Origin of the sequence: Sorangium sp. So ce131, assembly GCF_051519095.1 — a bacterium.
Lineage (GTDB): Bacteria > Myxococcota_A > Polyangia > Polyangiales > Polyangiaceae > Sorangium.
In genome coordinates, this window is the sequence record NZ_CP150455.1 from 10,761,515 (window position 1) to 10,819,185 (window position 57,671).

A 57,671-nucleotide genomic window follows, 5' to 3' on the forward strand; every position below is an offset into this window, starting at 1 on the left:
CCCGACGTCGCGTCCGCGCGCGCGCTCGCCGGCGACTGGCCGGAGGGCGCGGAGCGGCTCGCGCAAGCGCTGTGGCCAGGGCCGCTCACCCTGATCGTGGCGCGCCGGCGCGACCGCGTCGCCGACGAGGTGGCGGCCGGCGGGCCGACCGTGGCGATCCGCGTCCCGGTGCACCCGGTCGCGCGCGCCCTGCTCGAGGCGGCCCAGCTGCCCATCGCCGCGCCGAGCGCCAACCGCTCCACCGCGATCTCGCCCACGACGGCCGAGCACGTCGAGAAGAGCCTCGGCGGGCGCATCGACGCGATCGTCGACGGCGGGCCGACCGCGTTCGGGATCGAGTCCACCATCGTCGACGTCACGAGCTCGCCGGCGCGGCTGCTCCGGCCAGGGCACGTGTCGGCCGAGGTGATCGCCGCGCTCGTGCCGCTCCGGACGAGCGCCGGGGTGATCACCGCGCCGGACGAGCGCGCCCCGTCCCCGGGGACCCACGCGCGCCACTACGCGCCGCACGCGCAGGTGGCGCTCGTCCCCGGCGAGGCCGTCCGCGGCGAGGTCGAGCGCGCCGCGCAGGGCGGATCGCGCGCCGGCGCCATCGAGCGCGGCGCCCGCACCGTCGCGGGGCCACACGCCGAGCTCCTCCCCGCGGATCCCGTCGGCTACGCCGCGGCGCTCTACGCCGCGCTGCACCGGCTCGAGGACGCCGGCTGCGACGTGATCGTGATCGCCGCCGTCCCCGAGGATCCGGCCTGGGACGCCGTGCGGGACAGGCTCGCGCGCGCGTCGACGCCGCCCTGAGCGGCTGCGCTGGCCGGATCGCACCGCGCCGCCTGGGGTAGGTTTTCATCCCCCGGGCGGGCGGTTTGTGGCAAACCCTGGTCGCCCGCCCGCTGGGTGAGCTACCTTCCCCCTCGCTCGTTCCGTTCTCCCTCGTCGATCCATGCCGGCAACGTCCCGCGCCGCCGCCCAGAGCCTCGCCGCCGCCTTCGGCCTCGCCGCCGTCCTCGCCGCTGCCCCGCCCGACGCGCGCGCGGGCCTGCTCGACGAGCCCCCGCGGCGCGCGACCTTCAACCTGGACGAGACGGCCGCCCTGGAGCTGCCGCTCCTCCGCGCCTTCCGCAACGCCGCGGTCGAGCGGCCCGGGCCGCTCCGGCTCTACATGAGCAGCGCCTACGGCAAGTGGCAGCACCAGCCGTGGTGGCAGCTCGCCTGGGGCAACACGAGCGCCGACGCCGAGAATGTGCTCGGCGAGCGGGCGCTCGCCGCCGCAGGCCTCGGCACCGCGGCCTCCCCGAGCGCGTACGCGCCCCTGTCCCCCTTCGCTGAGCCCGACACCTTCCACCTCGAGCCGCTCGCCCCGACCTGGTTCAGCCCGCTGGAGCCGGGCTTCGACCCGCCGCTCCTCGAGAGCACCGGGGCGAGCTTCTCGTCGAACGGCTTCGACCTGCTCTGGGGCCCGCCGAAGAAGCCGCCGCCCGACTGGCGCTGCCGGAGGGGCCCGGTCCACTTCGCGCGGTACGGCGGGCAGCACGACGCCTTCGAGCTCGTGCGCTGCGACGGATCCGTTGCGCCCGGCGCGCTCGATCACCTCTCGATCATGGCCCGTCCGCCCGAGGCCCCCGACCCGGGCGCGCTGCTGCCCGACGAGCCCGACGCGGAGACCTGGCGACGGGCGCTCGAGTGGGTGCCCCAGGTCCGCCTCGTCCACCCGCGCCTGCTCTGGCTGCTCCAGCAGATCGCCGACGCCTTCCCGCGCCGCGGGATCCACATCTACAGCGGCTACCGTCCGCGCCCGCCCGCCGACGACCCGGGCGCGCCGGGGAGCCCGACGAGCCCGACGAGCCCGACGAGCCCGACGAAGAAGCGCTCCGGCGGCCACCACAGCCAGCACGCCGAGGGGCGCGCCATGGACATCCAGGTCGCGGGCATCCCGAACGCAGCGCTGTTCCAGTTCTGCCGCACGCTGGACGACGTGGGCTGCGGGTTCTACCCGAACAGCAAGTTCGTCCACGTCGACGTGCGTCGCCCCGGCGCCGGGCGCGTCTTCTGGATCGACATCTCCAGGCCCGGCGAGCCGTCGGAGTACGTCGACGCCTGGCCCGGCGTCGTCGAGCGCGGCGGGCTCTCGCGGGGAGCGCAGGGGGGCACCGGCGGCGCGACCCCGCGCTGACCCCGTGCGGCGTGCCCTCACGCTGACCCCGCGCGGCGCGACCCCGCACCGAACCCGCGCAGCAGGTGCGCGCGACGCCCGCTTTCCGCGCCTGACATCGCCCGCTCGTTCACACCTGCCGCGCCCCTTCGCCTCGGTCGACCGGCCCGCCGCGCGCTGCGCCCGGGCCGCTCTGCAGCCCACGCCCGCGCCCGCGCCCGTTCCGGCTGGAGGATGCCCGGGCGCGCGGCGAGCTTGCCTCGTCGAGATCGGTGATAAACTTGGCTTCCCCCGAGGCGCGCGGCGCAAGACGGGGGCGGAGGTCGGCTCGCCGGGCTCTGCTCCCCACCTCCGGCGGCCAAGGCCGCCCCGCGTTCGCCCTGGAGAAAAAGGTGCGAAATGGGCGAGTTGCGGACAGGCATGGTGGACAAGATCGCGGCGATGCAGGACTTCGCGCTCTACCGCGATCTCGCGTGGGAGGGCTCGTTCGAAGACTACCTACAGGTCGTGCGCCAGAACCCGCAGGTGACGCGCAACGCGTTCCAGCGGGCGTATGACATGATCATCCGCTACGGCATCGAGGAGTACACCGACAACAAGAAGAAGCTCATCCGGTACAACTTCTTCAAGGACGAGATGCACGGCGGCGCCGACGCCGTGTACGGGCTCGACATCCCGCTGATGAGGCTCGTCCACGTCCTCCGCGCCGCCTCCGAGGGGTACGGGCCGGAGAAGCGCGTGATCCTGCTGCACGGCCCGGTCGGCTCGTCGAAGTCGACGATCGCCCGGCTCCTCAAGAAGGGCATCGAGCACTACTCGACCACGCCCGACGGCGCGCTCTACACGTTCGACTGGGTGAACCTCGACGACGTCGGCATGGCCGGGACGGAGAGCGCCCGCTTCAAGTGCCCGATGCACGAGGAGCCGCTGCGCCTCATCCCGCCGTCATGGCGCGACCGCGCCTTCCGCGAGCTCGGCCTGTCGAGCCCGCAGTTCCAGGTCCGCACCGAGGGTGAGCTCGACCCGGCGTGCCGCTTCATCTTCAACCGCCTGATGGACAAGTACGGCGGCGACTGGTCGAAGGTCATGCAGCACGTGCGCGTCCGCCGCCTCGTGCTCAGCGAGAAGGACCGCGTCGGCATCGGCACCTTCCAGCCGAAGGACGAGAAGAACCAGGACTCGACCGAGCTCACCGGCGACATCAACTACCGCAAGATCGCCGAGTACGGCTCGGACTCGGACCCGCGCGCCTTCAACTTCGACGGCGAGTTCAACATCGCGAACCGCGGCATCGTCGAGTTCATCGAGGTGCTGAAGCTCGACGTCGCGTTCCTCTACGACCTGCTCGGCGCGTCGCAGGAGCACAAGATCAAGCCGAAGAAGTTCGCCCAGACGGACGTCGACGAGGTCATCATCGGCCACACCAACGAGGCCGAGTACAAGAAGCTCCTGAACAACGAGTTCATGGAGGCGCTCCGCGACCGCACGATCAAGATCGATATCCCCTACATCACGAAGGTGTCGGAGGAGATCCGGATCTACGAGAAGGACTTCAACAAGGAGAAGATCCGCGGCAAGCACATCGCCCCTCACACGCTCGAGGTCGCCGCGATGTGGGCCGCGCTCACCCGGCTCGAGGACCCGAAGAAGCACAACCTCTCGCTCGTGCAGAAGATGAAGCTCTACGACGGCAAGGTCCTGCCCGGCTACACGCAGGACACCGTGAAGGAGCTCCGCAAGGAGGCGTCGCGCGAGGGCATGGAAGGCATCAGCCCCCGCTATGTTCAGGACAAGATCTCGAACGCGCTCGTGAACGACCTCGGCGAGGGGACGATCAACCCCTTCATGGTCATGAGCGAGCTCGAGAAGGGCCTGCGCCACCACTCGCTCATCACGAGCGACGAGCAGCGGAAGCGCTACGGCGAGTGCATCGGGATGGTGAAGCGCGAGTACGAGGAGATCGTCAAGAACGAGGTGCAGCGGGCGATCAGCGCCGACGAGGACGCGATCCAGAAGCTCGCCGCGAACTACATCGACTCCATCAAGGCCTACACCCTGAAGGAGAAGGTGAAGGACCGCTTCACCCGCGAGGACGTCGAGCCGGACGAGCGGCTCATGCGCTCGATCGAGGAGAAGATCGAGATCCCCGAGAACCGGAAAGACGACTTCCGCCGCGAGATCATGAACTACATCGGCGCGCTCGCGGTCGACGGCAAGAAGTTCGAGTGGCACACGAACGACCGGCTGCGCCGCGCCCTCGAGCTCAAGCTGTTCGAGGACCAGAAGGACGCGATCAAGCTCCAGACCCTGGTGTCGAGCGTCATCGACAAGGAGACGCAGGAGAAGATCGACATCATCAAGACCCGGATGATGAAGTACTTCGGGTACAACGAGGTCTCGGCGCGCGACGTGCTCGACTACGTGGCGAGCATCTACGCGCGCGGCGACACGAAGTAAGCCGGTCGGGCGTCGGCGGCGCCGGCCTCGCCCAGGCCCGGCGCCGCGGCCTCCCCCTCGCTCACCCCTCCCGCCGCAGCCTCGCGACCTCGCGCTCGAGCGAGGCCACCGTCCGCTTGAGATCGCGGATCTCCTCGGCGGTCGCCAGGCCCATCGCCTTGGCGAACGTCTCCTTCTGCTCGGCCGTGAACGATGAGACCCGCCCGGGCACGCTCATCGCCGTCATGAACAGCCGCATGAACCGCTCGTCCTGCATCAGCTTCGCCACGTTCGGGTTCGCGGCGAGCTTCATCCCTTCGGTGACCAGTTTGTCCTTCAACGTCATGCGGGCAGCCTAGCCGAGTTTGGCCCGCGCGCGTCAGCCGACCTCGACCAGCACCGCGGTGATGTTGTCCCGCCCGCCGCGCCGGTTCGCGAGGTCGATGAAGAGGTCGACCGCCGCCTCGCCGCCCTGCGAGGCGATGCTCGCGATCTCCTCCTCGGTCTGCAGGTAACCGTGCAGGCCGTCCGAGCAGAGCAGGTATCGATCGCCCGGCTCCACCGCGACGATCGAGGTGTCGACCTCGACATAGTCCCTGTTGCCGACCGCGCGCGTGATCACGTTGCGGTGCGGCGAGCTCCTGGCCTCGTCCGCAGAGATGAGCCCATTCTTGATCTGCCAGGCGATCAGCGTGTGATCCTCGGTCATCTGGACGGCGGTCCCGTTGCGGACCTGGTAGATGCGGCTGTCGCCCACCTGGCCGGTCACGAGCGCGCCGCCCACCACGAGCGCCGCGCTGATCGTCGTCCCCATGCCGCTCTTGTCGCGGTCGAGCTCGGCGATGGCGAAGACCATGTACGTCGCCGCCTGGATCGCGCCCTCCAGGATGCGGAGCACCGCCCGCGCCTTGGGCTGCGTCAGCGGCTCGTCGCGGTCCCCGATGGCGGGCAGGCCCCGCTTCACCATGCCGTAGATCGTCTCGACCGCCTCGGCGCTCGCGACCTCGCCGGCCGCGTGCCCTCCCATGCCGTCCGCCACGACGTAGAGGCGGAGGTCGTCGTCGCGGAAGAACGCGTCCTCGTTGGCGCGCCGGTGGCGGCCGACGTCGGTGCGGCCAAACGACTGGATCCTCATCGAGCTTGCCCGGTCCTTGATCGCCGCCCCGTGGGGAGAGCCCCGAGGCGTCGGCGCGACGATCGCACGATAAACTTCTTCGGCAGGGCCTGTCGAGTGGGCGGCGGCTCGGTTAGGATGGAATAGCCAGCATGGCACGAAGCTTCTCCGCGACCTGTGGGCCGGATGGCCTCCATCAGCACCTGGCCGACCTGCGCAGCGCCGTGCCGTCGGCGTCGGGCGGTGTCGTCTTCGTCTCGGGGCAGCTCGCCCAGCGCGCGTCGAGCGTGGCCGAGCTCGTCCGCACGACCTGGCGCGGCGTCCCCGCCTGCGTGGTGCCGGCCGCGGGCGTGCTCAGCGAGCGCGGCGAGATCGAGGGGGACACCGCGGCGAGCGGCGTGCTCTGGTCCGGCGGGCGGGTCACGCCGTTCGCGCTCCCGGAGCGCGCCGCCGAGCCGAGCCGCGCGCTGCGCGAGGCGCTCGTCCGCACCATCGGCCACCGCTCCGCGACGGCCATCCTCTTCGCCCGCCCCGGCGCGTTCGCGCCCGAGGCGCTCGAGGCGCTGGCCTCCTGCGCGCCGAACGCCTGCCTGTTCGGCGCGGGGACGGCGTCCGGCTCCGCCGTCGGCGTGACGGCGCAGGGCGAGCTGCTCGAGGGCCCGACGACGGGCCTCGCGATCACCGGGTTCGCCCCGCCGATCGTCGACGCCTCGCCCGCCGCGCGGCTGCTCTCCGGCTTCCACGCGGTGGAGGAGGCGAGCGGCGGCGTCGTGCTGCGCGCCGGCGGGCAGCCCGCGCTCGACCTGCTCTCGGCCGCGACCGCGGCGCTCGGCGAGCAGGCCAGCGCGCAGCCGCGCATGTTCGTCGCGCTCGCCGACCCGCCGGAGGATCCGCGCGGCGCGCGCGGCGTGGACGACGGCGCCGCGCCGCGCGGCGAGGCGGACGACCCGGCGGCGCCGCGCTACGTGCTGCGGCCCATCCGCGGCATCGATCCGTCGCGCCGCGGGATCCTGATCGGCGACGACGCGCGGCCCGGCGCGCGCCTCGCCTTCGCCGTGCGCGACGCCGCCGCCGCGCGCGCGGGGCTCGAGGGGATCGCCCGGCAGATCTCCCGGAGCGCGCTCGGATCGGCCCCCCGCTTCGCCCTCTACCTGAGCTGCGCCGGCCGCGGCCAGGGCCTGTACGGGGCGCCCGACGTCGAGGCCCGCATCCTGCGCCAGCGCTTCGCCGATCTGCCGATCGCGGGCATGCACTCGAGCTTCGAGATCGCCCCCTGGGCGCCGGGCCAGGCCAGGCTCGCCCTCAACACCGGCGTGCTCGCGCTCTTCCGCGCGCCGAGCTGAGCGGGCGCCGCGCGCGTCAGCGCTCGCGGTACACCGCGATCACGGCGGCGGCCCGCCGCGCCACCTCGGCGTGCACGGCGGCGAACCGCGGCGAGCCGCGGAGCGGCGCGAAGACGGGACAGTGATCCATCCAGAACAGGTCGAAGAGGCCGTCGGCCAGCGAGAGCTCGAGCGCGGTGAACGCGAGCTCCGGCTTGCCGACGAACGCCGCCAGCTCCGCCTGGAGCTGCCGCAGGAACGACGTGCGGCGCAGCGTCACGCTCGCGCCCTGCGCCAGCGCGGACACCACGTCCGGGAGCTGGTCGTCGAGGATGCCGGCGAGCAGCCGCGTGAACGGGTCGGGGAGCTCGGGGAAGGCGCTGCTCACGAGCTTCTGCTCGAGCTTCGCGACCACGTCCGGGTCGCGCAGCCAGAGCGCGCGGCGCATGAGGGCGACGGACGAGCGCGAGCCGCTGCTCTCCTGCCCCGTCGAGAACAGCTCGTTGGCCTCCTCCCACCTGCCGAGGAGCGCGTACGTGCGCGCGAGCGCGAACAGCGGGGTCGCCATGTACGGCTCGCGCGCGAGCGCGCTCCGCGCGCGCCGGGTGCCCTCCTCGACCGCCCCGCACTCGAGCAGGATCTGGCTGACCAGGCCCTCCACCTCGGCGTCGCCCGCGCGCGACGCGAGCGCGGCCTTGAGCTCCCGCATCGCCCCGACCACGTCGAGGCGCTGGAACCGCACCGCCGCCATCGCGAGCCGCGCGTCCGGGAGCCCAGGCGCCGCGGCCACGGCGCGCGCCGCCGCCTGCGTGGCCAGGTCGCCGCCCTGCTCCGTGAAGAACCACAAGCGGGCGCGCGCGAGCGCGTACGCCGAGAGGATCATCGGGTCGTCCGGCGCGCGCGCGAGCGCCTGCTCGAAGAGCGCGATCGCGCGCTCCTGGTGCTCCTGCCAGAACTGGCGGTACTCGTGGCGCCCGCGCAGGAACAGGTCGAGGGCGACCGGGTCGCTCGGCGCGGTGCGGCTCGGCGCGGAGCAGTCGGGCGTCAGCGCCTCGACCACGGCCTCGGCCACCTCGTCGTTGATCTGCAGCACCTCGGCCTCGGGGCGGTCGAAGCGCTTCGCCCAGAGCTGGAAGCCGTCGGCGACGCTGACGAGCCGCGCGCTGATGCGGACCCTCCCGTCGCGCCGCCGCACCGAGCCCCCGACGACGACCTGCACCCCGAGCTCGCGCCCGACCTCGCGCGGATCGAGCTCGCCGCCCGCGCGCCCGATCGCCCCGCGCGGCCTCACCCGCAGGCCCTTGGTCATCGAGAGCGTGTCGATGAGGTCGTCGGTGAGCTCCTCGGCCAGGTACACGTCGGACGGGGGGCCCTGGTTCGCGAAGGGGAGGACCGCGACGCTCTTCGAGCACCGATCGAGCGACCCGGAGGTCCCCCCGGGGCTCACCGGCCGCTCGTGCGAGGAGGGCGCGATCGGGGGCGCGATCGAGGCCGGGCGCGTGAGCGAGGCGAGCTCCTGGGCGACGCCCTCGACGGTCGCGTACCGCTCGTCCCGCTCGCGGGCCATGCAGCGGAGCACGACGCGCGCGAGGCCGTCGGGCACGTCGGGCCGCCGGAGGCGCGGGTCGGGGGGGTCGGCGACGAGCCGCGCGGCCGCGACGGCGAGCGGCGCGTCGCCCTGCCACGCGCGCTCGCCCGTGACCATCTCGTAGAGCATCGCGCCGAGCGCGTAGAGGTCGGCGCGCGCGTCGATGTCGTGGACGCCCTGCACCTGCTCGGGCGCCATGTACGCCGGCGTCCCCAGGACCGAGCCCAGGGTGCTGCCCGCCCCGGTGTCCGGCGCGAGCGCGCGCGCGATCCCGAAGTCGGTCAGGACGACGCGCCCGTCGCGCCCGAGCAGCACGTTGTCCGGCTTGAGGTCGCGGTGGATGACGCCGGCGCGGTGCGCCGCCTGGAGCCCCGCGCAGACGCCCTCGGCGATGTCGAGGATGCGGCCGACGGAGAGCCGCTCGCGCGCGAGCAGCGCGGCGAGCGGCTCGCCGTCGATGAACTCCATCGTCAGGAACCGGTCGCCGCCGTGCTCGCCGATGTCGAAGACCCGCGCCACGTTCGGGTGCGTCACCTTGCGCGAGAGCCGCACCTCGCGCTTGAACCGCTCGAGCACCTCGGGCGCGCCGCTGAGGTCGCGGCGCAGCACCTTCACCGCGACGGTCTCGTCGAGCTCCCGGTCGCGCGCGCGGTACACGGTGCCCATGCCGCCGACGCCGACCAGCCCGAGGAGCTCGTAGCGGCCGGCGAGGACCTGCCGCGGGCCGGTCCCGACGCCCTTCGCCGGGTCGGCGCTCTCCTGCGTGCCGCTCGCCGGGTGAAGGTGAACCAGGGTGGCGTCTTCCTTGAGGCTCTGCGGCATAGAGGGATCCCGGCGGCGTCCTCCCCCCGGTCGAGGCTAGCGCAGGTCGGCGGGTCGAGCACCGCCTTCGCAGCAGGTCCCGCCGAGGTGCTAGGCTGCGCCGCCCATGCCAGAGGCGTCGAGCGCCATCGCGGTGGAGTCCCTCTCCAAGACGTACCAGGTCCACGAGCGCGCCGCCGGCTTCGCGGCGACCGTGCGCTCGGTCTTCCGGCGCCGCTACAAGATCGTCCACGCGGTCGAGGATCTCTCGTTCTCGATCGCGCCCGGCGAGCGCGTCGGCTTCCTCGGCCCGAACGGCGCCGGGAAGACGACGACGCTGAAGGTGCTCTCCGGGCTGCTCCACCCGTCCGGCGGCCGGGTCGAGGTCGCGGGCTTCGTCCCGCAGCACCGCGAGCCCGGCTTCCTGAAGCGGATCACCCTCGTGATGGGCCAGAAGCAGCAGCTGCTCTGGGACCTGCCGCCCGCCGAGACGTTCGCCCTGAACCGCGCCATCTACGGGATCAGTGATGCGGACTACCGGCAGACCATGGGGGAGCTCGAGGAGCTGCTCGGGATCGCCGCGATCGCCTCCAAGCCGACGCGGCAGCTCTCGCTCGGCGAGCGCATGAAATGCGAGCTCGCCGCCGCGCTGCTGCACCGGCCGTCGATCCTGTTCCTGGACGAGCCGACGATCGGGCTCGACGTCGCGATGCAGCTCAGCGTCCGCGAGTTCATCCGCCGCTACAACGAGCAGCGGCGGGCCACGATCGTGCTCACGTCCCACTACATGGACGACGTGGCGGCGCTCTGCCCGCGGATCATCGTCATCGACAAGGGGCGGCTGCGCTACGACGGCGACCTGTCGGCGCTCGTCCGCAGCATGCGCCCGCACAAGCGGATCGCGCTGCGTTTCGGGGGCGCGGTCGACCGGGCGCTGCTCGAGCGCGTCGGCGTGGTCCTCTCGCACGAGGCGGGCCGCGCGGTGCTCCAGGTGCCCCAGGAGGAGCTGCGCCCGGCGATGTCGTGGCTGCTCGGCCAGGCCGACATCGCGGACCTCACGGTCGAGGATCCCCCGCTCGAGGAGGTGATGCGCGAGCTCTTCGCCGGGCGCGGGGGAGAGGCCGGGGAGAGGGGCGGGGACAGGGGCGGGGACAGGGGCGGGGAGGACGGCGGGACGGCGCCGCCGGCGGGCGAGCCGGAGCGCCGCGCCGCCGAGGCCGCGCCGTGAGCTCGCTTTCGCGGGCGGCCCGCGCGTTCCCGACGCTGCTCCGCGTGGGCGTCGCCGCGGCCATGGCGTACCGGGCGGAGATGTTGATCTGGATGCTCACGACGACGATGCCGCTCGTGAGCCTGGCGCTCTGGTCGGCGGTGGCCGCGAGCGCGCCGGTCGGCCGCTTCGGCGCGAGCGATTTCACCGAGTACTTCCTGGCCATCCTCATCGTCCGGCAGCTCACGGGGTCGTGGCTCGTCTGGGAGATGAACATGGACATCAAGAGCGGCGCCCTCTCGCAGCGCCTGCTCAAGCCGATCCACCCGCTCATCTCCTACGCCGCCGACAACCTCGCCGCGCTCCCGCTGCGGGCGCTGCTCTGCCTGCCGATCACGGTCGTCGCGCTCGTCGTGACCGCGGGCGCCCGGCAGCCGCCGACGGCGCTCGATCTCGGGCTCTGGGTGCTCGCGCTCGTGGGCGCCTGGCTGCTCAACTTCTTCACGATGGCGCTGATCGGGTCGCTCGCGTTCGTGATCGAGAGCTCGACGGCGGTGTTCGACATCTACCTCGCGGCCTTCATGATCTTCGCCGGCTACCTCGTCCCGCTCGAGCTGTTCCCGCCGTGGCTCGGCGACGTCGCCCGGGTCCTGCCGTTCCGCTACAGCCTCGCGTTCCCGGTCGAGCTCATCACCGGGCTGCTCGAGCCGGGCCGCGCGCTCGTCGAGCTCGGCGTGCAGTGGTCCTTCGCAGCCGGCACCGCCGCGGCGGCGCTCGTCGCCTGGCGCGCGGGGGTCCGGAGATTCGCGGCGTTCGGGGGGTGAGCGGCGTGCGTTACCTCCGGCTCCTGGCCACGCAGCTGCGCGTGTCGCTCGCGCTCGGGATGCAGTACCGCTGGGATTTCGTGCTCGGCGCGGTGATGACCGTGGTCTGGACGCTGGTCGGGCTCGTGCCGCTGCACATCGCGCTCGCCTCGCGGCCGCCCGTGGGCGGCTGGACGTACGAGCGGGCGCTCGTCGTGGTCGGGTGGTTCACGCTGCTCAAGGGCGTGCTCGAGGGGGCGGTGAACCCGTCGCTCATCAGCGTGGTCGACCAGATCCGGAAAGGCACGCTCGACTTCACGCTGCTCAAGCCGGCGGACGCGCAGTTCCTCGTGTCCACCGCGCGCTTCGAGGTCCGCAAGGTCGTGGACGCGGCGGCGGCGGCGGCGATCTTCGCGTACGCCTTCACGAAGATGGGGCGGCCGCCGGCGCCGGGGGACATGGCGCTCTCGGTGGCCCTGCTCGGGACGGCGACGCTGGTGCTCTACTCGATCTGCATCCTGGTCATCTCGGCCGCGTTCTGGGTCGTGCGGCTCGACAACCTCGCTTACCTCTTCAACGCGCTCTTCGATTTTGCGCGCTGGCCGGTCACGTTGTTCAAGGGGTTCTGGCGGATCACCTTCACGGTGGTCATCCCGCTCGCGCTGATGACCACCTATCCGGCGGAGGCGATGCTCGGGACGCTCGAGGGGCGGACGGCGGTGGCGGCGGTGCTGGGGGCGCTGGCGTTCGGGGGGGTGGCGCGGGCGGTGTGGAAAAGGGCGATAGGGAGGTATACGTCGGCGTCTAGCTGACGTGCCGGGGGACGCCGCGGCGCCGGGGCGCCGGGGCGCCGGGGAGCGATCCGAGGGGCACGCGCCGGAGGGGGGCCCTGCGCGGCAGGGCGCGGGCGGGCGCTGGCCAATCGGCAAGACTGGGGCGGAGGAGCTTGCGCAGGGAACACCGCCCGGCATGTCTCACTTCGGGCCACGCCGGCTGGGACGTTATGGTGCGCGCCACACAAGGCGCGCCTGAGGCGTGGAGCCCGCTGGGAGCTTATGGCACCTCGTTCGGTGCTACAGCGCGCCCGCCCGCGCCCTGCCGCGCAGGGCCCCCCTCCGGCGCTCACGCTGCGGCGGAGGGGACGGCTTCGGGGGCTCATGGGGGCTTGGCGGGGGGGGATCGCTGGCGGAGGAGAGGTGATATAGGTGCACGGATGCCGGTCGAGCCGCGCGCGGATCCCCTCGTCGCACAGCTCCGCGGCGCCTACGAGCAAGGGAACCTGATCGCGTTCGTCGGGGCGGAGGTGTCGGCGGCGGCGGGGCTGCCGACGCGGGAGCAGCTCGCCCGGGCGCTGATCGAACGGCTGCGGGGGCGGGCGGACGTCGTCGCGGAGGTCGAGGAGTTCGTGGAGCGGCGCGCGTACCTGAGCGCGCTGTCGGCGGCGGCGGCCGGGCTGGGCAAGGAGGAGTTCGGCAGCGCCGTGGAGGAGGCGCTCCGGGACGACGACGTGGAGCTGCCCGAGGTGGTGGTCGCGCTGGCGGCGCTCAGGCCGAGGCTCCGCGCAGTGTTGACCACGAACCTCGATCATTTGCTGGAGCGGGCGTTCGGGTGGCAGGCCCTGCCGAGCACGCCGGCGGACATCGCGGAGCGGCGGCAGATCATCGTCAAGCTGCACGGGACGCTGCTCGACCAAGGCACGTGGGTGTTCTCGCGCCGGCACGTCGAGCGCGCGGTGCTCGCGTCGCCGGACCTGCAGGACGGGCTCGCGGAGCTCTTCCACGCCTGCCCCGTCCTCTTCGTGGGGTGCAGCTTCGTGGAGGACGACCTCGAGCAGATCTTCCAGCAGATGCGCGCGCTCGCGGGGGAGCAGCCGCCGGCGCGGTACGCGCTCCTGCCGCGGGAGAGCCTGACGCCGTTCCGGACGCGGGTGCTCCAGGAGGCGGGGCTGCTGCTCCTTCCCTACGCGGGGCAAGGCGGGATGCGCGCGGAGGTGCCGGCGATCCTGCGCAGCCTGCTGCCGCCGATCAGCGTGAGCACGTGGCCGCCGCAGCCGACCGCGCGGTACGTGCACCGGCTCCGCGAGGAGCACGAGGCGCTGAGCCGCTTCGAGGAGGGGGCGCCGGTCGTGCTGATGGGGCCGGACCGCTTCGGCAAGACGACGCTGCTGCAGCACTTGGTCGCGCGGATCCGGGCGGGGGAGAAGGGGCCCGCCAGGGTGGTCGAGATCAACCTGGGGCACCTCGGGACCCACGCGCTGGAGACGGTCGACGCGTGGATGACGAGCTTCGCGGCGTGCCTCGTGCACGAGCTCGGCAGCGACATGACGCTCGCGGAGGGCCTGGCGACGAGCCCGGTCCCCTGGCTGGTGAAGCTCACCCGGATGGTCGAGCGCCACCTGTTCCCCGACGCGCCCGAGCACCTCGTGCTCGCGATCGACGACGCGGACGCGGCCTGGGGGCTGCCCATCCAGGACGACGTGTTCCGGCTGCTGCGCGCGTGGTGCGAGCTCGGCGGCCGGAAGGAGCCGTGGAGCCGGTTCCGGCTGCTGCTCTCGCTGTCGTCGTCGCCGGCGCTGCTGAAGGACGGGCCGGCCGAGTCGCCGTGGAACATCGCGCCCAGCATCCACCTCAGCGATCTGCACGGCGAGCAGCTGCGGGAGCTCCTGCGCCTGCACAACGTCGCGTGCACGCGCGACGAGCTGCGGCTCCTGGAGCAGCGGGTGGGCGGGCACCCGGAGCTCGTCCGGCTCGTGGTGAAGCGGTGGCGGACGTCGGGGGAGGACCTCGAGCGGGTGATCGCCGAGGAGGAGGACGGCGGCGGCGCGCTCGCAGAGCACCTCTTCGCGATGGGCGAGCGCCTGCGGCAGGACCCGGCGCTCGTGGAGGGGGTGTGCGCGATCCTCGACGACACGCGGGCGAACGTGGATCCGCGCGTGGCGGATCGGCTGATGCGGGCGGGCGTGGCGGAGCACCACGAGGGGGGATACCGGATCCGCTTTCCGCTGTACGAGCGGTACCTGCGGCGCAGGTGGCGGCCGTGGCTCCAGCAAGGATGACGTGAGCGGGTCTCCCGCAGCGAGGGTGAGGCGCTGCCCTCGCGGGCGCAGGAGCTGGTGGTGCGTGGCGGGCGGCGGTGGAGGACGAAGGCGTCGGGCGCTCAGTCGTAGAAGCCGATGTCGTCGATGCAGAAATCGAAGTCGACCGCCGGGTCGACCAGGAACTGGACCGAGTACATCGCGGTCGTGTCGAGCGTCGGGGTGAGCGGCGCCGCGCCCCACTGGCCCTGCACGAGGTCTTCGAAGGCGATCGCGTGCTGCTCCCACTGATCCGAGAGCGTGAGCGTGTCGGCCCAGTTGTCGTTGCACATCTCCGGCGTGACGCCGTCGGGATCGCAGTACCCGGCTTCCGGCGCCGTGCTCCCGTCCGAGATCATGACCTTCACCCGGTCCTCGGCGCCCGCGGCGATCCTGGCCCAGAACGTGATGCCCCTGTGCGCCGAGCCGTCGTAGGGCATCTTCACGCCGTAGGGGTTGTTCAGGTCGAAGCCGATCGCGGCGCCCCACGCCGTGAAGCCCGATCCCTGCGTGCAGGCGGCGGTCGTGCTCTGAAGGCGCGCCGGATCGAGCGTGGTCATCGCGAAGGGCTCTTCTTCCTCCCCGGCCCCAGGGGGCGGCGTCTGCGTCGCCGTCTCGGTGCCGTCGTTGAAGCTGTACCAGTACCCTTCCCTGCCACCCACGTCATGGATGGCGTTGTCGCCGTCCTCCATGTCATCGATCATGTCGGCGACCGCCGGCATCCCCCCGCCCCCGCCCGACGCCGCGCTCGCGGCCGAGGTCGACGACTGGCTGCCCGTCGAGCCGGGCGCGCCGCCCTCCCCTTCCGGCAGGTGGTAGTCGTGGTCGAGCCCCGCGAGCGTGGTACACCCGCTGGCCGCGACGGCCCACGCCGCCCACAGCCACTCCGCGCGCTTCCGCTTCGCCATGCCTTTTCCTACCGCCGCCGCGCGGACGCTGTCCACCGCCGCACGCCGCCGCGGACCTTGCAGCGAGAGGCGAGAGGCGAGCTGACGACGAGGAACGGGCCCGAGCTGCCCGTCCGTGCCATGGCGCCTCGCTCCGATCCGCCATCTCCCGGACGCGCTTGGCGAGCCGAACGGAATTTTTCGACCCCCCAGCCCCGATCAGAACAGCGCCGCGGGCGCCGCGCCGGCGCTCCTGAACACGACTCCGCGTCACTCGTGCGCGAAGGCCTGCTCGGAGGCCAGCGCGACCCGAGGACCAAAGAAGCGCTCGAGCAGGTGAAGCCCGGGGTCTCTGGGCGGCTCCGACGTCATGAGCGCTCGGGCTCGGCTCCTCCCCGAAGGATCCGGTCCGCGAGGACGAACCCGAACGGGACAACGGACAGAGCAAGCACGCGGAGCACAGCCCGACTGGACAGGGAACGCTCGAGCGCCGCCCGGAAAGCCGCGGAGAGCATCGCCAGGAAGAGCACGCCGTGCACGCTCCCGGCGATGCGCACCGCGACGGGGTAGCCAAGCGCGTATTTCAGGGGCATCGCCACGAGCAGCAGCATCAGGAGAGATACTCCCTCGATGAGGCTCACCAACCGAAGCGTTCGGCGCTCGTTCATCGCAGCACCTGCTGCCAGGCCGGCTTGAGCACCATCAGCATGACGATGCAGACCACGGGCAGCGCGGACCACAGAAACGCAGGGAGATCCCTTCGCTCGCGAGCGACGCAGTAGACGAGCACGGCATTGGCGACGAGCGACAGGAGCAGCGCCCCCACGATCCAGAGCTCGAACAGCGGCCAGCTGTTGAGGACCAGCAGCGCGTATCCGGACAGCCACGTCGCCAGCAGACAGGGCGACGCGACACGGTGCACGGCGCGCTTTCTCGCAGCCGGATCCTGGCACAAGAAAGCGCCGACGGCGCCGCCGGCGTATCCCATGATGCTCAAGAACTTGAGCACGAGAATCCCCTGGTACGCGATCATCGGGACGCCTCCTGAGAGAGGTTCCGCCTCCAGCCTTCAAGCATCGGCAGCCTGCGCGTTGCACCTCGAGCGCCGCTCCACGCTTCGGCGCTCGGGGCATCGAGCGGGAGCCATTCTGCAGGATGGGCGCGCCCTGCGCCAGCGGCAAAAACGACAATGATCGCCAGGATCTGGCCAGCGGGAGGCCCTGCCGGGTGAAACCGCCGCCACGTCGCGGGACAAGCTCCACGATGCGGTCGGGGGCTGTGCCGTGCCCTGGTTCACGTCGCAAAGCTGGCCCCAGCCTCGGGAGGCTGCTGCAAACGCCGGCGGGTGGCCTTGTTGCAGCGACCTGGCGGAGTTCGTTGTCCTCGCGGCCGCTGCGCTTGGCGGGAAGAGCGAAGGGCGCCATGATCGCGCCATGCATCGCGTCGTGATCGTTGCTCTGGACGGGGTGGTCGCGTTCGATCTCTCGACGCCGCTCGAGGTGTTCGATCGAGTTCGTCTCCCGAGCGGGCGCCCTGGGTACCAGGTGCAGGTCTGCGGCGTGAATCGCGACGTCGACGCTGGTCGATTCCGGATGCGGCTTCACCAGGGGCTGTCGGCCCTTCGCAAGGCCGACACGGTGATCCTTCCGGGCGTCGCGGACGTCTCTCGGCAGGTCCCGGAGCCTCTGATCCGCGCCGTCAGGCGAGCCGCCAGGGAGGGAGCGCGCGTCGCCTCGGTCTGCAGCGGCGCGTTCTTGCTCGCCGCGACGGGGCTCCTCGACGGCAAGCGGGCGACCACGCACTGGCTCGCCGCCGAGGAGCTTGCCAGGCGCTTTCCGCGGGTGACCGTGGACCCGAGCGTCCTCTACGTCGACGAGGGGCAAGTGCTGACGTCGGCGGGAGCGGCTGCCGCGCTCGACCTGTGCCTGCACATCGTGCGGCGCGACTATGGGGCAGCCGTCGCCGCCGCGGCGGCGCGCCTCTCCGTCATGCCGCTGGAGCGAGATGGTGGCCAAGCTCAGTTCATCGAGCAAGCGCCCCCTCCGACGGATCATACCTCGTTGAGCCGGGTCCTCGGGTGGTTGGAGGAGAACCTGCACGACGACCTCTCGCTCGACGACATCGCGCGACGAGCAGCGATGAGCGTCCGCTCCCTCAGCCGCCACTTCAAGGAGCAGACCGGCACGACCCCGCTCCAGTGGCTGCTCAAGGCGCGCGTCCGCCGGGCGCAAGCGCTGCTGGAGACGACGCCCATCTCCATGGAGAGGGTCGCGTCCAGCGCCGGGTTCGGCTCGGTTGCAGCGTTGCGGCAGCACTTCCACCGGGTGGCCGGAACCAGCCCGCAAGCCTACCGTCGCGCGTTCCAGAGTCGGCCCCGGCGCGCCGGCTGATCTCAGGAGAACGGCCGCGACGCAGAGAGCAGCGCGCGGCTGTTCGTCGCTCGCGAGCGACGACAAACTTAACCCCAATCAACACAAAGAAGCGAAGACGCCGCGTCCGGGTCTCGGGCGGAGTGCGCCGCGGCGCGACGCGGGCGCGCTCAGTACATCAGGTTGCCCTGGCCGAGCACGAACGTGATGTTCTGACCGAACTGGGACCGGGCGGTCGTCACGCGCGAGATGGCGTTCACGATGCGGTTGCGGCGCCCGCTCGCCGAGGTCGTCGCGAGGCCCTGGGCGATCTCGGCGCGCGCGAGGTCGAGCTGCTGCGCCGCGGTGGGATACAGCGTCATCGGGGCCATCACCTCGATGGCGTCGTCGATCTCGACGCGGGCGAGCTCCATCAGCTTCTGCTGCACGTCGGCGCGCGTGTTCGCGAAGCGGTCGACGAGCACCCGCGCGGCGTTCAGCCGCTGCTTCGCGATGTCGATGTTGAAGGCGGCGTTCAGCGCGCGCAGGAAGCGAGCGATCGCGAGCGAGTCGAGCGGCTGGAGGTTGAGCGGCGTCCCGAAGCGCTGCTCCAGCTCCTGGGCGGCGGGAGAGAAGCCGAAGGGCGTCGAGGCGTAGAACGTGACGGCATCGTTGATGCCCGGATCTGCCCTCTCGTTGATCTGCAGGTTGTTGTGGAAGAAGGGCGGCGTGTCCGCGGCCTCGATGAGGGGCGGCGGGTTGAAGGTGCCGTTGCCGTACGAGTTGGGGAAGCCGATCCCCGTGGCGTCGAAGTTGGGATCCGTCAGGCCTCGCCCGCCGAAGCCGCCGTCCGCGAGGAACTCGTCCCCGAAGGTGCCCCCGTTGACCGGCGACCCCTTGGTGCGGGTGCCGGTGTCGAAGTTGCGGTTGTTGCCGGTGTCCTGGAAGTTCGCGCCGGCGTTGTGGTGGCACACGTTGCAGCGGCCGCGGTTCGGGTCCATGAACGCCTGCCGGCCGTCCTCGGCCTCCGCGTCGAACAGGCGAACGTTCGCCAGATCGAGCTCGTTCAGCCGGCCCAGGCTGAGCTGGAACGCCAGCGCGACGTCCTCTTCCTGCGACGTCGGCAAGCGGAAGTCGACGCCCGGCACGCGATCGAGGCGCTTCGGGAAGTGCTGGGTGACCGCGTCCTTGAGGAAGCCGCGCAGCGTGCCGTCGCTCGATCCGTCCCCGCCCCAGCCCGTCCGCTCCGCGGGCGGATTCGTGGTGCCGTCCCCCGAGTCCGCCCGGATGCTCGTGCTCAGCGAGAGGACGTGGTTCACCCCGCGCGAGACGAACCGGTGCGTCGGATCGCTGAAGTCGTCCACGTTCTCGAGGATGGCCGCGTCGTCCAGCAGATCCGAGGTCTCGAGCTCGGCGAGCTCCGGCACCTGCCTGAAGACGAAGAGCGGGTCATTGGGGTTCGTCTGGTCCAGGTTCCGGATGAACTGGACGTCGAGCGTCGTGTTGTTGGCCACGGGGTGGCAGGTGCCGCAGGTGCGGCCGTTGCCGTCGAACGTCTCGTTGAAGAAGACGCCCGCGCCCGCGCAGACATTCTGCGAGACGAGCCCGGCGACCACGCGCGGATCCTGCGCACACTGGGCGAGCCGATCCGCCAGGGGGAGAGATTGCGCAACGTCATCGAGGCGCTCCGGAGTCTCCTCCTCCGCATCCGCGCACCCCGCGGCGAACAGGGCCATACCGACCCCGCACGCGAACAACAGCCCCATCTTCGAGCTTCCCATTGGTTTTCTCCGTTACGAGCGCAGCGCCCGACAGCGCCCGACAGCAATGAACGGTTACGAGCAGGCGAGCGGCGCGATCAGTCCATTCTTCAGCATGGTCGCGGAGCAGCCCAAGCGGCCCAGCGCCGGAGTTCGGGCCTCGTGATCCGCTCCCCTGCGGAGAGCGCCGCCGGGGACGCCGCCTTCGCCGCCCAGCGCGCGACGCCGCGCCCAGCGGGCGCCCGAGGCGATGCTCGGAGCGATCTCAGGCGGACGATGATGTAGCGGAATAAAGAGCGATGTTCAATGTTCGGAGCTTCGTTTTTTAATATTCTTTACAAAGTCGATAACGGGCGCGCGTTGCCACCCGTTCATCGCAGCAGAGAGGCCCAGGGGTGGTGGTGCGGTGCCGGCGCCAGAAGATCCGCTGGAGCGATCCGGAGCCGAGCGGCCCACATCGTGATCGCGAGCGACTGTTCCTGCCCTCGCCGAGAACACCGATCACGTAGATCGGTCGAGAGATGAACCGCCAAGGACGCCAAGAGCGCCAAGGACGCCAAGAAGAGAACAAGATCCTGGCGCCTTGGCGCCTCGGCAGGTCGAAATCCTGCTGCTCTCAGGCGGGCTCAATCCGTCTATCGCTCCGACGTCGGGTCGGAGACCGGCACCGTCCAGCTGGCTTCGGGGTCATCGATGGCCTCTGCCGTAGAGATGTCGGCGAGCGCCCTGGTCCTTCACGAAATCGTGCGACGTCGGCGAGCTGTCCCGATCCCCGGCGAGAGGCCGCCCCCTGCCCCCTGATGGAGGCCGCCAAGCGGGCTAGCGAGCTGGACAAATCATTTCTGAAGTTTCCAGTAGGTTTGCACGACCCCGCCGGCGCCCGGGAGCGGACAGCAACATCGCCGTCGCGCTCCCGCGCCTCGCCCTCGTCGGAGGCATGTCCGTCGCCGGGTGGGGGAGGCCCCGGTCGTCCTCGATTGCAAAGACGCGGACACCGATGAGGAATACGCGCGCCTGGGTAAGCCCAGCACGCCGATTGCCGTGCTCCAGGTGCTCCCGAGGAATGGACAGCCGGTCGCCGGCTGGCCGGATCGTCACCAGGCCTCGGCCGACGTGGTGAACGGCGTCCGGCCCGCGCTGGCGGCGCACCGAGAGCGCTCCACGACGTGCAAGGAGGTGCCGAAGGAAGACCGGCAGCGCCCTCGGGGAACAGAGCTGACCGTCGAGGTTGCCCCTGATCGTGCGCAGCTGGGAGCTGCCTCGCCGCAGCGAGAGTTCCGCCCCTGAAGGACAATCACCGTCGCTTCGGAATTCCAATCTCACACGATAAAGCCGCCATGACTCCAACCGGAGGGGCGGCGCGTCCAGACTTGCTCCCTGTTCGCGGGCACCTTGTGCGTCCAGGTCGAGTCCCGTCCCGTTGAGATTTTCTTGGCTTTCGGATAGGGTCGCGGCCGGCGCGGCTGGCTTTCAGAGAGCCGGGACAAAGAGGAGCAGGCACGGCGAACGCCGGCCCGAACCGCGCACCCTCGCGTGGGACAAAAGCTTAGAGCGTAGAGAGGATGCGATGAGATCAGTTTTTGCGCTGGCGATGTGCGGCATGCTGGCTGGTTCGTTCGTCACGATGGGTTGCGGCGATGACGGCGGGGGCGGGTCTGGCGGCGAAGGCGGGTCCGGTGGCGGCACCACGACGAGCGGCACGAGCGGCACGTCGACGAGCGGTACCGGCAGCACGAGCGGCACGGGCGGATCGGACGGCGATGGAGGAACGGGCGGCACCGGCGGCACCGGCGGCACGGGTGGCACGGGCGCCGGCAGCACGAGCGGCACGGGCGGCTCCGAAGAGGTGGACATCGGTCCCGGTGAGGACGAGAGCTGCTCGGGTTGCGCCCGGCTGGCCGTGCCGCTCACCGACCCCAGCACGGGGACGCTGTTCCAGTTCGACTGGACGGAGCTGGTCGACCTGACCGGCGCCACCGTCACGTTCCGTGTGAAGGCGTACGCCGGCACCGGCGGCGGCGTGCAGACGTTCGTGCAGAACGGCGATGCGCAGGGCTGGGTGGGCGTCCCCTGGGCGTGGACGAACCTCAGCACCCTGGGCGACTGGACCGAGCTCACCATCGACGTCGACTCCGCCGCCGCGGCGGACCCGGCGTTCAACAAGACCCAGGTGAAGCGCCTCGGCCTGAAGATCGACGCAGGTTCCACGGGGCCCTGGGCCAACCCGACCGTGGTCTACATCGACTCCATCACGGTCACGAGGCCCGCCGGCACGAGCGGTGAGGGCGGCGCTGGCGGCACGGGCGCCGCCGCCGGCACGGGCGGCGGCGAAGGCGGCACGGGCGGCGCCAGCGGCACGGGCGGCGCTGGTGGCACGAGCGGCGGCGAAGGCGGCTCCGCCGGCGCCAGCGGCACGGGCGGCGCTGGTGGCACGAGCGGCGGCGAAGGCGGCTCCGCCGGCGCCAGCGGCACGGGCGGCGCCGGCGGTACGAGCGGCGGCGAAGGCGGCTCCGCCGGCGCCAGCGGCGGCGAGGGCGGCACCGGCGGCACGAGCGGCGAAGGCGGCGCCGGCGGCACGAGCGGCGGCGAGGGCGGCGCCGGCGGCAGCACGGTCGGCGAGGTGGATAACGTGATCGGTCCGTTCGAGTTCACGACCGATCTGCAGGGGTTCACGGTCGGTTCCTACCAGATGGTGCCCGGCTCGAGGCTGGATTACCTCGGCGAGTGAACCAGGCTGCCTGAGGCGCTCGCTCTCGCGCTGCCGCGGAGCGAGCGCCCGGCCCGTTTCATCGATCCTCAAGGGAGCGCGCGTTCCAGTGCGCCCCAGCTCGACCCAGCCCCCGAGCGCGGGAGCGCGCGGGAGCGCCCGGATCGAGGCCAGTGGCGACAGGAACGAGGCCTCAGGGCTCGCGCTGGAGGTAGGGCGCGCACGCCTCGCGCACCTCGTTGTACTCGTCCTGATGCTCGAGCAGGCCGCAGGCCAGCACCAGGAACCCCTCGGCGCTGGCCGGGTAGATGCGCGCCTCGCCGTCCGCGCACGCCGTCACCACGCGGCTGCCGTCGGGGGAGAACGCCGCGGTCCACACCGCGCCGAGGTGGCCGGGGAACGTGGCCAGGAGCTCGCCCGCGGCGTTCCAGAGCCGGGCGGTGCGGTCGCTGCTGGCCGTGACGAGGCGCGCGCCGTCGGGCGAGAACGCGGCCGAGAAGATCGGGTCGGCGTGCGGCAGCACCGCGAGCGACGCGCCGTCGGCGCCCCAGAGCCGGGACGCGTGATCGTAGCCGGACGTGACGACTCGGACGCCGTCCGGCGAGAACGCCGCGGAGAGGACCCAGTTGGAATGCCCCCGAAGCACCCCGAGGGGCCTGCCGTCGCGGCCGTCCCACAGCCGCGCGGTGCGGTCGTCGCTCGCCGTCACCACGCGCTCGCCGTCCGGCGAGAACGCCGCGGCGCGCACCGCGCCCGCGTGGCCACGCAGCGCCGCGAGCAGCTTGCCGGTGCGGCCGTCCCACAGCCGCGCGGTGTGGTCGTCGCTCGCCGTCACCACACGCCCGCCGTCGGGGGAGAACCACGCGGACCGCACCGCGCCCTCGTGCCCGGCGAGCGTGGCCAGGAGCTCGCCGCGCGCGCCCCACAGCCGCGCGGTGCCGTCGTCGCTCGCGGTCACCACGCGCTCGGCGTCGGGCGAGAACGCGGCGGACAGCACCGCGCCCTCGTGATCCGCGAGCCGGGCGAGCGGCTTGCCGTCGCGGGCGTCCCAGACGCGCGCGGTGCGGTCGTCGCTCGCGGTCACCACGCGCGCGCCGTTGGCCGAGAACGCGGCGGCGCGGACCGCGGCGGCGTGCCCCTCGAGCCGGAAGAGCAGCTCGCCCCGGCGGGCGTCCCAGACGCGGGCCGTGTGGTCGTCGCTGGCGGTCAGGACACGCGCGCCGTCGGGCGAGAACGCGGCGGCGCGGACCTCGGCGGCGTGGCCCCGCAGCGCGACGAGCGGCTCGTCGCCCCAGAGGCGGGCCGTGAGATCGGCGCTCGCCGTGACGACGCGGAGCCCGTCGGGCGAGAAGCGCGCGGACAGGACCGCGCCGCCGTGGCCCGCGAGCTCGGCGAGCCGCCTGCCGTCGCGGGCGTCCCAGAGCCGCGCCTTGTTGTCCTCGCCGGCGGTCAGCACGCGCGCGCCGTCGGGCGAGAACGACGCGGACAGCACCGCGCCCACGTGCCCCTCGAGCTCGGCCAGCTGCCTGCCGCCCTGCGCGTCCCAGAGCCGCGCCTTGTTGTCCTCGCCGGCGGTCAGCACACGCGCGCCGTCGGGCGAGAACGACGCGGACAGCACCGCCCCCGCGGGCACGGACAGCGTCGCGAGGAGCTCGCCGCGCTGCGCGTCCCAGAGCTTCGCGGCGCGGTCGGCGCTCGCCGTGACGACGCGGCCGCCGTCGGGCGAGAAGGCCGCGGACACGACCGCGCGGGCGTGCCCGCGCAGCGCCGCGAGGCGCTTGCCGGTGCGCGCGTCCCAGAGCGCCGCGGTGCGGTCGGCGCTCGCCGTGACGATGCGGGCGCCGTCCGGAGAGAACGCGGCGGCGCTCACGCCCTCGGCGTGGCCCCTCAGGGTGGCGAGCAGCCGGCCCTCGCGCGCGCCCCAGAGCCTCGCGGTGCGGTCGGCGCCGGCGGTCACGACGAGCGCGCCGTCCGGGGAGAACGCCGCGGCGGCGACCGGGCCGTCGTGCCGCAGGGTGTGCAGCCGCTTGCCGAGCTGCACGTCCCAGATCCCCGCCGTCGTGTCGTCGCTGGCGGTCGCGACGAGCGCGCCGTCCGGGGAGAACGCCGCGGCCCGGACGGCGCCCGTGTGGCCGCCGAGCACCGCGACGAGCCGGTGGTCCCGGGCGCCCCAGATCCGCGCGGTGCGGTCGTCGCCGGCGGTCGCGACGAGCGCGCCGTCGGGGGAGAACGCCGCGGCCCGGACGGCGCCCGTGTGGCCGCCGAGCACGAAGGAGCGCCTCGCCGCGAAGACCGCGGCCGACAGGCCCTGCACGGCGGCCGCGGGGGAGCGGCCGAGGTCGCCGTGGTAGGGCGCGGCCACGGCCGCGACGCCGAGGCGCAGCGCGTGGACCGCGGATTTTTCGGCCATCTCCTCGGCCGTCTCGCCGAGGAACGTGCGCTGCTTGCTGTCGGCGGCGCGGAGCTCGCGCTCGGCGTTCGTGGCCCGCTCCTCCTCGACCTTCGTCTGGCGGTAGAACAGGAGCGTCGCGAGCAGCGCCGACGCGAGCGCGGCGACGAGCGCCACCAGGTTGCGCGCCTCGCGCCGGGCGGTGCGCGTCCGCTCCTCGGCGCGCTCCCGCTGCTCGCGCTCGAGCTGCGCGGCCGCGGCCTGCGCCTCCCGCTCCCACTCGGCCTCGGCCCGCGCGACCTCCTGGCTCGCCGCGAGGAACTCCCGCTCCTGCGCCGAGAGCTCCGCGCGCAGCCGGGCCCACGCGAGCGCCTCGTCGAGCGCCTTGCCGCGCAGCACGAACTCGTGCCGATCCGAGGGGGGCGCCGCGAGCCAGCGGAGCAGCGGCGTGCCGAGGTGGAGCTCGGCCTCCTTCTCTTTCACCCAGTCGATCCCGAGGACCTCGGCGAAGATGCGGTTGCGGACGCGCAGCCACCGCCCCTCGCCGTCGGCGCGCACGGCCGCCGCCCCCGACAGGCGCAGGTGCAGCTCCACCGGGCCGCCCCGGTCCGCGGGGACGCGCTCGCCCTCGAGCAGCCGGCGGTAGAGCGCGATCATGCGATCGACCGGCGCCCTCCGGTTGCGCTTCGCGAGGTAGGTGTCGGCCGAGTGGAGGTTGGCCTCGTAGACGCGCCCGTTCGCGAGGAAGACGCGGGCGACGATCTCGTGGACGGCGGCCGCGACCGCCTCGTCGGAGGCCGCGAAGGCCGCGCCCGGGGCGGCCCTCGCGCGCTCGAGCAGCTCGGCGCAGAGGCGCTGGGTCATGTACGGGTGCCCGTCGGTCCACCGGAGGATCGCCTCGAGCGCCGCGCCCGCGCGGGCGCCGAGCGCGGACAGGCCGGGGAGGATCGCCGCCGCCTCGTCCCGCGTGAAGTCGTCGAGCGCGATGGCGGCGCCGATGTTGAAGGGCGTGCGCGCCTCGTCCTGGAGCAGATCGCTCGGCGCGGCGACGCCGATGAGGCAGAACGCGAGCCGCTCGTAGGCCGGGTCTCCGGCGCGGGCGTTGTAGGCGCCGCGGATCGACGCGAAGAAGTCGTCGGCCGGGAACGGCAGCGTGAGCACGGCGTCGATCTCGTCGAGCAGCACGACGATGCGCCCCTCGGTCTCGCCGAGCACGACGTCGCGCAGGAACCGCCACCACCGCCCGAGCGTCGGCAGCGGCGCGCAGCGCTCCCAGAAGGCGGCCACGTCGGTCTCGAGCTCGAGCTCCGCCGCGAGCAGGACGGCGAGCCCGAGGTACCACCGGTCCTGGTTGTTCTCCGTCCCGAGGAGCGACAGGTCGAGCTCGACCGCGGTCGCCCCCGCGGCGCGCAGCTTGCGGGCGGCGCGCAGCCGCAGGCTGGATTTGCCGATCTGCCGCGGCGCGAGCACGAAGCAGTACTCGCCGCGCTCGAGCTGGGCGAAGAGCTCGCGGTCCGCGCCGCGCTCGATGTAGACCGAGCCGTCGCGGACCGTGCCGCCCGCCTGGAAGCGGGGCGGGCTCGCCGCCCTCGGGGGCTCGCCCCCCGAGGGCGCGGCAGCTGGCGAACCGGGGGTGGTCATCGGTGGCCTCCGGGATCCTATACGCTCCCGGCGCCTGCGGCGCGGCTCCCGGCGCCTGCGGCGCGCGGCCGCGCCTCGTGGCCTCCGCGGTGCCATGATAGGGCATGTCGCCCGCTGGCGGCCTCGCCGCCGCGGGCGCCGCGAGAGAAGCAGCACGTGCGCGACCTCGACCCTTACCGCGACAGCCGGCCTGGCCTCGTCGCCGAGAACGAGCGGCTTCGCCGGGAGCTCGCCGGGCGGCGGCGTCGCCGCGCCTGGCCGGCGGTGGCGGCGATCGCGGCGTACGTCGCGCTCGTCACCGAGCTCGGGGGCTGGCTGAACGGCACGGACCCCGTCCGTTACTGGGCCGCGCTGCTCTCGCTCCTGCTCGCGCTCGGCGTCAGCGTCGCGACCGCGCTCCACCTCATCGTGGGGCGCGGCGGCTGAGACGGAGAGAGACCCTATCCATGGCGAAGATCCCTTCCATCAAGTTCGGTTCCTCGGGCGGCGGCGGCGGCGGCGGGGCGGGCGCGGTGCGCCGCGTCGCGCTCGGCCTCGCGCTGCTCGTCGCGACGCTGTTCGTGGCGTGCACCACGGTGACGCGGATCGACGCCGCGCACGTGGGCATCCGGGTCAAGCTGGCCGGCTCGAGCCGCGGCGTCGACGACATCCCGGTCGTGACCGGCTGGGTGTTCTACAACCCGCTGACCGAGCAGATCGTGCAGTTCCCGACGAGCGTGCAGAACGTGGTCTGGACGTCGTCGACGAGCGAGGGCCGGTCGGTCGACGAGTCGATCACCTTCTCGTCGTCCGAGGGCGTCAACGTGGGCGCGGACATCGGCATGTCGTTCCACATCGAGCCGAAGATGGCGCCGCACCTCTACCTGCGCTTCCGCGAGAACGACCTCCTGCGCCTCGCCGATCGTTACGTGCGCAACGCGGTGCGCGAGGCGTTCAACTCGGTCGCGTCGAAGATGCCGGTGCAGGAGATCTACGGGGCGGGCAAGACGAAGCTCGTCCACGACGTGACGAGGGAGCTCGGGCTGGTCATCGAGAAGGACGGCTTCGTCATCGATCAGCTGACCATCAACGGCGCGCTCAAGCTGCCCGAGAACGTGGCCGCGGCGATCAACCAGGCGATGGAGGCGACGCAGAAGTCGATCCAGGCCGAGAACCGGGTGCGCCAAGTCAGGGCCGAGGCGGAGCAGGCGATCGCGACGGCGCGGGGCGCGGCCGAGTCGGCGCGCGAGCGCGCGCGCGGCGAGGCGGACGCGCTGCTCATCCGCGCGCGCGCCGAGGCCAAGGCAAACACGATCATCCGCCTGTCGACGACGCCGGCGGTGCTCCAGTACCGCGCGCTCGAGCGGTGGAACGGGCGCCTGCCGACGATGAACCAGGGACCTCTGCCGATGCTGACCTTCGACATGAAGAGCGCGCTCGACAAGGACGCCGAGCAGAAGCTGGCCGAGCTGCTCGAGGAGACCGAGCCCGCGGGCGAGGCGGGCGGGGCGGCGCCGGGCGGGGCGGCGGCGCCGGGCGGGGCGGCGGCGCCGGCCGCGGGGGGAGATCAGGACGGGAAGCCCGGGGCCACGCAGAAGGCGCCGGCCAAAGCGCCGTGACACCTACCCAGGCTCGTCAGAATACCGATCTCGTCCGCTCAACCGAGGAATGAGCCGCCAGCGCGCCAAGGACTCCAAGGGTCGCCGCTCTCTCCTCGGCGCCTCGAGGCGCTGCTCTTTCAGGCGGCGCCCGACGGCCTGTCGATGAGCGGCGGGCGAGCCCCGTCCGCTTCATCGCCGCGTTGGGCCGTATCCCCGAACGGTCAGGAGAGCACTTCAGCGGCGGTCTTCGCCCCAAGGACGTTATCGACCCAGCGGTCGAGGGTCGCGACGTCCGTGCATGCCTGGATGCGCGCGCTCTCGTTGTCGGTGAGCGCGATCCCTGCACGAGCGAGCAGCCGCAGCAGCGTGTCCCTCTTGCCCTCGAGCTTGCCCTCGCGGATCCCCTCGAGTTTGCCCTCGCGGATCCCCTCGAGTTTGCCCTCGCGGATCCCCTCGAGCTTGCCGCGCTCGATGAGCTTTTGCACAAACGAGGGGAGAGTCGCCTCGCCTTCGATCTGCCGTTCCATGACCAACGCCTCCAGAGCCCGCCGCATGGGCTCGCGCAACCCGTTCCAGATGATCTGAAAGTAGACCGCTGCGTGCTCCTGGTCGAGCCGGCCGAGGCCGACGAGCGCTGCCTGGACCACGGCGAGGCCGTTCGGCCCGTTGCCGTGCGCCACCGCCGAGAGCACGGCGAGTTCCGTCTCCTGCACCGCCTCGGCCGCGTCGGTGATCTCGGGCAGGACGGCCGGACCGAGCACCAGCGGCTTGATGTGGCCGAAGCCGAGGCCGACGTCGATGTTCTGCGCCGCCCAGGCGGCCACGTCGGCGCCCGGGGCGACCACGAGGACGACCGCGCCGCAGCGCTTCCTCGCGCGCACGACCGTGACGTACACCGGCCAGGAGAACTTCTTGTCCGGGTCCTCCTCGCGCTGGACCTCGACGATGATCGCGAGCACGAGCGTGCCGTTCGCGTCGCGGAGCTCGAGCACCAGGTCGGCGCGGAACTCCACCGGGATGAGCTGGTCGAGCGAGGACTCGACCACCGCGACCGAGGCATGTAGCGGCACATCGACGTGGAAGAGGGTCACGAGGAAGTGGGGCGCGAGCTCCGGGGTCTGGCGGAACATCTCGACGAACGCGTTGTGCTCGAGCGTCGGCATGACGCTGGGCCCCTGGCACACCCCATACCGGCGCGAAACGACGGGAGAACGCGAGGAGAGATCCCCTGTCAGGGGTGGCGGCGCCATGGCGGAAGAGACGTGCTTGGGGGTGAAGTGCAAGGTCCAGCGCGGGTGCTCCTCGAAACACTCCACCACCTCGATTGACCAGCGGGTCACCTCGAAACCAGCTTCGCGGGGGTCGCGGCACGCGTAGGCCTCCCCCCTCACACAACCGCTCTCCGAGCAGAGAGCGAGCGCGGGCGCCCGGCTCGGCGCCGTCCGCGCCGGACCGCCGCGGCGTCCCGACCCTCACGGGCCATCGTGTCGATGCCGCACGCGTGGTCCCGACCGGTCGAGGCGGCTCGTCACAAGCGGACGAGGTGGTCGCGCCCCTCAGGCGCCATCGTGTCGATACCGCGCGGGTGGTCCCGACCGGTCGAGGCGGCTCGTCACAAGCGGACGAGGCGGTCGCGACCGCTCCGTTTGTATGAAAGAATTCAAATTTTTTGATCGGGACCTCGTGCGCGGGCTGAAAGAATGCTCCGCGATCGGTCGCGACGTCTCCTCGGCTCCGCGGCGAGCGCCGGCGCTGGTCGCGACCTGCCTGGCACCTCCCGTTCAGCCGGCCGGGTTGGTCGTGTGCCGTCACAAACCGGCGGGCGGGTTGACGGGCTCGGCGGCTTCGTCGTCTCCTGGCCGGACACGCTTTACCCCGGACAAGGGAGTCTACGGGGAGGCAAGGGGCCTTGTCGCTGGGGCGGCGGTGGAGCCTGTCGATCCGCAGGGAAGAGAGAATTTAACGCAAAGGCGCAAAGGCGCAAAAAGGCAAGGGAGAGGGAGCAGGTCATTCCTGCAATCGGTGGACCTCGACAACGAGCTTGGCATCTCATTCTCATCCATTCTCTCTCCGTCGTTTTGCGCCTTTGCGCCTTTGCGCCTTTGCGTTGAATTCTGGCTGCCTCGCAGCTCGGGACTGCGTTCGCGGAGCGTGTCGAACGGCTCGTCGAGGAAGAGCTCCAGACGCTCGTGGACGAGGAGAAGGCACGCGGGGGAGAGGCAGTCGAGGGCGGCGCCGATCAGCCGAGCCACGGCTCGGACCGGAGCCGCTCGACCAGGAAATCGACGAACGCCCTGACCCGCGCGGCCGCGCGCCGGCCCTCCGGGTGCACGACGTGGATCGGCACCGGCGGGGGCTCGAACTCGGACAGCACGATCTCGAGCCGCCCGTCGCTCAGCTCCGGGCCGATCTGATAGGACAGCACCCGCACGAGGCCTCGCCCGGCCAGCGCCGCCGCAATCCCGACGTCGACGGTGTTGACGACGAGCTGCGACGGCGGGTCGATCCGCTCCACCTTCGCTCCCGACCCGAACACCCACTCCACGGGCGAACCCGCCAGCGAGAACGAGATCGTGTCGAACCGCGCGAGGTCGGCCGGGGTCCTCGGCGCGCCGCGCGCGGCCAGGTAGCCAGGCGACGCGCAGACCACCCGCCGCACCGCGCCGACCCGGATCGCGCTCAGCGACGAGTCCGGCAGGTGCGCTATCCGGACCGCCACGTCGAGCCCCTCCTCGAGCAGGTCGACCACACGGTCGACGAGCAGCGTCCGCGCCGACACGCCCGGGTGGCGCGAGAGGAAGTCGAAGAGGACCGGCGCGACGAACATGCGCCCGAACATCACGGGCGCCGTCACCGCGAGCTGCCCCCGCAGCTCGGCGTGGGAGCCGGCCGCCGACGCCTCGGCCTCCTCGATCTCGCCGAGGATCCGCTTGCAGTCCGCGAGGAACCGGGCGCCCGCCTCGGTCAGGCGGACGATGCGCGTCGTGCGGTGCAGCAGCCGCGTGCCGATCCGCTCCTCGAGCGCGGAGACCGCCCGCGTCACCGCCGGCGGCGACATGCGGAGCCGCCGCGCCGCGGGCGCGAAGCCCTCTTCCTCGGCGACGGCCACGAACACGCGCATGGTCTCCAGGCGATCCACCTGATTATTCCAGTTCCTGGAATGGTCCCTTGTCAAGGACGGGCATTACCCTCGGCACAGGGAATGGGCACCCTTGGTCGGGGAGCGAGGAGAGGCCCCGCGCGATCCGCGCCCCCTCCTCCGGCCATCCCGTCGAAAGGACCACCTCGATGACCAGCCCTGCCAGCCCGATCCGCCTTTATCGCCACCCGCTCTCGGGACACGCCCACCGCGTGGAGCTGTTCCTGTCGCTGCTGCAGCTCCCGTACGAGCTCATCGACGTCGACCTCCTCAAGGGCGCGCACAAGACGCCCGAGTTCCTGCGCAAGAACCCGTTCGGCCAGGTGCCCGTGATCGAGGACGGCGACGTCACGCTGGCCGACAGCAACGCGATCCTCGTCTACCTGGCCGCACGGTACGAAACGCGCGAGACGGCGGAGCGCTGGCTCCCGCGGGATCCCGTGGCGGCCGCGGAGGTGCAGCGGTGGCTCTCCGTCGCGGCCGGGCAGCTCGTGTCGGGGCCCGGGATCGCGCGCCTCACGAAGGTGATCGGGCTCGAGGCGGATTACGAGCGGGCCGTGTCGACCGCCGCGCAGCTCTTCGCGGTGCTCGACCAGCACCTGGCCGCGCGGCGTTTCCTGGTCGGCGACGGGCCGACCATCGCGGATGTCGCGATGTACACCTATACCGCGCACGCGCCGGAGGGCGGCGTGCCGCTCGACCCGTACGGCCACGTGCGCGCCTGGCTCGCGCGCGTGGAAGACCTGCCCGGCTTCGTGCCGATGAAACGGACGCCGCCTCCCGCGGCGGCCTGACGCCCGCGGGAGCCCGCCGGGTCAACACGATCCGGCCCGGCGAGCTCCCGCGATCGATGGAACGCCGCTCCGGATCGCCATGCCGCGAGGGAACACCCCATGTCACACGAGCTCAGTCCGAGATCTCCCGCAGCTCCCCTGCCCGGCTGGCCCGGCGAGCGGTCGCCGTACCACCCGGGGGAGATGGCCGTTCAGGAGCGGGCCGGCGTGCGCGAGCGGGCCGAGAGGGCCGGGCGCCGGGTCATCCGGGACTTCATGCCCGATCAGCACCGCGAGCTGTTCGCGAAGCTGCCCTTCTTGCTCGCCGGCAGCCTCGACGCGCAGCGCCGCCCCTGGGCCTCTCTCCTGGTCGGGCGGCCGGGGTTCATCTCGTCTCCCGATCCGCGGACGCTCCGGGTCGATGCCCTGCCCGGCGCCGGCGATCCCGCCGGAGCGGGCCTCGCGGCGGGCGCGCCCGTCGGGCTGCTCGGCATCCAGCTCGAGACCCGCCGCCGCAACCGGATGAACGGCACGATCGTCGAGGCCGGCGAGGGCGGCTTCGTGGTCCGGGTCGGGCAGAGCTTCGGCAACTGCGCGCAGTACATCCAGGCGCGAGAGCCCGTGTTCGTGAGGGACCCGGCCGCCGCCGCGCCGCGCCCGGCGCTCGCGGAGGGGCCGGTCCTGTCGGCCGCCGCGGCGGCGCTGGTCGGGCGCGCGGACACGTTCTTCATCGCGACCGCCGCGCCGGCCGCGCGCGGCGGCGAGGCGGTCGAGGGCGCCGACGTCTCGCACCGGGGCGGCAAGCCGGGCTTCGTGCACGCCGCCGAGGAGGGCGGGCACACCGTCCTGACGGCGCCGGATTTCCCGGGCAACTCCGCGTTCAACACGTTCGGCAACCTGGCGCTCGACCGGCGCGCCGGCGTGCTCTTCATCGACTTCGCCTCCGGCGATCTCCTGTCGCTGACCGGCGAGGCGGAGGTGGTCTGGGACGGGCCCGAGCTCGCCGCGTTCGCCGGCGCGGCGCGGCTCCTCAGATTTCACGTCGCCGAGGGCGTCCGGCTCGAGGACGCCCTGCCGCTGCGCTGGTCGGCGCCGGAGGCCGCGCGCGAGCTCGCGAAGACCGGCTCGTGGGAGGACGTCGCGCGCGAGGTGTCGAGGTGAGGCCACCGCCGCTCGTGTTGCCGGGGAGCCGGAGCCGTCGGTTCAGGAGGTGGTCGAGGCGAGGAGGAACTCCCAGTCGCCTCCGAGCCCTTATCCCTGCTTGTATCCACGTGATACATTTATCGAGGAGGAGCTGAATGACGCGGGCGAACTAGTGGTCTATGGCGGCGTGCCCCTGAAGATTCGGGACGGGAAACCATCAAGGAGCAGAGGTGGTGTGTCGTCCAGCGCCTGCGCCGCCCCGACCCGCCCCGCAGCGGCGCCGCTGCGGCGCTCAGGGGCGCCTCGATGTGGCTTCGCTCTTCGCTCGCCTCACGGCGCGCCCGCTCCGGCGCGCTTGCGTTCTCGCGGGGGTGCTCCTCAAATGCATCCATGACGAGCGAGGGGGCGCGGGGGAGCAGCCTGTCCTGCCCGGCGGAGGCCGAGGTGCTGCCATGCGCCCCGGCTCAGGCGCGTGACCCTGTCCTCGATGATCTCGAGCGCGCTTACCTCGGCGGCAACCTCGTGGTCTTCGCCGGCGCCGGCGTCTCGACTGCGGCAGGGCTCCCCTCGCGCGAGCGCCTCCTCGGGCTGATCGTGGAGCGTGCGCGGGCTCGCGGCGCAGAGGGCGAGCTCTGCCGTGAAATCCAGGTCCTCGCGGAACAGCGGCGCGTCATCGACGGCCTCACGGCGGCGAAGGACGCCGTGAGCGCGAATGAGTTCTGCGCCGCGATCGAACGGCACCTCGACGACCAAGGCTTCGAGGTCCCCGAGCTCGCCTGGGCGATCGCGGCGCTCTCTCCGCGCGCCGTGCTCACGACAGGCCTCGACCTCATCCTCGAGCGCGCCTTCCTCGGCCGCTGGCCCGCGCTCGCCCGCGCGACGGGCAACATCGCCCAGCGCCACCGCTTCATCTTGAAGCTCTTCGGCACGCTCCTGGATCGTTCGACCTGGGTGATGACGCGCGACGAGCACGACCGCGTGACGCATCACGACCCGCACCTCGTCCGCGCCTTCTCTGCGCTCTTCGCCGCCTGCCCGCTGCTGTTCGTCGGTTGCGACCCCGCCGCCGATGACTTCCAGGCAATCCTCAGGTGGGTCCGGTGCCTGGCCAGCGAACAACCCCCGAGCCACTTCGCGCTCGTCCACACCGGCGCTCTCACGCGCTACGTCCGCAATGAGCTTGATCGGCTGGGCGTGCGGCCGATCCCGTACGAGGATCGCGACGGCACGCACGTCGAGGCCGCGCAAATCCTCCGTAACCTGCGGGCAACGGGCGCGGGCGAAAGGCCCCTGGATCGCCGCGCGGGGCCGCGGAGGGGGATCGAGCGCACGCTGAGCGCCGCGCGTTCGGCTTCCGGCGGAACGGCGGATCACCACCGAAACAGCAGCCCGCTCGACGCGATGGATGCGGCCGTGTACGTCGACGACGCCTCGCACGTCCAGGATCCCAACCCGGTCTCGGCACCCATCTGCCCGTTCCCCGGTCTGGAGTTCTTCGACGAGGATCGCGCCAACCTCTTCTTCGGCCGCGACGCCGAGATCAACGAGGCACTTCAGCGCCTCGGCGATACCGGGGATACACACCGCCGATGGCTCCAGATCGACGGCCCGAGCGGCGCCGGAAAATCCTCGCTCGCGCGCGCGGGGCTCGTCCCCCGGGTCCAGCAGGGCGGCTGGATCGCTGGGACTCTCCAGCGCTTCCGCACCGCCGTCTTCCGCCCGGGACCGCAGCCGGTGCGAGCCCTCGCCACCGCCCTCCGCTGCGCGCTCAAGGATCGTCTTCCGCCAGGCTCGTGCTCGGCAGACGCGCTCGCGCTGGAGCTCGGCACATCGAGATCGGCGCTCGCCCGCCTTCTCCGTGAGCACGCCGGCGAGGAGGGCTTCCTGCTCGTCGTCGACCAGCTCGAGGAGGCCCTTACGCTCTCCGCACCCGAGGCGCGGGTGCACCTCGATCGCCTCCTCGCGCAGGCGCTCCTCGATCCGGGGGGACCGCTCTACCTCGTCACCACGATCCGGAGCGACTTCGAGGCGGGTTTGCGCGTCCTGCCCGAGCTGTCGGCGCTGCTGAACGCCCACGCGTCCCGCTACCACCTCCGCCCGATCAGCGCGCCAGGGCTGCGCGCGGCGATCGCTGGCCCTGCGCAGCACGTCGGCCTCCGATGGGAGCGAGGCCTCCCCGAGCGGCTGCTCGACGACGCCGCGGCGACCGACGCAAGCCTGCCGCTCGTCGCTCACGTGCTCCAGGCGCTCTGGACGAAGCGCGAAGGCGACCTCTTGACGCACGCCGCCTACGACGCGCTGGGCGGCCTCGGCGGCGCCCTGACGCGGAGCGTGGACCCGGTCATCGATCGCCTGGGCGCCGAGGGCCGCGAGCGGGCGCGACGGCTGCTGCTCCGCCTCGTGAAGATCGGTCGTGGCGCCGAGGACACACGCCAGACCGCAAGCCGGGCCGAGGTGCTGGAGGCGGCCGGCGGCGACGAGGACGCGGAGCGCTTGCTGCTGCGGCTCTCCGGCGGGCGCGAGCCGGGCGCGGCGGACGGCGCCGAGGCGTCGGTGCGCCTCGTCGTGGTGAGCCGGCGCGAGGGCGAAGATAGGGTCGACCTGGTGCACGAGGCGCTCCTGAAGCGCTGGGCGACGCTGCGAGACTGGATCGAGGCGAGCCGCAAGGCGCTCGAGCGGCGCGACGATCTCGAGGCGGCCGCAAAGGTGTGGGAGGCGGCGGGAGGGCATGAGGACGGTCTGCCGGGAGGCGCGCAGCTCGCGTACCTGCGCGAGGCCGAGGCGCCAGGCCCGCGGGCGCGGCGGTTTCTCGAGATGGCGACCGCGCTCGAGGCGCGGCGCGTCGCGGAGCGCGAGGCCGCGCGGCTCCGCCTCGAACAGGAGCGCAACGAGGCGGAGCGGCAGCGGGAGAGGGCAGAACGCCGACTGGCGGACGCCATCGAGCTGGCAGACGAAGTGCATCTGGCGATCGAGCGCGATCTGAAGCCCATCGCCGGAACGGCGGCGATACGCAGGAAGCTGCTCGCCCGAACCGCAGCGCTGCTGGACCGCGCCGGCGAGAGCCCGGAGGCGCTGCACAGCCGCATGGTCAACCATCGCGAGCGAGGCGAGCTCGCGCTCACGCACGACGGTGATCTCACCCTCGCCAGGAGAGAGTTCGAGGCAGCCCTCAGCATCATGTCGCGGCTCGTGGAGCTCGACGCGCACAACGCCCAATACAAGCGCGAGTTACCGGCGGCTTATGGCAAGCTCGGCGAGGTGGCGCACATAGGAGGGGATCTTCGACGTGCCCGCGGCTACTACGAGAAGTCTCTCGCGCTCCTGAAGGCGCTGTCCAGAGCCGAGCCGGCGACTGCGAGGCCGCAGTGGGATGACCTGGCGACGGTCCATGCGAAGCTCGGCGTGCTGGAGCAGGAGGCAGGGCATCTCCAGGCAGCTCGAGGCTACTTCGACGACGCGCTACGGCAGCTTGAGGCGTTGACGGAGGCGGAGCCGCAAAACGTCGGTGCCTGGCGGGACCTGTCCCGGGTCTTCCACATGCTCGGGGATGTGGCGCACTCAGAAGGTGATCTCGCATCGGCGCGGGGTCATCATGAGAAAGCATTGGGCCTCGCTGAGGCGCTCTCCAAGAGAGATCCGCAGAACGCGAACCTGCGGCGAGATCTGTCGGTGAGCTGCAACAAAGCCGGCGACATGGCGCTGGCGCGAGGCGATCTCACCCTGGCTCGAGACCACTATCAGAGATCATTCGAGATCATAAGGTCGCTGCTAGAGGCATACCCGCATAGCCTCGAGTGGCAATTCGACCTGGTGCACGTTCACATCCGGCTGGCCAGCTGGGCATCGCAAAGCAACGAAGCCACGGCCTTTCGTCACCACCGGGACGCCGGCACCTCGGTCCTCAATCGCCTGGAGCGGTCGGCTCCCGTCCAGGGGATCGCCGCGTTCTACGAGCTGCGCACCGCCCTCGATCTACTGAGGATCTGACTGGCTGCTCCGCCGTCCCGACCGGCAATCACAGGCTCCGGGCGGCATCCGACCGCGCCCGCACGTCACGCATCGCGACGACGTGCTCGAATCACGAGCCCGAGCTCCAGCTCGCCAGTGGGAAGAGGCTCGTCGCGTACCCAGCGACTCGCCCTCTCCCGCTCATCGCAGCCTCACGCCTGCGTCAGCGGCAACCTCCGCCCCGCCTCCGCCCGCTGCTCCCTGAGCCGCGCCCGCCGCATCTTGTGCCACGCGAGGATCCCCGCGTCGGCGCGCACGCAACGGCCCCCGCCCAGGTCGGGGTCGCGCGGCTCGGTGGACTCGAGCATCCGCTGGTCGCCCGGCTGGATCAGCCGGAACTCCAGCCAGAGCCCGAGCCAGGCGAGCGCACGGCCGATCACCGGAACCGGCATGTAGTACCGCCCCACGATCAACGTCCGCCCCGCGTCGATCGGCGCGCACCCCGCCAGGCCCAGCGTGGTGCCCCCGAACGACAAGCGGATCACGCCGGGGAAGCGCACCTCCATCACAAACTTCCACCCCTGGCGCCCATCCCACGGCCTCCCGTCGTCACGGCGGAGCACCCCTTCGGCGTGGAGGACGTCGCCTTCCACGCGGACGTCGTACGGGTCGAGCAGCGCCCCGACGCCGAAGGCCCAGGGGCGGTGCGCGAACGGCAGGTGGTGGAGGTCGAGCATGCCCTCCATCGCGCGCGCGAACGGCACGTTCCACTCCATGCACGCGGTGTGGGCGTGGCGCTCGTCGGGCGGCAGGCTGTCGAACCACGGCAGGGGCGGCAGCTCGGCCGCCCCGTCGCCCCGCCGGTCGGCCGCCCCGTCGCCCGGGCGGTCGCCCCACCAGAGCCACACGAGGCCGCGGTGCTCGCGCACCTCGAAGCGCGTGAGCGCGAGCGCCGCGCCCGCGCCGCCCGCGACCGCCGCGCGGCCCTCGCAGGGCATCGCGACGCAGCGGCCGTCCGCGGAGAACCGGAAGCCGTGGTACGGGCACTCGATCGACCCGTCCACCACGCGCCCGAGGCCGAGGTCCGCGCCGCGGTGCGGGCAGCGCGCCCGCGCCGCGACGAGGGCGCCGCGCCCGTCGCGGAAGAGCACGATGCGCGTCCCGAAGCGCTCGATCGTGACCGGCCGCTTGCCCACCGAGCGGGCGTTCGCGATGATGTACCAGGCGTCCTCGACGAACGCGCCGCGCCCTTCCTCGATGCCTTGTTGTCCCATGATGCTCCTCCGCTCGCCGGAAACCTTGGGGCTTGCTCGTCGGGAACGCCGTGACCGCGCGCGCCACAACGGCTGACCCGAGGCGCCACGCGGCGGCAGCCCCGGCGGCCGCGCCGAGCCTCTGGGCGCGCATCGCCGCGCAGCTCGCGGGCTACGCCGAGCAGCGCGGGGCCGATCGGGGCGCGCTGCTCGAGGCCGCGGGGCTCGCGCCCGCGGCGCTCGCCGACCCCGACGCGCGCGTGCCGCTCGAGGCCTTCTACGCGCTCGTCGAGGCGGCGGTCGCGACGCTCGGCGACCCGCACCTCGGCCTCGGCTTCGCGGGGCGCTTCCAGCCGGAGCACCTCGACGCGCTCGGCTTCCTGGCGATGAGCAGCCCCACCCTCGGCGAGGCGCTCCGAAGGATGCTCCGCTACCAGCAGCTCTGGAACGAGGGCGAGCGCTACACGCTGGAGATCCGCGGGGATCGAGCGCACCTCGGGTTCGCGCCGTTCGGGCCCGACCGGCCCGCCCACGGCCAGATGGCCGAGATGTTCGCGCTCGACGTGCTCGTGAACGCCGGGCAGATGATCGGCGCGCCGATCGAGGCGATCGCGGCGCGCTTCCGCCACACGCCGGCGGGAGATCCGGCCGAGAAGGAGCGGCGGATCGGCTCGCGGCTCGAGTTCGGCGCGCCGGCGACGGAGCTGGTCGTGCCGGCGGAGGTGCTTGAGCGGCCGCTGCCGCACGCGAACGAGGCGCTCGCCGCCTTCCTGGAGCGCCAGGTGGGCGCGCTGGCGGCGAGGCTACCGGGCGCAGCGCCGCCAGCGTCGCCCCCGGGCGCGGCGCCGTCCTCGACGCTCCCGGGCGCGGCGCCGCCCGCGGCGGCGCTCGCGGCGCGCGTGCGGGCGCTGCTCGGCGAGCGGCTGCGCGAGGGCGCCGACCTGCCGGCGCTCGCGGCGCGCCTCAGGATGAGCCCGCGCACGCTCCAGCGCCGGCTCCGGGACGAGCGGACGTCGCTGAACGCCCTGCTCGACGAGGTCCGGCGCGCCCGCGCGGCGGCGCTGCTGGAGGCCGACATGGCGATCGCGGAGGTGGCGTACCTGCTCGGCTACTCCGAGCCGAGCGCGTTCCACCGGGCGTTCCGGCGCTGGACCGGCGCGACGCCGGAGGGGTTCCGGGCGCGGGCCGCCGAGGGTCGACGTCCCGGGTCCGGGCAGCCGTGAAATCCTGCTCCGCAGCGGCGTCCGTCGGCCGCTCGATGAGAAGATGGGCTCCACGAGCGGCGCAGCGGAGGGTTCCTTGCGCCCCATGCACGGAGACCCATGCTGACTACCTTCCTTGTTCGACGCGCGTTGTCCTCGCGGACACGCTCGGTCCCGCGGTGGACGCGGGCTGACCTGACCGAACGCCCGCGGGGCGCCGCGGCGCAGGAAGCCGCGAGACGCTGCGCCGCGCGCGCGCTGCTCCTCCTCGGTCTGCTCCTCGTTCCGCGCTCGGCCGGCGCGACCGAGGTCTCGGACGAGCTCCAGCTCGGGCAGCCGACACCTGTCGCCGCGCCGGGCGTCCAGACCGCGCCGGCGGCGGCGTGCGGCGCGGGCGGGTGCCTCGCGCTCTGGGACGAGACGAACGCCTTTCCCGGGAACGTGCTCGGGCGCCGCATGCTCGACGGTGCGCTGATCGATCCGTGGCCGATCGAGGTGACGCCGCGGTCCGGGCCCCAGACCAGACCCGCCGTCGCGGCCGGCGGCCCCGGGTACCTCGCCATCTGGATCGTCGACGCCGAGGCCGGCCGCAGGCGCGTGATGGCCTCGCGGATCGACCACGACGGCGCCGCGCTCGACGCGGAGCCCATCCTCGTCGCCGAGGAATACCGGCTCGAGAGCGCCGCCGTGGCCTCCGACGGCGCCACGTTCCTCGTCGTGTGGAGCACGCCGAACGACCTGTGGGCCCGGCGCGTCGGCGGAGACGGCGCGCTCCTCGACGAGGCCCCGATCGACGTCGCGGAGACCACGTCCGGCGGGGGACCGCCGGCCGTCGCGTACGACGGGACCCACTACCTCGTCGCCTGGAGCAGCCGCCCCGGAGCGGAAAACGCCCACGTGCACGGCGCGCGCGTGACGCCGGCTGGCGTGGCCCTCGATACCGAGAGCTTCGCCATCTCCCCCTCCTCCTCGTCCATCTCTACCGCGCCTCGCGACCGCCCGACGGTCGCGTGCCGTCCCGGCGAGTGCCTCGTCGCGTGGCTCGATTCCGGTGAAGGCACCTCGGGCGTGGTCGCGGCGCGCGTGACGTCGGAAGGTACGGTGCTCGACGCCGCGGGGATTTCCCTCGTGCCGGGCAAGAACTGGCGTGGGCCGCTCGCGATCGCGGCGGACAGCGCCGGCTACCTCGCGGTCGTGGGGTACTCGCACCACAGCGACACCGGGGTGGGGGAGCACCGGGTGTCGGCGAAGTACGTGGACGGCGATACCGGGCTGACCGACGACGCGCTGACGCTCCTGTCGACGACCCCGGAGCCCGACGCGGAGGTCGCGGCGGCCTTCGACGGCGCGGCCTACCTCGTCGCGTGGGCCGACGCGCAGAGCGCCGCCTTGCAGAGGAACCCGGACATCCATGCTGCGCGCCTGTCGCCCGGGGGCGCGCGCCTCGAAGGCAACGTCCTGCTCTCGGCGAAGCCGAACGACCAGCGCAACGTCGCCGTGGCCTCCTTCGACGACGGCTTCCTCGCGGCGTGGATCGAGGAGCGCACCGACGGAGAGCGGGGAACGGAGCTCCGCGCTGCCTGGACCGACCCCGACGGCGCACTCCTCGGCGCGCCCTCGACGCTCGCGACCGCGTGGTACGCCCCGGCGGTCGCGTTCGACGGCGCGCAGCACGCCTTCGTGTACGTGTCGGAGGACGGGACCCTCGAAGGGGGGCTCCTCGACCCCGGGGGGCAGGCCCGCGCGCTCGACTTCTCCGCGTGGACCGAGACGACGCTGGAATATCCGCGCCTCGCCTTCGACGGCAACGAGCTCGTGGTGGCGAGCCGCTTCCGCTGGCCCTCCGACGCCGGAGGCGTGCAGTTCGGGCGGATACGCGCCGACGGCACGGTGACCGGACCGGTCGTGCTCGACGTGGAGCAGGAGCCCTCTGCTCCGGACATCGCCTGCGACAGCGGGATCTGTTTGATCGCCTGGACGGCGTCCAACAGCGGGGAGCTCGAGGCGCGCCTCGTGACGGGGCAAACGGCCGGCCGGCTGCCTGCGTTGTCCTCCTTCAACGCCGGGCGGAACACGCGGCCGCGCGTCGCGCAGGGCGGCGGCCGGTTCCTGGTCGTGTGGGGCGGACCACACGCGGACTCGGCAGTCCACGCCGCGCTCGTCGCGCCGGACGGGGAGCTCCTCGCGCAGGCCGATATCCCGACGATCGACCGCAATGCGGTGGTGCACGAGCCGGCGGTCGCGTTCGACGGGGAGCGGTTCGTCGTGGCCTGGGTCGAGCAGCGGTACCGGGAGGGGCTGTACCTGGAAGCGTGCGACGTCTTCGCCGCGCGGCTATCGATGACCGGCGAGGTCTCGGCGCCGTTCGCGGTGACCGACACGCCGTCGGTGGTGGAGGAGCAGCTGCAGGTCGCCTCGAACGGGGCCGGGAAGACGCTCGTGGCGCATGAAGTTTACGATATGCTCCGGGGAGACGTGAGAGGCCGTCGCGTGGCGGCGCACGTCCTCAGCGACATGGTGGCGCCCGACGGCGGCGGGGGCGGCGCGGGCGGCGGAGGCGGCGCGGGCGGCGATGGCCCGGGCGGTGGTGGAGGCGGAGGCGGCGGCGGGAACACCGCTGCTGACGACGAGGGGTGCGGGTGCCGGGTGGCGGGCGGAGCGGCGGGAGACAGCCCTGCAGCCGCGATCGCGGGGCTCGTGCTCTGCCTGGGGGCGGCCGCCGCGCGGACGCGGTCGCGCCGTGCGGCGCGCTGCCACGAGGGCTCCCGCGGGGCCGCCGGCCGGGTTACCGTGCGGTAGAGAGGGGTCGGGATCACGATGGGGACGCCGGGGGCAAAGCGGGGGGATCGGATCGTGGCGATCGACACGCACGTGGTGCTGGTGCCCTCCCCCGCTGGGCCGGTCCCCACGCCCACGCCGATGCCCTTCCTGGGGGAGCTCTCGCGCGAGCTCTGCGTTGCCGTGTTCATCGACAACCAGGCCGCGGCGACGGAGGGGAGCAAGGCCGTGAACAGCCCGGCGCACGTGCCGGCGGGCGGAACGTTCCAGAGGCCGCCGTCGAACGAGGCGTCGGTGCACAAGGGGAGCGCGCGGGTCTTCTTCGACGGAAGACCCGCCGCTCGAAGCGGCGACCCTGCGGTAACCTGCAACGACCCCGAGGACGCTCCGAAGGGCACGGTCGTGGCGGTGGGCACCGTGTTCGTCGGGGGCTGATCGCGCTCAGCGAGCGATGCGGCCGGCGGACAGGAGCCGGGCATGATGAGCGCGGTAGGCCTCGTGCCATTGCGCCCACAGGGGAGGATCCTCGGCGAAGCGCTGCGTCCAGTGCGCGTCGAGGCGCTCCTTGTCCGCGGCGCTGAGGCGATAGCGGCGGAGGATCTCCTCGGTGCTCCCGGGATCGAGGACGAGCTCCAGGGTGAGCGCGGCGTGCTGCTCGAGCGGGAGCAAGAGCGGAGGTGACGGCGGGCCGGGAGCGGGCGTCGCCGGACGAGCCGCACCGGCGGCGGTTCCGCCGGAGGGCTCCCTGGCGAAGGGGAGCGCCGCGCCGCGCGGGATGTCGAGGCGCAGCGAGGTGCCGGTGAGGGCCTCGGGCGCGCGGTGGACGACCGGCCTGGCGGCGCGCGGCGGCGAGGGCAGTGCAGGCGGCGGCGGCAGCACGGGCGGCGGCGGCGGCAGTGCGGACGACGGCGGCGGCAGCACGGGCGACGGCGACGGCAGCACGGGCGACGGCGACGGCAGCACGGGCGACGGCGGCGGCAGCACGGGCGACGGCGGCAACCACGGCAATGGCGGCGATGCCGCGGGGCGGCCCGAATCCGCGGCCGCGAAGGGGAGCGCCGGGCCGCTCGCGACGTCCGCCAGCGGCGCCGTTCCGGTGAGCGCCGGGGGGGCCTGGACGACCGGAGGGCGCGCGAGCGCCGCGCCGGGCGGCGCGCTCGCCTCGGGGAAAGGGAGCGCCGGGCCGCGTGGAACGTCGGAGAGGGGCGCGGTCCCGGTAAGCGCCGGCGGCGCCGGGACGACGGGTGGGCGCTGGGTCGCCTCGCCGGGCGGCGCGCTCGCCTCGGGGAAAGGGAGCGCGGGGCCGCGCGCGGCCTCGGACAAGGGCGCCGTTCCGGTGAGGGCCCCGGGGGCGCGATGGACCACGGGTCCCGACGCGCGCGGCGCGGGCAGCGCCAGCGGCGAGGGGCGATCCGGATCCGCGGGCGCGAAGGGAAGCGCCGGGCCGCGTGGGATGTCCAGGGACTGCGCCGTGCCGGGAGGGAGCGGCGCCGGGTGAGCCGAAGGGAGCGGCGCCGGAGGAGCTGCGGCGGTCCCCTGAGGCGCGGGCACCTCCTCCGGCGGCGCCTCCCGGGAGCTCGGGCGATAGGCCGAGGGAAGGACCAGCGGGGCCTCCCGCGCAGCGTCGGCCGAGGCGGTCTCCGCACGCGCCGCGGCTGCCGCCGAGGGGGTGAGGACGCCAGGCTCGATCCGGAGCACCGGCAGCTCGGCGCCCGCCTCTCTCGCGAGCTCCGCGGCCCGCTCCTGGAGCTCCGGCGAGCCGGCCAGGCGGCGCGTCCAGAGGCGCGACAGGCGGGAGACATCGTTCACGCCGAGGCCGACGCCGCTGAGGAGCTCGAAGGGCGACGGGTGGCTCGAGTAGGCCTTGAGGAAGACCGTCCACGCGGCGAGGTCGCTCTCGAGCGGGGTAATCCGCCGGGCGAGGCGGTCCTCGGCCTCGGCGAGGCGGCTCCGGTACGACGGGAAGAGGCCCTGCCCCTCCTTCAGGGACTCCTCGACGAGGCGGGCCTTCCATGCGGCTTCGGCGCGGGGCCAGGCCGCCGGTGCGACGCCCTCCACGGCGAGGACGGCGGGGAGCTCGAAGCCGTCGGCCAGGGCCGCGGTGACCGCCGCGAACTGCGTGAGGGAGATGCCGTGGAGAACGGGGTCGAGTTGCGCGGACGGCCGAGCACCCGGGGAGGAGGCGTTCACGGAGGCGATTCTAGCGATGCGGCGCGGCGCGATGGGGCGAACAGGCCGTGGCGTCGCCGGCGCGCCCTCCTTCCTGCGGCGGTTCCGGAGCACGCTCCGCACCGGCGGCATCGCCCTCCGGTCCCCGGGCGTCGTCGAGGTAGAATCCGGGGCTCTCCCGCATGCCGGCGGCGATGAACGCCGCGCGGCGCTTCTTGCACTGCGGGCATCGCCCGCAATGACGCTCGTAGCCCAGCATGCAGCTGTACGTGTGCCCGAAGTCGACGCCGAGGCGGACGCCCTCGGCGAGCACCGCGCTCTTGTCGAGCCCGATGAGCGGCGTGTCGATGGTGACGGCGCCGAGCGTGGACGCGAGGCGGCGAAACGCCTCGAGGAACCCGAGCGACGCGCTGGCGTACCCGTCGACGTCGTCCCGGATGACGGCGATCGCAATCGAAGTCGCCTCGATCTGGGCCGCGTACGAGGTCGCGAGGCTGAGGACGATCAGGTTCCGATGCGGCAGCGGGATATGCAGCTTGGCCTGCTGCTCCGCCCGGAACGCCGCGCCGACGCCCCCCATGTCGAAGCGCCGGAGCGAGAGCCCGAGCGCCGCGCACTGCCGCTCGGCCGCCTCATGCTCCCGGTGCGCGGCGCGCTGGCCGTAATCCACGAACACCGGGACGACACGCGCCCGGGTGTGCATGACGTGGAGCAACGTCGTGCTGTCGGCGCCGCCGGTCATGAGGACGATCGTGGGGGCTCGCATGGTCCATGAGGATCGGCGATCCGGCGCGTGCGCGCCAGGGTTTTCGAAGGACACCGGTGGCCCGGCGGCGGGGAGCTCGACGCCCTTGCGACGCGAACCGGACGAGGGCGATGCCGTCGAGCATGGGGCCGAGTTGCGCGGACGGTGGAGCTCCCGGGGCGGAGGCGTTCGCCGTGGCCGAGAATACATGGGCCCGCTGTTACCTCGGCTGAAGCGCGCCCTCACGGCGATGTTCCTCCAGCAACGCGTTGAGGATGGCCTGGAGCTGTCGCACGGAGCGAGCACATCGGCCGCCAGGGGCCTCGAAGAGAGAAAACCTATAGAGTTCAACCGCGTAAGGACGCCGGAAGGACAAGACGACACATCCGAGCAACGCTCCACCGGCTCAATAAAACCGGGCGCCGGGACTGCCTCAAAACATCTCGAATCGACGCAGCAATCCACCCATTTCCAGCATGTCACCTCATAAGATCCCGCCCTAATCGCGCTCAAAAATTCTCACACCCCAACATTCCATGGTAGCATTCAACCATGCTCACAGTCGCCTGCGTCAAATGTTCCCGCGCCGTGTCCGTGAAAGAGCTGGACGAGGACTCCGGCTTCGCTGTGTGCCGGAGGTGCGGCGCCATGTTCGAGATCCCGAGCGCCGACCTCGACGAGGCTCGGGAAGACCTCCCTGGGCTCGAGTCGTACGGTCGCATATCCATGCCGCCGTCGTACCACGTCAGTTCTACCAGTCTCGAGCCCACAGTTTATCGAGAGAGCCACAGGCGCAATTTCGAAATGATCTGGCCGCTGGAGGACATCGGGGCACACCGCTCAATGAACATTTTCCTATCGACGCTCATGTGGCTCGGGACCTACGTGATGACCACGATCCCCAAGAAGGAAGAGCTGGGCATTCGCATCACATTCTTCTCAATGCTGGCAATTCCCGCGCTAATCACAACATACCTACTACTAATCTCATTCATCAACCGCACTCACCTGAGCATCACGAACGGTGTACTCCGCGTTCGTCATGCGCCACTTCCATGGGCCGGCAACATCACCTTGCCGGTCGACGATATTCAGCAGCTCTACTGTTCACGAACGAAGCTGGGTCGCCAGCGCACCTTCTACGAGCTCGTGGCCCGGTTGAAATCGGGCAACACATGTCCAGTGGTGTCCCGACTGGAGCACCCTGCAACCGCGATGTTCCTCCAGCAGCGCGTCCAAGAAGCCTTGGGCTTGGGATGAAACACGAATAGCCGCGCACAACGCATCGCGGCATTGGATCTAGTTAGAGGACGCACTCGAATTCGAATGAGGGGAGGAATCCGAGCATCTCGCGTGCGCTTCTAGCCGACAGCGGGAGCGCGCCTTCCACAGCGACGGATTCGATGATAAAGTCGAGCATGCTCACGATCGTCTGCGTCAACTGCCGCCGCGCCTCGTCTGCGAAGGAGCTGGACGAGGAGTCTGGGTTCGCCGTGTGCCGGCGATGCGGAGCCGTATTCGAGGTGCCGACCGCCCATCTACGCGAGGCCCGCGACGATCTTCCCGGATTGCGAGCGCGCGGTCGCATCTCCGCGCCGCCGTCGTACTCTGTGAGCCTCACCAAGGCAACTCCTAAGGATTACCGGGAGCATGTGAAGCGCGAACTCACGATGAGCTGGCCTGCCGATGACATCAGGCTCAGCCGTGGCCTGCTCTTATTCTTGGCCACCGCATCCTGGTCAGCCGTCGGGATTGGCCTATTTGCATTCTTCAATCCCAGCGGCCACAACGAAACGTTCATCCTCATCGGCACGTTCTTTCTAGCAGTCTTGGCGATTGCCTTCAGCTATCTCCTGTTCCTTGCATTCCTGTGTCGCGCTCACCTCACCATCAAAGACGACACTCTATTTCTTCATCACACGCCGCCGCTCCCGTGGTCCCGAGACGTCAGTCTCCGGGTCGACGAAATTGACCAGATATTCTGCTCACGATGGAAATCGAGCCGCCATGGGGAGACTAGTTACTTCACGCTCAACGCTCGCCTGCGCTCCGGCGAGGTACGCCCACTGTTACCTCGACTGAAGCGCGCCGTCACGGCGATGTTCCTCCAGCAACGCGTTGAGGATGGCCTGGAGCTCTCACCCGATGCGAGCGCGTCCACCGCGAGGTTTCTCGATGAGGTTGAACGTGTGGAGTCCGATCGAAGACGCCAGAGGGTCAGGCCAAGAGGTCCGAGTGAATAGTTTAACCAGACATTTCACCACACCCTACGTTTGCTCACTCACGACTATGATCTCCATCCATCCCTGGCACCGGAACCCACGCTAGAAGGCAGCGACAGCGGGTCCCGGCCCCAAGGGCGTACTCGCGAGCGCTGTGGAGTTCACGACTTCCTGGATGAGCCCTCGCGATAGCCCCGCCTTCGCTAAATTGCTGACGATCCAGTAGTCGTTCTTCGCATTCGGCAGCAATCCATCTTTTGCGAGCCTCTCGAGATCCTCCATTCCAAAGAGGATGATGCCGTCACTTTGCTCCATGAACTTCCCGAGGGCGCTGGCGCGTATCGCTCGAATCAGACTCAAGCAAGCCCTGTTGGTCTTGGTAGCCTTGTTATCCAATGACTCGATCACCTGCGCCACGCTAACAGCCCCTGACGCGAGTAGGCATGCCAGCGAGATCGCCGCGAGCGCTGGCATCGCGGTGCCCGCCAACGCATACGCGGCGACGATGGCCATGCCCGTAGAGCCCAGAACGCCGAGCATCGCGCTGACGGCACCGAGTCCGTCCGCCTTGTCACATGCATCGAGGTAGCCAGCGGCGCCCGAGAGCACCCCCGTAATAGAGGTCACCAAGCCTATAGCGTTGCCGAATTTCAGGAGCGCATCGGCGGCTGGCTCAAGCCGCCCCAGTGCCGTCATGAGCGTCTCGTATGTACCCAAGGAGACGGACAGGACTCCGCTAGCTTGAGATGTGAAGTCGATCGCCATGAGAGCGAAATGCTTATCTTGCGCGTTGTGAGCATCTCGAATTGAGAGCACGACGCTGAGCAGGCCGAGGAGCACCATGGCGCCCTTCCAAGCCACGGTGTTCTGCGCCGAACCCGCCATTGCCTCGCCATACGCATCCTTGATCTCCGCGAGCGCTTTCTGGTCCTGTGCGATAATTGCGCACCTCAGATCATCTTTCAGATCCCCGTCAGGGAGGTGGCTCAACACGTGCCCGGTGAGCTCGTCAAGCTTGCGGTTTAGCACTTGTACCCCGTACTCGAGATCGAGAAGCTCGGGATGGGGCCCGCGCCACGAGCTCAACTGCGTGAAGTCTACCTGGATCTTGCTCAACGCCCCGTGTGCGTCCTTCACGAGCCTGGGGAACTTCAGTAGCGAGGAGACCTGGAGCATCGCGATTGACAGGCTCGGCGGTCCAGCGAGGTTACCGACCACTGTCGTCGCGATGCTAGTTCCCTTGCCCACCAAGCTGAGCACAACCTCGGTCGGAGAATCACCCCCGATGTTGTCCGGTGTCTGCGCGTGGCCGTCCTGCACCCTGCTGAGCAGCGCCTGGATGGAGTCGTCGTGTCCATGCGTCCCGCACTCGCCAAGCGCGTAGTGGGCGTCCGCGAGCACCGCCGTCAGCCTGTCCAACAGCTGTACGATCGCGGGCTGTCCCTGGAGTAAGCGGGGATGGCAGGTCACTGCCCAATTCTTGAGCGTATTCGCATGCGCACTCGAGCCCAGCAGGAGGTTGCGGAGCCTCCGCTCCTCCGCGCGGAGCTCCGCCACGGCGTCCATCGTGAACTCACGGCGCGAGTTAAACAGCTCCATCAGCCGCTGTTCCGTGCTGCCCGAGCGGATGGGTTGCGTGACGAGCAGCTTATTAGCTTTGGGCAGAATGGCGTCAACAAGCCTCACGACTTCGGCGCCTTGCGACGGCGCCCCACCTTGCGGTGTCGTGAACGACGCCTGCGCGATCGCGCGCAGCGCCTGGAGCTGGTAGATGATCTGGTACCGCTCCCTCATGACGGTCTCGGACGTCTTCAGGAGCATACGGATGTTGGCGGCCGAGTCGGCGACCTCGGTGATGTAATGCTCCACCAGCAAGGACGGCTCATCGATCAGCCTCTTCTGCGCCCCCGGCGCCGCGGCCGCCCTCGGCAGCGGCACGATCTTGCGCAGCACGTACTCGATCGCGCCCCCGTCTCTCCGGACCTTGATGCTCCCCGGATCCCTGGCGTACGTCCCCCAGTCGAACCCTTCCTTGACGGTGCCGTACCGGTACCTGGAGTTCTGCCAGTAATCGAAGAGCATCTTCGCGGGATTGTCAGGTCCGGTCAGGTCGGCGAGCTTCTTGTCCCCGTAGATCGCGTCCGGGTACGCGATCGGATCCCGCTCGCGCAGGTACTTGCACAGCTCGGCGAGCGTGGTGACGGCGCCGGGGATCTCGCCCGGCTTGTGCCACTCGTAGAGAGGCTTCCCGTGGCAGAACCGCGTCGCGCGCCAGGGCTCGCCCCAGCCGCTGCGCCCGAGGTCCACCTCCACCTCCGCTCCCGGCGTGAAACGCGCGCACTTCGGGATCCCGGCCGCGGGGATGCCGTAGGGCGTCACGTAGGCGCCCTGCACGCTCCCCGCCGTATCCCCGCCCGCGATGCGCTGGTCCTCGGCTGTCCAGATGTATCGAACCGTCGGTAGCTTGGCCATGGATCAGGTCCCCTGTGCCGGGGTCAAAGCAGGTGCCGCGCCTCCAGCGCGCGGCGGGTCTCGTCGTCCAGGGCGCCGGTCGCGGGCAGCCCCTCGTCCCGCTGGAATGCCATGAGCGCCAGCGTGATGTCCTCCGCGCTCGCGTCCCCGGCCGGCGGCAGCAGGCCGAGGTTGCGGAGCCGCTGCGTCACCCCGCTCGGCTCGTCGATGGGATCGAGATCGCCCACGAGCACCGGGATGACGAGCCCTGCGTCCGGCAGCCGCAGCTCGACCTCGCGCACGAGCACGGGCACGTCGAACGCGGCCTCCCCCTCCGCCGTCGTCGTGCCGAGAGCAGGCTCGCCCCCCTCGTTCACCCCGTGCACCTCGAAGCGCTGCCCGCCGAGCGACCGCATCGCGGACTCTAGGTGCAGCTTCACATGCACCGTCGGCACCTTGGCCTTGTATCGGTTCATCGTCCCAGCGGCGATGTCCAGCGCCGGCGCGGGCTCCGCCGGCACGTGGAGCACGTCGCCCGGCAACAGCAGGTCCATGTTCTTCCTGCGCCCGGAGATCTCCTGGTTCCTCTCGTGCTTCCAGAGCGTCTCGGCGTCGATCCCGTACCGGAAGGCGAGCTTCCGGATATGGTCTCCCTGCTGGATCACGTGGGGTACCCACGGCTTCGCCACGTCAAAGCCTCCTTGTCCCGGTCCTGTTCATGATGGCTCCGCGCGCGCCCCTGCCGCTCGCGCTACCCCTGCGCCACATCGGTCAGCTCCGGGAACCGGATCTTCGCCTGCACGCCTTCCGGCAGCTCGATCCTGGCCTTGCCGTCCCTGTCCGTGACGCCCGTCCGCTGCGACCCGTCCTCGAGCAGCACGACGAACCGCTGGTGTCCGAGCGGACGCCCCCTGTCGTCGACCAGCGCGATCTCCGTCGGCGGCGCTTGCTCGGGCGGCGGCTCCTCCGTCGCCTCGTCCGGCGAGTTGAGCAGGATCTTCTCGCCGTCGACCTTCACCTCCGTCCCCATGGCGAGGCTCGCCTTCTCGGTCTTCAGGAGGAGCTTTCCGCCGAGGTGCGCATAGGCCCCGTCGGACGTGAGCTTGATGCCGTCCTTGCCCGCCTCCAGGGCCGCCTGCTCGCCGGTCACGCGCACCACCGGTCCGTGCAGCTCGATGCCGTCCGCGCCCACGCGGATCGACGTGGCCCCGCACCGGAGCGTGATGCCGGCGCTCGCGACCAGCTCGATCGCGTCGTCGGCCGAGATGGTCGCCACCCCCTCGACCCGCAGCGTCATCGCGCGCTTCGCGTCGTGCTTTCCCACGATGATCGTGTGGTGGCCCGCCACGCGCGTCGTGAGATCCCCGAGATACCGCTGCTCCGCCGCGCCGCGCACCTCGAGGTCGTCGCGTCCCTCGACCCGCGCCGACCGCGCGCCGCCGACCCGCTGCTCCAGGCCCTTCTCGACGACGTCGAGCCGCGCGCCGTGCCGGAGCGAGGCGCTGCCCAGGACGAGCTCCTCCCGGTCGCCGCGCACCTCGCTCGCGGCGTCCTTGTCCACGGTGTCCCGCCGGCTCCCCATGACGCGCAGGGCCTCGTCCGCGTGCACGATCCTCCTGTGATCGCGGCGGACGACCTCGTCGAGATCCGCCTGCGCGTGGACATGGATCCGCTCCCTGCCCGCGGCGTCCTCGAACGATATCTCGTTGTGCCCGCGCCCGCCCGGGATCGACTGCGTGCGGATCCCGCTCTGCGTCTTGTTCGCGGGGAGCAGGAAGGGCGGCAGCCGCGTCGCGTTGTAGAGCGAGCCGATCACGACGGGTTTGTCCGGATCGCCGCCCTCGAACGCCACGGCCACCTCCATGCCCACCCGCGGAAAGAACTGGTGGCCGAACCCCGCGCCCGCCCAGGGCTGCACCGCGCGGATCCAGCACGACGCGGTGTCGTCCTTGGTCCGGCGCCGATCCCAGTGGAACAGCACCTTGATGCGGCCGAGGGCGTCGACGTGCACGTCCTCCCCGGGAGGCCCCACCACCGTCGCGGTGATCAGCGCCTGCACGGTGCGCCGCCTCGGCCGGGTCGGGACGTAGGTGACCCGGGCCGGCACGCAGGTGAACGTGTTCGAGTACGTCTCCTCCCCCTGGGCGACCGAGCCCCGGTGCTCGACCGACGTGACGACGTGCTCCCGGTTGAGGCTGCCGATCGGGTGGTCTTCGAGCTGGAAGCGGTGCCCCGGGGACAGCGCCTCGCAGAGGCTCCGCCCCTCGGCGCCGACGCGCTTGCGCGATGTCTGGCGGCGGATCCGGCGGGCCACCTCGTCCACGTCCTTCCAGTCCGGAAACAGGAAGTGCCCGTCGTGCTCGTACGTCTCGAGGGCGCGCCGGGAGACGAGCCCCCGGAGCGCCGCGGCGGCCTGGTCGACGGCGCCCGAGGCGGGCTCCTCGTCCTCGTCGCGGCTGACCAGCGTCGCGTTGGGGCGGTCCGGATCATACTCGCGGTACTCGGCGACATCCGAGCGGACCCGCCGGACCGCCGCGAACTCGGTCACCTTGTCGGCGCGCTCCACCGCGAAGCCCAGCGCCGAGAGGTAATAAAGCGACGGGGCGCCGAGGCCGACCGCGACCGGGCCGATCGAGACCTCCGTCGGCACGTCGAGCGCCGCCGCCGCCGCGCGCGCGACCGCCCCCAGGCCGCCCGACGCGATGGGCGGGTACGTCGACGCGTCGTCGCCGAAGACGACCGTCTCCTCGGGGTAGGCGAAGCCGGCGGCCGCCTGCACGAACGCCGCGACGTCGGCCACCGGCGCCGGCGCCACGAGCCCCGCGGCGCGGAGGATCTCCTCGACCGCCCCCGCGGCGGAAGCGAACCGATAGAAGATGCCCGCCTCGGCCAGCAGGCGGCTCACGAAGGCGAGATCGCTCTCCTCGTACTGCGTGATGTAGGGCCGGACGGGGTACTCGCGGGTGAGCTCCCAGCGCGTGGCCATTCCGGCGCCGCGCAGGACGTGGTCGACCACCTGATCGACCCGCTGGTCCTGGAAGATGCGCGAGCCGCGCTGGTGGCGCAGCAGCGCGAGCGCCGGCACGAGGCAGAACGTGTACTGCGCCGCGTCGTGGTGCGGGCGCACGCCCTGAGAGCGCACGGCGGCCACGACCCCGGGGATCACACGCGCAGCGCCGCCGGCGCGGAGCACGAGCGCGGCGCGCTGGCCGAGCGCGATGCGCTCGAGATCCTCGCCGACGAACGACCGCGAGGTGACCGTGACCTCGAACCTGTACGGCTTGCTGAGCGCCTCCCGCCCGCGGATCGCGTGGACCCGGAAGTGGCCGGGCGGAAAGGGAAACGCGGAGAAGAGATAGGGGGCGTCGCTCGGATCGGCGCTCCCGGGGAGCCGGACGTCAGCCGAGATGGAGGCCTGGAAGGTCATCGGGTTCCTTGCGGTGATCGACGCAGCGCGGAAGGGGCTCGGCCCCTCCGGCGCCGGTCTCGTGGGGACGGCCGGCGACGGGAGGGTACGCCGGTCCGCGTCCGCCCGACCAGCCGGCAGCAGGAGCGCGCCCTGCGCGCCGATCCGCGGCTCCTCGGATCCGCCGGATACCCGCCGGATCCAGGCGTCGGGGCGCCGAATCTCGCCGCGCTCCCTGGTGCGACGCGAGACCACATTTCACCGGCTCATGTCCCGCGGCGACGACATTGCTTCGCCATGAATAATCTTTTCCAGGCCACCCCCGGTTGACGCGCAGCTCCGTAGGCTATGCTTTCTGGTGCACCATGGAGCTTCAGGAGCGAGATCGGCGACCGTGTCCGCCTCCGGGGGCTCCACGCAGTCATGGTGGCTCGGCCACCGGCGACACGGCGCCGGTCCACGCTTACGGAGGATTGACGTCATGAAATTAAATACAATGGCTATCGCTCTGCTGACGGTAGGCGCAATCGGAACCGCGTGTGGGAGCAGCGGCACCAGCGACGTCGGCGGAAGCGCGCAGAACTCAGGAGGCAGCGGCAGCGGCACCGGATCCGGCGCCGGGGACACGTTCGGCGGCGATGTCGGCCCGGGCGGAAGCGGCGGCAGCGGCGCCGGCTCGGGCGACGGCGGCTCGTGCGCCACCCAGTCGGCCGAGGCCGATCTCGAGCCCGTGTACCTGGCATTCGCGTTCGACGTGTCGGGCAGCATGGGCATGGGCGACCTGCCCTGGTACGACAAGACGCTCAAGTGGGATCCCGTGGTGGCCGCGACCAAGCAGTTCTTCGCGGATCCGGAGTCTCAAGGGATCAGGGCGTCGCTCACGTTCTTCCCGAGCGATGACGAGGACAACGACATCAAGTGCTCGGTCGCTCCCTACGCGACGCCGGCCGTCCCGATGACGCTGCTGCCGTCGCCGGCCTTCGCCGCGGCGATAGACGAGATCACGCCGCAAACGATGGAGGAGTGGCGCGGCGGCACGCCCACGCTGTTCGTGATGCAAGGCACGATCGGGTTCGTCGAGCAGCAACGGCAGGCTGTTCCCGGGAAGTATGCGATCGTGCTGGTCACGGATGGCGAGCCGGCGGGCTGCGGCCCGGAGAACAACGCCATCCAGCGCGTGGTGGACGAGGCCGCAGGTGCGCTCACGAACCTCATTCCGACGTACGTCATTGGCGTCGCCAATCCTCCGCACCCGGACGCTCCGACGGAGACCATCGGGAACATGAGCCGGGTCGCCGAGGCGGGCGGCACGGAGCGCGCGTTCCTCATCGACACCGGTGATCCCGAGGCGACCACCGCCGCGTTCAAGGCGGCTGTCGACGCGATCCGCGGCGGGACGGTCAGCTGCACCGTCGCGATCCCGCCTGCGCCCGACGGGCGGACCTTCGACGAGCAGCGGGTCCGCGTGACGTACAGGAGCGGCAACGACGCCCCGACAGCGCTCACGTACGACCAGGAATGCGAGGCCGATAACGCCTGGCGCTACGACAACCCCCAGAGCCCGGCGCAGATCGTACTTTGCGAGAGCGCCTGCGCTGCGATCCAGGCCGACCCGCAGGCGGCCCTGGGCGTCGACTTCACCTGCGAGGACGTGATCGTCATCCCGCGCTGAATCCCGCGCTGACGGAGGCCGCCGCCCTCGGGGGCGGCGGACCGCGTCAGGGCGCCTGGGCTCGTTCCGGCCACCGGACGGGCACCGGCACCGAGGAGCTCTCCTCCGTGCCATTTCCCAGCTGGCCGCTGCCCCCGTAGCCCCAGCATTGCAGGACGCCGGTCTCCGTCAGCCCGCAAGAGAAATCTTCTCCCAGCGCCAGCTTCCGCATGCCGGTCATGCCGGTGTCTGTCGGGACGGGCTCGCTGATGGCGAGTCCGTTGCCGTACTCTCCCGAGGTGTTCTGTCCCCACATGAAGACGCTGCCGGCGACAAGAGCGCCAGAATGCCAGTACCCCGTGTAGACGGATTCGACGTTCCTCAGCGCCAGAGGTGCAGGCTCACTCTGGTTTTCTGTGCTGTTCACCCCGAGCTGCCCGGAGCCGTTGCCACCCCAGCAGTAGGTGCTGATGGCGGTCACCGCGCATGTGTGCCCCCGCCCGCAGCTCACCCCTCTCACGTTGAACAACGAGGGCACGGCGGAGGGGGAGTAACTGAAGCCGCTCGCGGGCCTGCCAAGCTGTGCAGAACCGTTGTCTCCCCAGCAATACAGGCCGCCGTCCGCTGTCGTAGCACAGACGTGCTCGAAGCCTACCGACACCTGAGCGACGGGCTCATCTCGAACCGATATTTCAACCGGCACGCTCGATTCGGGCACCTCTTCGACTGCGAGCTCGCCTTCGAATCCTCTGCCCCAGCAGAAGAGCCGGTCGCTTTTGTCGATCGCGCATGTCGTACCTCCGCCCGCCGCGATCCGGCCGACGTCTCTGATGCTGATTTGAACTGGCTCTTTTCTTGCGAAGGTGCCGACTCCGAGGCCGAGCTGTCCGCTCCCGTTGACCCCCCAGCAGTGCACGGTGCCGTCGGAGAGCAGCGCGCAGGTATGCCACTGGATGTCTTCGTCCGAATAGTCACCGGCCGCAACCCCGACCGCCGGCGCCGGGAGGGGCACCGGGGCCGGCTCCAGCCTCGCTTTCCAGCTGCCAGGACGGGCCTCATCATCGACCTCCTGTCCCCAGCACCACACCGACCCGTCTTTCAGGATGGCGCAGGCGTGGACGCGCCCCACGGCCACGTCGACCGGGTCGTTGCAGCTTCCCTGCTCGCAGTAGGCCGAGCACGTCACGCCGCAGCCGCCGCAGTTCTGCTTGTCCGCGCGGGTCGCCGTCTCGCAGCCGACCTCGTCGTCGCAGTCGTCGTACCCGTCCTCGCACTGGAACCCGCACGCGCCCCGCTCGCATGTCGCCGCGCCGTGATCCCCGTCCGGGCAGTCTGCGGGCGACGCGCATTCCGCGTCCTCTCCGCCCCCCGTGCCCTGCTGCGCCGGTTGATCCGTGAACCCGTCAAGGCCGAGGAGCTTGCCGCACCCCGCCGCGCCCGCCAGCGCGCCCAGGGCGGTCACGCTCGCGAGTCCTCGCATGAGCCTCTTCATGGCTGGACGCTAACACGACGCCGGCACCGGCGCGGGCGCCCGGGGGGTGCTTGCTGGGTCGCCGACGGCCGCCGGAACTTCAGGCGGCGCTCCAGCGCCGCCTGTGCCCTCGGCGCCGCGCCCGGGTCGACCGGGGGCGGCTCGCGCACACGACGAGGAAGGCCCCGGGCGGGGCCTTCCTCCGAGAGGGGCCTTCTATCTGCGCAGCCGCGGGGCTCTACCGCGCGGCCGGCCAGGCGCCCGACCTCCACGTCGTGGAGTTGCCTCTTGCGTCCGTCGCCTTGAAGGTCACCAGCGTGCCCGCGGGGACGAAGTTGGGATGGTTCGGGCCGTACGTCCATTCGCCCCACGAATTCCAGCCGAGGCGGACCTCGGGCAGGCTATTCCATTGCGCGGTGACGGAGGTGACGTCGCCGACACGCCCCGACGGCGGAGTGACCTTCACCTGGATCCAGTACGGGTGAGAGTTCGGCGACACGACGAACTGGAAGGGGGCGGTCGTGGACCCGCCGCCGCTGCCGCCCGCGCCACCGCTGCCGCCCGCGCCACCGCTGCCGCCCGCTCCGCCCGCGCCGCCGCCACCGCTGCTGCTGGAGCTGCTGCTGGAGCTGCTGCTGCTGCTGCTGCTGCTGCTGCTGCTGGAGCTGGAGCTGCTGCCGCCCTCCAGCATCTTCGCCTTCACCCACCTGCCCGAGTCGGTGAGCTGCGAGTCCGGCCAGCCGCCGGTGGTGCTCGCGCCGGGGCGGAGCGCGGAGGCCGTCTCGTCCTTGTCGAACAGCGACCAGTTGGCCCAGCTGATCTTGTTCGCGTTCAGGAAGTCGATCCAGACCTGCGACTCGGAGAGGTTGAGCCCGGTGTTGCCAGAGGCGTCGCAGGTGCCGAACTCGGTCACGAACAGGGCCAGGCCCCTCGACAGCGCCGTCCTCGCCTTCGAACGGATGTTGTCCCTGTGCGTGTTCGCATAGAAGTGCAGGGTGTACGCGATGTTGGAGAACCCGGTGATCGGGCTGCTCGAGGCGACGTCCACGTCCTGCGACCAGGTCGGCGTGCCGACCACGATGAGGTTGTTCGAGCCCGCGTCGCGGATCGTCCTGATCACCTCGGTGGCGTACGACTTGATTTCGCTCCAGGACTCGCCGTCCGGCTCGTTGAAGATCTCGAAGATCACGTTGGGCCGGCTCCCGTAGGTCCTCGCCATCTCGCCGAAGAACTCCTTCGCCTGGGCGGTGTGCGCGGTGGCGTTGTGATCATGCCAGTCGATGATCACGTAGATGCCCTTCGCGATCGCCGCGTCGACGACCGTCTTCACCCTGTTCTTCTCGGCCGTGGGGTTCGTGAGGTACCCGCCCGACTCGATGCCCATCGCGGCGCGCACGACGCTCGCGTTCCAGGTGTCCGCGAGCGAGTTGACGACGGACGCGTTGTAGAAGTTTCCGCCCCACTGGCTCCAGAACAGGCTCATGCCCTTGAGCTGGACCGGCTCCCCGCGCTCGTTCT

Annotated in this window: 39 protein-coding genes and 1 pseudogene (2 of these 40 running past the window's edge); 22 read left to right on the top strand and 18 right to left on the bottom strand. The window is 71.6% G+C overall.

Translation table 11 applies throughout. From position 1 onward, the window contains the following. The 3 genes from WMF43_RS39140 to WMF43_RS39150 form a co-directional block, all read left to right on the top strand. Positions 1-795, top strand: the 3' portion of a protein-coding gene (locus WMF43_RS39140; protein WP_437672827.1) for an L-threonylcarbamoyladenylate synthase. Its footprint begins 195 nt before the window's first position; only the last 795 of its 990 coding nucleotides appear in the window; the start codon falls outside the window, past its left edge; the stop codon is at positions 793-795. 142 nt (positions 796-937) lie between these two features. Then, complete coding sequence (locus WMF43_RS39145) at positions 938-2,167, top strand: YcbK family protein (protein WP_437672829.1); 1,230 nt, start codon at positions 938-940, stop codon at positions 2,165-2,167. A 378-nt stretch (positions 2,168-2,545) separates the two neighbouring features. Continuing rightward, positions 2,546-4,603, top strand: a complete 2,058-nt coding sequence (locus WMF43_RS39150; RefSeq protein WP_437672831.1) for a PrkA family serine protein kinase — start codon at positions 2,546-2,548, stop codon at positions 4,601-4,603. Positions 4,604-4,664: 61 nt separating this feature from the next. Here the strand turns inward: WMF43_RS39150 and WMF43_RS39155 are convergent, their stop codons facing one another. Next, positions 4,665-4,928, bottom strand: a complete 264-nt coding sequence (locus WMF43_RS39155; RefSeq protein ID WP_437672833.1) for a hypothetical protein — start codon at positions 4,926-4,928, stop codon at positions 4,665-4,667. Positions 4,929-4,961: 33 nt separating this feature from the next. Further along, entirely contained in the window at positions 4,962-5,717 is a 756-nt protein-coding gene (locus tag WMF43_RS39160) for a PP2C family protein-serine/threonine phosphatase (RefSeq protein WP_437672834.1), read from the bottom strand. A 131-nt stretch (positions 5,718-5,848) separates the two neighbouring features. On the opposite strand from WMF43_RS39160, the gene WMF43_RS39165 reads away from it, so the two are divergent. Further along, positions 5,849-7,039 carry an FIST C-terminal domain-containing protein gene (locus WMF43_RS39165; RefSeq protein WP_437672836.1) on the top strand — a complete coding sequence of 397 codons (1,191 nt, stop codon included), beginning with the start codon at positions 5,849-5,851 and terminating at the stop codon, positions 7,037-7,039. A gap of 16 nt (positions 7,040-7,055) precedes the next feature. On the opposite strand, the gene WMF43_RS39170 is transcribed toward WMF43_RS39165, so the two are convergent. Beyond that, positions 7,056-9,428: a protein kinase domain-containing protein gene (locus tag WMF43_RS39170; protein ID WP_437672838.1), complete on the bottom strand. Its 2,373-nt coding sequence runs from the start codon at positions 9,426-9,428 to the stop codon at positions 7,056-7,058. A 247-nt stretch (positions 9,429-9,675) separates the two neighbouring features. Here WMF43_RS39170 and WMF43_RS39175 point away from each other — a divergent pair. The 5 genes and pseudogenes from WMF43_RS39175 to WMF43_RS39195 form a co-directional block, all read left to right on the top strand. Next, positions 9,676-10,038, top strand: a pseudogene (locus tag WMF43_RS39175) (ATP-binding cassette domain-containing protein); the annotation flags it as partial. Beyond that, complete coding sequence (locus WMF43_RS39180) at positions 10,033-10,635, top strand: AAA family ATPase (protein ID WP_437684183.1); 603 nt, start codon at positions 10,033-10,035, stop codon at positions 10,633-10,635. The pseudogene WMF43_RS39175 and the gene WMF43_RS39180, both read left to right, overlap by 6 nt. Then, on the top strand, positions 10,632-11,438 hold the full coding sequence (locus WMF43_RS39185) for an ABC transporter permease (RefSeq protein WP_437672840.1): 807 nt from the start codon (positions 10,632-10,634) through the stop codon (positions 11,436-11,438). The genes WMF43_RS39180 and WMF43_RS39185 overlap by 4 nt, the downstream gene beginning before the upstream one ends. 5 nt (positions 11,439-11,443) lie before the next feature. After that, positions 11,444-12,229, top strand: a complete 786-nt coding sequence (locus WMF43_RS39190; protein ID WP_437684185.1) for an ABC transporter permease — start codon at positions 11,444-11,446, stop codon at positions 12,227-12,229. A 401-nt stretch (positions 12,230-12,630) separates the two neighbouring features. Beyond that, positions 12,631-14,472 carry an AAA-like domain-containing protein gene (locus WMF43_RS39195; protein WP_437672842.1) on the top strand — a complete coding sequence of 614 codons (1,842 nt, stop codon included), beginning with the start codon at positions 12,631-12,633 and terminating at the stop codon, positions 14,470-14,472. Positions 14,473-14,573: 101 nt separating this feature from the next. On the opposite strand, the gene WMF43_RS39200 is transcribed toward WMF43_RS39195, so the two are convergent. The 3 genes from WMF43_RS39200 to WMF43_RS39210 all read right to left on the bottom strand — a co-directional run bounded on the left by WMF43_RS39200 (position 14,574) and on the right by WMF43_RS39210 (position 16,410). After that, positions 14,574-15,398 carry a hypothetical protein gene (locus WMF43_RS39200; protein ID WP_437672844.1) on the bottom strand — a complete coding sequence of 275 codons (825 nt, stop codon included), beginning with the start codon at positions 15,396-15,398 and terminating at the stop codon, positions 14,574-14,576. A 347-nt stretch (positions 15,399-15,745) separates the two neighbouring features. Beyond that, positions 15,746-16,045, bottom strand: coding sequence for a DUF3817 domain-containing protein (locus WMF43_RS39205; RefSeq protein WP_437672846.1), 300 nt, complete (start codon positions 16,043-16,045; stop codon positions 15,746-15,748). After that, positions 16,042-16,410, bottom strand: a complete 369-nt coding sequence (locus tag WMF43_RS39210) for a hypothetical protein (protein WP_437672848.1) — start codon at positions 16,408-16,410, stop codon at positions 16,042-16,044. The genes WMF43_RS39205 and WMF43_RS39210 overlap by 4 nt, the downstream gene beginning before the upstream one ends. Before the next feature lie 400 nt (positions 16,411-16,810). Between WMF43_RS39210 and WMF43_RS39215 the strand changes: the two genes are divergently transcribed. Further along, positions 16,811-17,767 carry a GlxA family transcriptional regulator gene (locus WMF43_RS39215; protein WP_437672850.1) on the top strand — a complete coding sequence of 319 codons (957 nt, stop codon included), beginning with the start codon at positions 16,811-16,813 and terminating at the stop codon, positions 17,765-17,767. Between the two features lie 149 nt (positions 17,768-17,916). Here WMF43_RS39215 and WMF43_RS39220 read toward each other — a convergent pair whose 3' ends face one another. Further along, positions 17,917-19,506, bottom strand: coding sequence for a hypothetical protein (locus WMF43_RS39220; protein ID WP_437672852.1), 1,590 nt, complete (start codon positions 19,504-19,506; stop codon positions 17,917-17,919). A 1,546-nt stretch (positions 19,507-21,052) separates the two neighbouring features. On the opposite strand from WMF43_RS39220, the gene WMF43_RS39225 reads away from it, so the two are divergent. Continuing rightward, complete coding sequence (locus WMF43_RS39225; protein ID WP_437672854.1) at positions 21,053-22,213, top strand: hypothetical protein; 1,161 nt, start codon at positions 21,053-21,055, stop codon at positions 22,211-22,213. 172 nt (positions 22,214-22,385) lie between these two features. Here WMF43_RS39225 and WMF43_RS39230 read toward each other — a convergent pair whose 3' ends face one another. Further along, the gene (locus WMF43_RS39230; protein WP_437672856.1) at positions 22,386-26,222 is read right to left on the bottom strand and encodes an AAA-like domain-containing protein; all 3,837 of its coding nucleotides are present in this window, start codon (positions 26,220-26,222) and stop codon (positions 22,386-22,388) included. A gap of 156 nt (positions 26,223-26,378) precedes the next feature. Here WMF43_RS39230 and WMF43_RS39235 point away from each other — a divergent pair, with 156 nt between their 5' ends. Together WMF43_RS39235 and WMF43_RS39240 are read left to right on the top strand one after the other, a co-directional pair. Further along, complete coding sequence (locus WMF43_RS39235; protein WP_437672858.1) at positions 26,379-26,648, top strand: hypothetical protein; 270 nt, start codon at positions 26,379-26,381, stop codon at positions 26,646-26,648. A 20-nt stretch (positions 26,649-26,668) separates the two neighbouring features. Continuing rightward, on the top strand, positions 26,669-27,820 hold the full coding sequence (locus WMF43_RS39240) for a prohibitin family protein (RefSeq protein ID WP_437672860.1): 1,152 nt from the start codon (positions 26,669-26,671) through the stop codon (positions 27,818-27,820). 203 nt (positions 27,821-28,023) lie between these two features. Here WMF43_RS39240 and WMF43_RS39245 read toward each other — a convergent pair whose 3' ends face one another. Then, on the bottom strand, positions 28,024-29,142 hold the full coding sequence (locus tag WMF43_RS39245) for a hypothetical protein (RefSeq protein ID WP_437672862.1): 1,119 nt from the start codon (positions 29,140-29,142) through the stop codon (positions 28,024-28,026). 899 nt (positions 29,143-30,041) lie between these two features. Beyond that, the gene (locus tag WMF43_RS39250) at positions 30,042-30,941 is read right to left on the bottom strand and encodes a LysR family transcriptional regulator (RefSeq protein WP_437672864.1); all 900 of its coding nucleotides are present in this window, start codon (positions 30,939-30,941) and stop codon (positions 30,042-30,044) included. Positions 30,942-31,090: 149 nt separating this feature from the next. Here WMF43_RS39250 and WMF43_RS39255 point away from each other — a divergent pair, with 149 nt between their 5' ends. The 3 genes from WMF43_RS39255 to WMF43_RS39265 all read left to right on the top strand — a co-directional run bounded on the left by WMF43_RS39255 (position 31,091) and on the right by WMF43_RS39265 (position 36,844). Further along, positions 31,091-31,735 (top strand): glutathione S-transferase family protein, encoded by a 645-nt coding sequence (locus WMF43_RS39255; RefSeq protein ID WP_437672866.1) that lies wholly within the window; start codon positions 31,091-31,093, stop codon positions 31,733-31,735. 99 nt (positions 31,736-31,834) lie between these two features. Then, positions 31,835-32,875 carry a flavin-nucleotide-binding protein gene (locus tag WMF43_RS39260; RefSeq protein ID WP_437672868.1) on the top strand — a complete coding sequence of 347 codons (1,041 nt, stop codon included), beginning with the start codon at positions 31,835-31,837 and terminating at the stop codon, positions 32,873-32,875. 372 nt (positions 32,876-33,247) lie between these two features. Beyond that, complete coding sequence (locus WMF43_RS39265) at positions 33,248-36,844, top strand: nSTAND1 domain-containing NTPase (protein ID WP_437672870.1); 3,597 nt, start codon at positions 33,248-33,250, stop codon at positions 36,842-36,844. Between the two features lie 173 nt (positions 36,845-37,017). Here WMF43_RS39265 and WMF43_RS39270 read toward each other — a convergent pair whose 3' ends face one another. Continuing rightward, positions 37,018-38,079, bottom strand: a complete 1,062-nt coding sequence (locus WMF43_RS39270; RefSeq protein ID WP_437672872.1) for a Rieske 2Fe-2S domain-containing protein — start codon at positions 38,077-38,079, stop codon at positions 37,018-37,020. Positions 38,080-38,111: 32 nt separating this feature from the next. Here WMF43_RS39270 and WMF43_RS39275 point away from each other — a divergent pair, with 32 nt between their 5' ends. The 3 genes from WMF43_RS39275 (at position 38,112) to WMF43_RS39285 (ending at position 42,473) form a co-directional block, all read left to right on the top strand. After that, positions 38,112-39,281, top strand: a complete 1,170-nt coding sequence (locus tag WMF43_RS39275; protein ID WP_437672874.1) for an AraC family transcriptional regulator — start codon at positions 38,112-38,114, stop codon at positions 39,279-39,281. A gap of 99 nt (positions 39,282-39,380) precedes the next feature. After that, positions 39,381-42,059 (top strand): hypothetical protein, encoded by a 2,679-nt coding sequence (locus tag WMF43_RS39280; protein ID WP_437672876.1) that lies wholly within the window; start codon positions 39,381-39,383, stop codon positions 42,057-42,059. Positions 42,060-42,113: 54 nt separating this feature from the next. Beyond that, positions 42,114-42,473, top strand: a complete 360-nt coding sequence (locus tag WMF43_RS39285; RefSeq protein ID WP_437672878.1) for a PAAR domain-containing protein — start codon at positions 42,114-42,116, stop codon at positions 42,471-42,473. A 6-nt stretch (positions 42,474-42,479) separates the two neighbouring features. Here WMF43_RS39285 and WMF43_RS39290 read toward each other — a convergent pair whose 3' ends face one another. Together WMF43_RS39290 and WMF43_RS39295 are read right to left on the bottom strand one after the other, a co-directional pair. After that, positions 42,480-44,228, bottom strand: coding sequence for a hypothetical protein (locus WMF43_RS39290; RefSeq protein ID WP_437672880.1), 1,749 nt, complete (start codon positions 44,226-44,228; stop codon positions 42,480-42,482). 10 nt (positions 44,229-44,238) lie between these two features. Then, entirely contained in the window at positions 44,239-44,973 is a 735-nt protein-coding gene (locus WMF43_RS39295) for a 7-cyano-7-deazaguanine synthase (protein ID WP_437672881.1), read from the bottom strand. Positions 44,974-45,504: 531 nt separating this feature from the next. On the opposite strand from WMF43_RS39295, the gene WMF43_RS39300 reads away from it, so the two are divergent. Together WMF43_RS39300 and WMF43_RS39305 are read left to right on the top strand one after the other, a co-directional pair. Continuing rightward, positions 45,505-46,212, top strand: a complete 708-nt coding sequence (locus WMF43_RS39300; RefSeq protein ID WP_437672883.1) for a hypothetical protein — start codon at positions 45,505-45,507, stop codon at positions 46,210-46,212. A 158-nt stretch (positions 46,213-46,370) separates the two neighbouring features. Continuing rightward, positions 46,371-47,195, top strand: coding sequence for a hypothetical protein (locus WMF43_RS39305; RefSeq protein ID WP_437672885.1), 825 nt, complete (start codon positions 46,371-46,373; stop codon positions 47,193-47,195). 81 nt (positions 47,196-47,276) lie between these two features. Here the strand turns inward: WMF43_RS39305 and WMF43_RS39310 are convergent, their stop codons facing one another. The 3 genes from WMF43_RS39310 to WMF43_RS39320 form a co-directional block, all read right to left on the bottom strand. Further along, complete coding sequence (locus tag WMF43_RS39310) at positions 47,277-49,646, bottom strand: hypothetical protein (RefSeq protein WP_437672887.1); 2,370 nt, start codon at positions 49,644-49,646, stop codon at positions 47,277-47,279. Positions 49,647-49,669: 23 nt separating this feature from the next. Further along, the gene (locus WMF43_RS39315) at positions 49,670-50,314 is read right to left on the bottom strand and encodes a peptidoglycan-binding protein (RefSeq protein ID WP_437672889.1); all 645 of its coding nucleotides are present in this window, start codon (positions 50,312-50,314) and stop codon (positions 49,670-49,672) included. 62 nt (positions 50,315-50,376) lie between these two features. Beyond that, the gene (locus WMF43_RS39320) at positions 50,377-53,052 is read right to left on the bottom strand and encodes a type VI secretion system Vgr family protein (RefSeq protein ID WP_437672891.1); all 2,676 of its coding nucleotides are present in this window, start codon (positions 53,050-53,052) and stop codon (positions 50,377-50,379) included. Between the two features lie 475 nt (positions 53,053-53,527). On the opposite strand from WMF43_RS39320, the gene WMF43_RS39325 reads away from it, so the two are divergent. Further along, the gene (locus WMF43_RS39325) at positions 53,528-54,703 is read left to right on the top strand and encodes a vWA domain-containing protein (RefSeq protein ID WP_437672893.1); all 1,176 of its coding nucleotides are present in this window, start codon (positions 53,528-53,530) and stop codon (positions 54,701-54,703) included. 46 nt (positions 54,704-54,749) lie between these two features. On the opposite strand, the gene WMF43_RS39330 is transcribed toward WMF43_RS39325, so the two are convergent. Both WMF43_RS39330 and WMF43_RS39335 read right to left on the bottom strand, forming a co-directional pair. Beyond that, positions 54,750-56,162, bottom strand: coding sequence for an RCC1 domain-containing protein (locus WMF43_RS39330; RefSeq protein ID WP_437672895.1), 1,413 nt, complete (start codon positions 56,160-56,162; stop codon positions 54,750-54,752). Positions 56,163-56,391: 229 nt separating this feature from the next. Then, positions 56,392-57,671: the 3' portion of a glycoside hydrolase family 5 protein gene (locus tag WMF43_RS39335; RefSeq protein WP_437672897.1), read on the bottom strand. 223 nt of this gene lie beyond the right edge of the window; only the last 1,280 of its 1,503 coding nucleotides appear in the window; its start codon lies beyond the right edge, outside the window — the gene reads right to left on this strand; its stop codon occupies positions 56,392-56,394.

Bases quoted from the DNA above. Each gene is read 5' to 3' on its own strand.
- WMF43_RS39145 (WP_437672829.1), top strand. From the start codon at position 938: ATGCCGGCAACGTCCCGCGCCGCCGCCCAGAGCCTCGCCGCCGCCTTC.
- WMF43_RS39150 (WP_437672831.1), top strand. From the start codon at position 2,546: ATGGGCGAGTTGCGGACAGGCATGGTGGACAAGATCGCGGCGATGCAG.
- WMF43_RS39155 (WP_437672833.1), bottom strand. From the start codon at position 4,928: ATGACGTTGAAGGACAAACTGGTCACCGAAGGGATGAAGCTCGCCGCG.
- WMF43_RS39160 (WP_437672834.1), bottom strand. From the start codon at position 5,717: ATGAGGATCCAGTCGTTTGGCCGCACCGACGTCGGCCGCCACCGGCGC.
- WMF43_RS39165 (WP_437672836.1), top strand. From the start codon at position 5,849: ATGGCACGAAGCTTCTCCGCGACCTGTGGGCCGGATGGCCTCCATCAG.
- WMF43_RS39170 (WP_437672838.1), bottom strand. From the start codon at position 9,428: ATGCCGCAGAGCCTCAAGGAAGACGCCACCCTGGTTCACCTTCACCCG.
- WMF43_RS39180 (WP_437684183.1), top strand. From the start codon at position 10,033: ATGAAATGCGAGCTCGCCGCCGCGCTGCTGCACCGGCCGTCGATCCTG.
- WMF43_RS39195 (WP_437672842.1), top strand. From the start codon at position 12,631: ATGCCGGTCGAGCCGCGCGCGGATCCCCTCGTCGCACAGCTCCGCGGC.
- WMF43_RS39200 (WP_437672844.1), bottom strand. From the start codon at position 15,398: ATGGCGAAGCGGAAGCGCGCGGAGTGGCTGTGGGCGGCGTGGGCCGTC.
- WMF43_RS39205 (WP_437672846.1), bottom strand. From the start codon at position 16,045: ATGAACGAGCGCCGAACGCTTCGGTTGGTGAGCCTCATCGAGGGAGTA.
- WMF43_RS39210 (WP_437672848.1), bottom strand. From the start codon at position 16,410: ATGATCGCGTACCAGGGGATTCTCGTGCTCAAGTTCTTGAGCATCATG.
- WMF43_RS39215 (WP_437672850.1), top strand. From the start codon at position 16,811: ATGCATCGCGTCGTGATCGTTGCTCTGGACGGGGTGGTCGCGTTCGAT.
- WMF43_RS39220 (WP_437672852.1), bottom strand. From the start codon at position 19,506: ATGGGAAGCTCGAAGATGGGGCTGTTGTTCGCGTGCGGGGTCGGTATG.
- WMF43_RS39225 (WP_437672854.1), top strand. From the start codon at position 21,053: ATGAGATCAGTTTTTGCGCTGGCGATGTGCGGCATGCTGGCTGGTTCG.
- WMF43_RS39230 (WP_437672856.1), bottom strand. From the start codon at position 26,222: ATGACCACCCCCGGTTCGCCAGCTGCCGCGCCCTCGGGGGGCGAGCCC.
- WMF43_RS39240 (WP_437672860.1), top strand. From the start codon at position 26,669: ATGGCGAAGATCCCTTCCATCAAGTTCGGTTCCTCGGGCGGCGGCGGC.
- WMF43_RS39255 (WP_437672866.1), top strand. From the start codon at position 31,091: ATGACCAGCCCTGCCAGCCCGATCCGCCTTTATCGCCACCCGCTCTCG.
- WMF43_RS39260 (WP_437672868.1), top strand. From the start codon at position 31,835: ATGTCACACGAGCTCAGTCCGAGATCTCCCGCAGCTCCCCTGCCCGGC.
- WMF43_RS39265 (WP_437672870.1), top strand. From the start codon at position 33,248: ATGACGAGCGAGGGGGCGCGGGGGAGCAGCCTGTCCTGCCCGGCGGAG.
- WMF43_RS39270 (WP_437672872.1), bottom strand. From the start codon at position 38,079: ATGGGACAACAAGGCATCGAGGAAGGGCGCGGCGCGTTCGTCGAGGAC.
- WMF43_RS39280 (WP_437672876.1), top strand. From the start codon at position 39,381: ATGCTGACTACCTTCCTTGTTCGACGCGCGTTGTCCTCGCGGACACGC.
- WMF43_RS39295 (WP_437672881.1), bottom strand. From the start codon at position 44,973: ATGCGAGCCCCCACGATCGTCCTCATGACCGGCGGCGCCGACAGCACG.
- WMF43_RS39300 (WP_437672883.1), top strand. From the start codon at position 45,505: ATGCTCACAGTCGCCTGCGTCAAATGTTCCCGCGCCGTGTCCGTGAAA.
- WMF43_RS39305 (WP_437672885.1), top strand. From the start codon at position 46,371: ATGCTCACGATCGTCTGCGTCAACTGCCGCCGCGCCTCGTCTGCGAAG.
- WMF43_RS39310 (WP_437672887.1), bottom strand. From the start codon at position 49,646: ATGGCCAAGCTACCGACGGTTCGATACATCTGGACAGCCGAGGACCAG.
- WMF43_RS39320 (WP_437672891.1), bottom strand. From the start codon at position 53,052: ATGACCTTCCAGGCCTCCATCTCGGCTGACGTCCGGCTCCCCGGGAGC.
- WMF43_RS39325 (WP_437672893.1), top strand. From the start codon at position 53,528: ATGGCTATCGCTCTGCTGACGGTAGGCGCAATCGGAACCGCGTGTGGG.
- WMF43_RS39330 (WP_437672895.1), bottom strand. From the start codon at position 56,162: ATGCGAGGACTCGCGAGCGTGACCGCCCTGGGCGCGCTGGCGGGCGCG.